Here is a 57,671-nt window from a genome sequence, read left to right as displayed (position 1 = left end):
AAGAGAGTATCGGCATACAAGGCGAAGTAGGCGAGGCGCTGGTGCAGCTGCAATTCCAGGACCGCGTCAGCCAGGTGATGGCGCACGTGCGCGAGAACATGGAGCACTTCCCCGGACTGCTGGCCGAGAACCGCGAGATCTATGCCTCCAGCGGCGTGCTGGCGCCGCTCGATCCAGACCGCTTACTGCACGAACTGCAGAAGACCTACGCCATGGCGGAAGAACACGCCGTGCACAGTGGCGTCAAGAATGCGGCGCCCGCCGCAGCGGAAGCCGACGAGATTACTTTTTTCTGAAGGTAGGTAAAACATGGCAAAAACCATCATGGTGGTCGACGATTCGGCCTCTTTGCGGCAGGTTGTCGGCATCGCACTGAAGGGCGCGGGTTACGATGTGATCGAGGGACGCGACGGCGTCGACGCGCTGTCCAAGTGCACTGGCCAGAAAATTCATCTGGTGGTGTGCGACGTGAATATGCCGAACATGGACGGCATCACCTTCGTCAAGGAATTCAAGCAGCTGCCGCTGTATAAATTCACGCCGGTGATCATGCTCACCACCGAATCGGCCGAGGGTAAGAAGGAAGAAGGCAAGGCGGCCGGCGCCAAGGCGTGGGTGGTCAAGCCGTTCAAGCCGGAAGTCCTGCTGGGCGCCGTTGCCAAGCTAGTGCTGCCATAATTCTTTTTACGCCACGGAGGCTGCGATGTCTGAAGATGTCACACGCATTTCCATAGCCGGCGAGATGACGATCTACCGCGCCGCCGATTTGAAAGTCACTGTGCTCGACGCGCTGCGCAAGACGCGCGTGCTGGAAATCGATTTGTCCGGCGTGACGGAGCTGGACACCGCAGGCCTGCAGGTGCTGATGCTGGCCAAGCAGACCGCCGCCGCCGACCAGCGCGAGCTGCGCCTGTTGCAGCACAGCCCCGCCGTAGTAGAGATTATCGAGATGCTGGACCTGGTCGCCTTCTTCGGCGACGCCGTGCTGATACACGCCTGACCAAGGGAGTGGCCATGAATCTGGACGAAGCACTACAGACTTTTATCGCCGAGAGCCGCGAGCTGCTGGAAGAAATGGAAAACGCGCTGCTCAACGTTGATCTGGCGGGCGATCAGGACGAAGCAATCAACGCCATCTTCCGCGCCGCCCACACCATCAAGGGCTCGGCGGGCTTGTTCAGCCTTGATCACATAGTGGCTTTCACCCACGTAGTAGAAAGCTTGCTCGACAAGGTGCGTGACGGCAGTGTTAAGCTCAATGACGAAATGGTGGTGCTGCTGCTTTCCTGCTGCGACTACCTGACCGGCATGGTCAACGGCTTGGCCGCCGGCCAACACGAACAAGATCCCGACACCGCGCCGGAAGGCGAGATGCTGCAACAGCAACTGCGCCGCCACATGGACGGCGAGGCCGCGCCAACGGTGGTGCCGGCGGTGCACGCGGAACCTAGCGTGGAGCGCATCGACAATGAACGCGGCGATAGCGACTACTGGCATATCTCGCTGCGCTTCGGCCGCATCGTGCTGCAGAACGGCATGGATCCGATCGCCTTCCTGCGCTACTTGGGCAAGCTGGGACGCATCGTCGGCATCGCCACCATACCGGACGCGCTGCCGCCGGCCGAGGAGATGGATGCAGAGCTGTGCTACCTCGGTTTCGAGATCGCCTTCGATAGCACCGCCGACCGCGAGGCGATTGCCGGCGTGTTCGAGTTCGTGCAGGAAGACTGCGAGATCCGCATCATTCCGCCACACAGCAAGGTCTCGGAATACGTCAACTTGATCCGCGCCTTGCCGGAGCACGATGTGCGCCTCGGCGAGATACTGGTCCGCTGCGGCAGCGTCACGCAGCAAGAGCTGGACGGCGCGCTGGAACAGCAGTCGCACAAGGAAGAAGACACGCCGGCGCAGCAGCTGGGCAGCATCCTGGTCGGCGCGGGCAACGTGCCGCCGGTGGTGGTGGAAGCGGCGCTGGCCAAGCAAAAGCAGGTCAGCGAGCAGAAGGCGCAGGAAAGCCGCTCTATCCGCGTCGATTCCGACAAGCTTGATAAGCTGATCGATCTGGTGGGCGAACTGATTATCGCCGGCGCGCGCGCCAATATGATAGGCCAGCATATTCAAAACACCGAGCTGCTGGAGTGTACCTCGACCCTGACTGGCCTGGTGGAAGACGTGCGCGATGCCGCGCTGGAACTGCGCATGGTGAAAATCGGCGCGACCTTCAACCGCTTCCAGCGCGTGGTACACGACGTCGCGCGTGAACTGGGCAAGGACATCGGCCTGATTGTCGATGGCGAGGACTCTGAGCTTGATAAAACCGTGGTCGAGAAAATCGGCGACCCGCTGATGCACCTGGTGCGCAACGCAATGGACCACGGCATCGAACCGGCCGAGGTGCGCATCGCTGCCGGCAAGTCGGCCAAGGGCATGATCAAGCTGAACGCCTTCCACGAATCGGGCAGCATTGTGATTGAAGTGAGCGATGACGGCGGCGGCCTGCGCAAGGAAAAAATCCTCGCCAAGGCCGTCGAGCGCGGGCTGGTGGACGCCGATCGCAAGCTGACCGACAGCGAAATCTACAACCTGATTTTCGAAGCCGGCTTCTCGACGGCGGAGAAGATCACCAACCTGTCCGGACGCGGCGTCGGCATGGACGTGGTCAAGCGGAATATCCAGGCGCTGCGCGGCAGCGTAGACGTCAGCAGCAAGGAAGGACAGGGCACCACGGTGACTGTGCGGCTGCCGCTAACGCTGGCCATCATCGACGGCTTCCTGGTGCAGGTGGGATCGTCGGTGTTCGTCATCCCGCTCGACATGATCGAAGAGTGCATCGAGTACGCCACCGAGCCGGGACAGGACTACACCAATCTGCGCGGCCAGGTGCTGCCGCTGGTGCGCTTGCGTGAACTGTTCCGCGTCGGCGGCACCGCCACGCGGCGCGAGAGCATTGTGGTGCTCAAATTCGGCAACCACCGCGCCGGGCTGGTAGTCGATACGTTGCTGGGCGAATTCCAGACTGTGATCAAGCCGCTGAGCCCTATGTTCAGTGAAGTGAAGTGCATCAGCGGTTCCACTATCCTGGGCAGCGGCGAGGTAGCGCTGATCCTGGATGTCGCAGCCCTGATGCATACCGTCGGTGGCAAGGGCCCTGTGGCCCTTGCAGCGTAGAGAGGAAAACATGAGTGCCGCAATCGACGCCAATGTAGTCACCTATGGAAGCAGCGCCATCGTCGCGCTGCAAAGCGGCGCTGCGCTGCCTAGCCAATTCCTCACCTTCATGCTGGGCGAGGAGCAGTATGCGGTCGGCATTTTGCACATCAAGGAGATCATCGAGTACGGCAGCCTGGCCACCGTGCCAATGATGCCCGAGTGTGTGCGCGGCGTGATCAACCTGCGCGGCGCGGTGGTGCCGGTGATGGACTTGTCGGCCCGTTTCGGTCGCGCGCAAAGCACCATCGGCAAGCGTAGCTGCATCGTCATCGTTGAAACCGACGGCGAAGAGGGGGAGGGCAAGCAGGTGCTCGGCATGCTGGTGGATGCGGTCAACGCGGTGGTGGAAATTGCCGCTACCGATATCGAGCCGGCGCCCACTTTCGGCACCCGCATCCGGCCCGACTTCATTGCCGGCATGGGTAAATACAACGGCCGCTTCGTGATCTTGCTCGATATCGAACACGTGCTGTCGAGCGAGGAAATCGTCGAGATGGCGCGCGGCACCGCCGCCGTTGCATGACAGGTGTCCCATGCCGATGGCTATGATTACCGACCGCGAGTTCATGCAATTCCAGCGCTTCATCTACGATGCTGCCGGCATCACCATGGCCAACGGCAAGCAGGCGCTGGTCAGCGGCCGCCTGGCCAAGCGGCTGGCGCATTACCAGCTCGATAGCTACGGCGACTATCTCAAGCTGCTTGAGAGCCGCGCGCAGCCGGCAGAGCTGCAGGTGGCTGTCGATCTGCTGACCACTAACGAGACCTACTTCTTCCGCGAGCCCAAGCACTTTGCATTGCTGCGCGAGCTGGCGCAGGAATCGGCCAGCAAGAACCGCGCGCTGCGCGTGTGGAGCGCGGCCAGTTCCAGCGGCGAGGAGCCGTACAGCATCGCCATGGTGCTGGCCGAAACCATGGGCGACGACGCGCCGTGGGAAGTGCTGGGCACCGACATCAGCACCCGCGTGCTGGAGTGCGCGCGCCGCGGCCACTACCCGATGGAGCGCGCGTCGCAGATGCCGCAGAATTACCTGAAGCGCTACTGTCTCAAGGGGCAGGGCAGCGAGGCCGGCACCCTGCTGATCGAGCGCTCGCTGCGCCAGCGCGTGCAGTTCCAGCATTTGAACCTGAATGCGCCGCTGCCCAAGGTCGGCACGTTTGACGTGATCTTCCTGCGCAACGTGATGATCTACTTTAACCTGGAGACCAAGCGCCAGGTGGTGGCGCGGCTGCTGTCTCAACTGCGCCCCGGCGGCTACTTCCTGATCGGCCATTCGGAAACGCTGAACGATATCAACGACAAGCTGATCACGGTCGCACCATCGATTTATCGCAAGCCATGACGGACGCCAAGCTGATCGACATATTCCTGATGCCGGGCGAGTACTTCGTCGGCGATGCGCGCTACCGCGTGCGCACGCTGCTGGGATCATGCGTGTCGATCACCTTGTGGCATCCGGCCATGCGCATCGGCGCCATGTCGCACTTCCTGCTGCCGGGCCACGGCCGCCGCAAGGCCGACCGCCCGGCCGACAAGCCGGGTATGTACGGCGCCGACGCCATGCAGTTGCTGCTGGATGGCCTGGCGCGGCACGGCGTACCGCTGGCGCAATGCCAGGGAAAGATTTTCGGCGGCGGCGCCATGTTCCCGCGCAGCGACAAGGTGCGCGACATCGGCACCCAGAACGGCGATGCCGCGCGCAGCATGTTGCAGCAGCACGGCATACACGTGGTGTCCGAGAGCCTGTTCGGCGAAGGACACCGTCAACTTATTTTCACCATCCGCAGCGGCGAAGTGTTGAGCCGCCAGGTTCCGCCGGAACCGGGATGGGGGAGCACGGGAGCTAAGACCGCATGAGTATCAAGGTCATGATCGTCGACGATTCCGCCGTGGTGCGGCAGGTGCTGAGCGGCCTGCTGAACGCGGCGCCGGGTATCACCGTGATGCACGCGGTGGCCAATCCGCTATTGGCCATGGAGCGCATGAAGGTGCAATGGCCGGACGTGATTGTGCTCGATGTCGAAATGCCCAAGATGGACGGCATCACCTTCCTGCGCAAGCTGATGACCGAGCATCCGACGCCGGTGGTGATTTGCTCGACGCTGACCGAGAAGGGCGCACAGACCTCGGTGGAAGCGCTGACGGCCGGCGCGGTCGCCATCATCACCAAGCCGCGCCTGGATCTCAAGCAGTTCCTGCACGATAGCGCCGATGAACTGGTGTCGGCAGTGCGGGCGGCGGCCGGCGCCCACGTCGGCAAGCTGGCCAACCGCCCGGCGCCGCCGCCGGTGACGGTCAAGCTCAATGCGGACGCCATCCTGCCGCCGGAGAACGTGCGGCCGATGACCGCCACCACCGAGCGCGTGGTTGCCATCGGCACCTCCACCGGTGGCACGCAGGCATTGGAAGAAGTGCTGACGGCACTGCCGCGTGTAGCGCCTGGCATCGTGGTCGTGCAGCACATGCCGGAAAAATTCACCGCTGCTTTTGCGGCGCGGCTCGATAGCGTGTGTGAGGTGCGTGTCAAGGAAGCGGCCAACAACGACCGCGTGCTGCAAGGCCAGGTGCTGATCGCGCCGGGCGGCAAGCATATGCTGCTGCGCCGTACCGGCGCCCAGTATTTTGTCGAGGTGGTGGATGGCCCGCTGGTGAACCGCCACCGGCCCTCGGTTGATGTGCTGTTCCGTTCCGCCGCGCGCGCGGCCGGCGCCAACGCGCTGGGCGTGATCATGACCGGCATGGGCGACGATGGTGCGGCCGGTTTGCTGGAGATGCTCAAGGCTGGCGCCCGCACCGTGGCGCAGGATGAAGCCAGCTGCGTGGTGTACGGCATGCCCAAGGAAGCGGTGAAGAAGGGCGCGGTCGAGCGCTCGGTGCCGCTGAACGCGATCTACCGCGAAATCCTCCAACAATTGCAGTACTGAGATGATGAACACCACGCCCGCCATCGATAGCGCAGTTGCAGCCGGCCCTTCGTGGGCGGGCCGCCGCGTGCTGGTGGTGGAGGATAGCGTGGTGCAGCGCGGCTACCTGGTCGGCTTGCTGCGGCAGTTGAACTTCGGCGAAATTCTCGAAGCGGGCGACGGCAACGAAGCTTTGCGCTTGCTGGAACAACAGGCGTCGCCGCTGTTTCTCGTGCTGACCGATCTGGAAATGCCGGGCATGGACGGCATTGAACTGACCTGCCAGTTGCGTGAACGGAGGCTGACGGAAAACCTGATCGTGATCAGCGCGCGCGACCCGCGCCTGCTGGAAATCATCGAGAGCATGGGCTGCGAGGACGCTTCCATCGGCCTGCTGGGCACCTTGCTCAAACCGGTGCAGCTGGAATCGCTGACGCAGCTGTTGTGCAAGGCCAGCAACCGTGCCGGCGATTGCGCGCCGGCCGTGCCACCGCCGTTGCAGCAGGCGTCGCTGGAGGACATCGAGCAGGCACTGGCGCGCAAGGAGTTCGTGCCCGTCTTCCAGCCGAAGATCGCCATGCAAAGCGGCCAGTTGAAAGGCGTGGAAGCGCTGGCGCGCTGGCAGCATCCGCAGCGCGGCATGCTGTCGCCCGCGCATTTCATCGAGGCGCTGGAAGGCACGCCGCTGATGGCCGACTTCACGCTGGCAATGGTGCAGCAGGTGCTGGAGCGGATACTCGAATGGCAGCAGCATGGCCTGCCGCCGTTGGCGGTGTCGGTCAATCTCTCGGCAGACAACCTGGCAGAACGCGGTTTCATCGACCGCCTGGTAGCGCAGGTATCGGCGTCCGGCGTGTCGCCGTCCGCGCTGGTGTGGGAGGTGACCGAGACCAGCGTCATGCGCCAGTTGTCGCAAGCCCTGACCAATATGGGGCGCCTGCGCCTGGCCGGCTACGGGCTGGCGATGGACGATTTCGGCATCGGCTATTCGTCCATGCAGCAGTTTGCGCGCTGCCCGTTTACCGAATTGAAAATCGACCGCGCCTTTGTCAACGGCGCGGCGCAATGGCCGAACCGCCATATGGTGCTGAAAAGTGCGCTCGACCTGGGCCAAAGCCTGGGCGTGGCCACGGTGGCGGAAGGGGTGGAGACAGTCGAAGACTGGAAGCTGTTGCGCGACCTCGGTTGCGACATGGCGCAGGGCTACTTGCTGGCCAAGCCCATGCCGGCCGGGGACTTGGTGGGCTGGATCAGGCAGGACCGGCGCAGGCTGCGCGCGCTGGCGGGTGAGGAATAACACAACCATTACCAAACTAGGGGAACGTGATGCTTTCTACTTTGCAGGTAAGGACCAAGATCTTGATTTTACTGGCAGTCGCTTTGGCGGCGCTGGTGGTAGTGGTGCTCATTGCTTTCTCCGGCATGAGGACGCAGGGAGAAATGCTGAATCAGATCGGCAAGAACCGGATGCCGTCGGTGCAGGCGCTGCAAACCATCAACGAGGCGCAGACCGGTTTGCGCTCATCGAGCCGCGCCATTGATGCGATGGCGATGTACCCGGAGGAGGTGGATGGCATCACGCACGAACTCAAGCGCAAGCAGGAAGGTTGGACCAGAATCGACGCTGCTTGGAAAGCCTACGATGCTCTGCCGCAGGAAGCCGAAGAGGCGGCCGTGTGGAAGACCTTCATCAAGCAGTGGGATACCTGGAAAGCACGCGACGCCATTATCACCGACGTTGCCGGCCAGATTGTGCGAGCCGATCTGGCCAAGCGCAAAGAACTGTTCCTGACGCTGCATAACACGCTCAAAGAAAACCGCACCGCGTATCGCGAAGCAGAGGAAAGTCTCAACAAGCTGGTGGCGCTGAACGTCGAGTATGGCGACAACGATGTGAAGAACGCGGAAGCGGCATCGTCCAGCGCTTTGAAGACCATGTATCTGTCATCTGGCATTGCGTTGGCGTTGCTGGTGGTGATCGGCCTATTCATCCTGAACGGCATCATGAAACAGCTGGGCGGCGACCCAGCGTATGCGCAGGAGATTGTGCGGCTGGTGGCGGACGGCGACCTGACGGCGGAAGTGCAGGTCAAGCCGGGCGACACCAGCAGCCTGCTGGCGGCGATGAAGGGCATGATCGAGAAGCTGTCGCACGTGGTGCAGGAAGTGAACAACGGCGCGGAGGCCTTGGCCTCGGCCTCGGAAGAGGTCAGCGCCACCGCGCAGTCGCTGTCGCAGGCGGCCAGCGAGCAAGCGGCGGGCACCGAGGAAACCAGCGCCTCGGTGGAGCAGATGACGGCCTCGATTTCGCAGAACACCGAGAACGCCAAGGTCACCGACGGCATCGCCAGCAAGGCCGCGATCGAGGCGGCAGAGGGCGGCGAGGCAGTGAAGTCGACGGTGGCGGCGATGCAGCAGATCGCCAAGAAGATCAGCATCATCGACGATATCGCCTACCAGACCAATCTGCTGGCGCTGAACGCGGCGATTGAAGCGGCGCGCGCCGGTGAACACGGCAAGGGCTTTGCCGTGGTGGCGGCCGAGGTGCGCAAGCTGGCGGAGCGCAGCCAGGTGGCGGCGCAGGAAATCGAACAAGTGGCGTCGAGCAGCGTGGAGCTGGCGGAGAAGGCCGGCAATCTGCTGGACGAGATGGTGCCGAATATCCGCCGCACCTCCAACCTGGTGCAGGAAATTACGGCGGCCTCGGAAGAACAGTCGGCCGGCGTCGGCCAGATCAATTCCGCCGTCACGCAGCTGAGCCAGACCACGCAGCAAAATGCCTCGAGTTCCGAGGAGCTGGCGGCGACGGCGGAAGAGATGAGCGGCCAGGCGGAGCAACTGCAGCAGGCCATGTCCTTCTTCAAACTGGCCGGCGCATCGCGCCCGCTCCGCACCGTGCAGGCGGCGCCGCGCAAGGCGGCGCGCGGCAATAAGCCGGCGCTGGGGGCAGTCACGACCCGCCGCATGAGCGAAATGAACGAACCGGATGAGTCGCACTTCGTTAAATTTTGAGCGAGGCTGATGATGAGTACCTTGACCGTAGCCGAACCACCATCGGCGGCGCTGCAACACGCGTCGGCGCAGTACTTGAGCTTTATGCTGGGACAGGACATGTTCGCCATGGGGATCTTGGCGGTGCGTGAAATCCTGGAGTATGCGGGCGTGACGCCGGTGCCGCAAATGCCGCCGTCGATTTGCGGCGTGATCAACCTGCGCGGCACGGCGGTGCCGGTGCTGGACTTGGCGCGGCGGCTGGAGCGCGAGCCGTCCGCCATCAGCAAGCGCACCTGCATCATCGTGGTGGAAGTGGACGGCGAAGAGGGGCCGTTCGTGATCGGCATCCTGGTCGATGCGGTGAACGCCGTACTCGATATTCCCGCCGCCGATATCGAGCCGGCGCCGCACTTCGGCGCAGTGAAGGCCGACCTGCTGCATGGCATCGGCAAGGTCAGTGGCCGCTTCGTACTGCTGCTCAATGTGCAGCACGTGGTATCGACATTGCACCTGCAAGAATTCGTCGCGCAAATCCCCTAGGAGACCGTATGTTCGCAAATATTACAGTCAGGACCAAGATCCTGACGCTGATCGGCGTGGCAGTGCTGGCGCTGCTGGTGGTGGTGCTGATCGCCTTCCGGGGGCTGAATAAAGAAGGGGAGATGCTGGCCGAAATCGGCAAGAACCGCATGCCTTCGGTGCAAGCGCTGATGGCGATCAACGAAGGCAAGACCGGCATCCGTTCCGCCAACCGCGCGGCAGATGCACTGGCCATGTACCCTGAAGACGTGGGCGAAATAGCGCAGCAGATCAAGCGTCGCGCCGAGATCTTCGCCGAAATTGATAAGGCGTGGAAGATATACGATGCTCTGCCGCAGAGCAGTGACGAAGCGACGGCGTGGAAGGCCTTTGTCAAGGCATGGGATACCTGGAAGAGCAGGAACGACGAATTCGGCAATCTGCTGACGCAAATACAAGCTGCGGACCTGGCCAAGCGCAAGGAACTATTTATCGCGCTGCATAAAAACCTGATCGACAACCGCGCGGCATTCCACGAGGTGGAGGTCAATCTGGACAAGCTGGTGGAGATCAACGTCAAGTACGGTGAGGATGCGGTCAAGGAGGCCGATGCGGCGGCTGCAAACGCCGTTAGCAGCATGTACACCGCATCCGTTGTAGCGTTGGTTGTGCTGGTGGTGTTGGGCTTGCTGATCCTGCGCGACATCATGAAGCAGCTGGGCGGCGACCCTGCCTATGCGGCCGACATCGTGCGTCAGGTGGCCGACGGCGACCTGCGCACCGAGGTGCAGCTCAAGGACGGCGACACCACCAGCCTGCTGGCGGCGATGAAGGGCATGATCGAGAAGCTGTCCTACGTGGTGGAAGAGGTCAACAACGGCGCCGAGTCGCTGGCCTCGGCCTCGGAAGAAGTCAGCGCAACCGCGCAGTCGCTGTCGCAGGCGGCCAGCGAGCAGGCGGCGGGCACGGAAGAAACCAGCGCTTCGGTTGAGCAGATGACGGCCTCGATTTCGCAGAACACCGAGAACGCCAAGGTCACCGACGGCATCGCCAGCAAGGCCGCAATCGAAGCGGCGGAAGGCGGCGAGGCGGTGAAATCGACGGTGGCGGCGATGCAGCAGATCGCCAAGAAGATCAGCATCATCGACGATATCGCCTACCAGACCAATCTGCTGGCGCTGAACGCGGCGATTGAAGCGGCGCGCGCTGGCGAGCATGGCAAGGGCTTTGCCGTGGTGGCAGCCGAGGTGCGCAAGCTGGCGGAGCGCAGCCAGGTGGCGGCGCAGGAAATCGAGCAGGTGGCGTCGAGCAGCGTGGAGCTGGCCGACAAGGCCGGCCGCCTGCTGGACGAGATGGTGCCGAATATCCGCCGCACCTCCAACCTTGTTCAAGAGATTACGGCGGCATCGGAAGAGCAGTCGGCCGGCGTTGGCCAGATCAACTCCGCCGTGACGCAGCTAAGCCAGACCACGCAGCAAAACGCGTCGAGCTCCGAGCAGCTGGCGGCAACGGCGGAAGAGATGAGCAGCCAGGCGGAGCAACTGCAACAGGCCATGTCCTTCTTCAAGCTGGCCGGATCGTCATCGCGCAAGGCGCAGGTGCAGGTAGCGACACGCAAGCCATCCAAGCCGTCCAAGCCGGGGCGCCTTGCCGGCACGGTCGCCAGCCGGCGCATGCCGGAAATGGCCGACCCGGACGAAACCAACTTCGTTAAGTTCTAAGGCTGCACCGTGCGCTGGCCTGCACTCGCTCTCGCGCTGCTGCTGGCCGGTGCTGCGGCGATAGCAACGGCTGCGCCACGCGAACCGTTGCGCATCATCGGCGCCGTGATCCCGCCGCTGAGCTATATGCGCGACGGCGTCATCGCCGGTTATTGCGTGGACCTGGTGCGCGAGATCCAGCGCCGCGTCGGCGACCATACTGCGGTGGAGCTGCTGCCGTGGGCGCGCGCCTATCGCATGGGAAAAGAGGGCGCCAATGTGATCCTGCTTTGTCCCAAGCGCACGCCCGAGCGCGAACCGTACTTCAAGTGGATAGGGCCGGTGCTGGAGTCGGAAAGCACGTTCTATGCGCTGCGCCGTTCGCAGGTGCGCCTCGCCACGCTGGACGATGCACGCGCGCTGGAGGGCATACTGGTGCCGCGCGAGTTCTATTCCTACCAATACCTGCGCGCCGCCGGCTTCACCAACCTGGAGCCGGTGAATACCTCGCAAGCCATGCTGGCGATGCTGATGGCCGGACGCCGCCCGGTGATGGTGCTGGACCGCGAGCAGCTACCGGTGCTGCTGGCGCAAGCCAAGGTGTCGCCGGACCAAGTGGAGCCGGTGCTAAAACTGATGAGCATCCACAGTTACTTCACTTTCCCGCTCAACGCCCCGCCCGAGCAAATCGCCAGGTGGCAGCAGGCGCTGGAGCGCATCAAGCGTGACGGCACGCTGGCGCGCCTGCAACGGCAGTGGTTTCCCGAGACTGCCGCGCACCGTTAATATTGGTGAGAATTGAGCGGAAATATAGGTTCACAATAGCGTGGAGGAGGACTCGCCATGCTCAATCAAATGAAGATGGAGACCCGGCTGCACGCGGGGTTCGGCGGCATCGTGCTGCTGGTGGTATTACTGGGCATAATCGCCTTTGCCAAGCTCACGTCGCTGCACGATCGCTGGACCGATTTCGAAACCGTCACGCTGGCCCGAAAGAACGCCGTGCTGGAAGGCGTGACCGCGCATGGCCGCGCCGTGCGTCACTTCAAAAATTATATCCTCCGTGGGCCGGACAGCAATGCGCAATTCCGCTCCGAGCTGGCTATCATCGAAAAAGAGATGGCGGCCTACCGCGCGGCCGGCGGCCTGACAGCGGAAGAAGAAGTCCTGCTGGGCGAAGTGCAGGCCGGCGTGAAGAGTTATGACCACAGCATGGCGCAGCTGGAGGCCATGCACGAGAAGGGCATGACGGCGCTGGAGATGGACAAGAACATCAAGGGCGCCGACGAAGCCATCGCCGCCGCCTTCCGCAAGCTGCTCAAGGTGAATGACACCGAGACGAAGAGAGAGTCCGACGCCATGCGGCAGGTGACCGACTCCGCCAAGCAAATGATCCTGGCGGTGGACGTGGTGATCGCCATTCTCGGCTGCGTGCTGGCGGTGTGGCTGGCGCGCAGCCTGTCGTCCATCGTGCGCGAGGTGCAGCAGGTGGTGAGCGGCTTGTCCGGCGCATCGCACGAAGTGACGGCGACGGCGCAGTCCTTGTCGCAGGCGGCCAGCGAACAGGCAGCGGGCGTGGAAGAGACCAGCGCCTCGCTTGAGCAGATGACGGCGTCGATCGCGCAGAATACCGAGAACGCCAAGATCACCGACGGCATGGCGACGCAAGCAGCGGTCGAAGCGGCGCGCGGTGGCGAGGTGGTGAAGGCTACCGCATCGGCCATGAAGCAAATCGCCGGCAAGATCGGCATCATTGACGATATCGCCTACCAGACCAACTTGCTGGCCTTGAATGCGGCCATCGAGGCGGCGCGCGCGGGCGAGCATGGCAAGGGCTTTGCGGTGGTGGCCGCCGAGGTGCGCAAGCTGGCGGAGCGTAGCCAGGTGGCGGCGCAGGAAATCGGCGAAGTGGCGGCCGATAGCGTGAAGCTGGCTGAGCAGGCCGGCGAGATGTTCGACCAGCTGGCGCCAAACATCCGCAAGACTTCGGATCTGGTGCAGGAGATTTCAGCGGCGTCCGAAGAGCAGAGCTCCGGCGTGCGGCAGATTAACGGCGCGGTGATTCAGCTCAGCGAAAGCACGCAGGTGAATGCAGCCAGCTCGGAAGAATTGGCGGCGACAGCGGAAGAGATGAACGCCCAGGCCGAGCAGCTGCGGCGCCTGATGGCGGTCTTCAAGCAGTACGTGGTGGAAGACGCGGTGGTGGCGCGCCGGCCGACGGTGCTGAAGTCGGTCACGCCGCGCCCTGCGCGCAACATCGGCCTGGCCGCAGAACGCGCGCCCGACGAGACCAAGTTCACGCGCTTCTAGTTCACTCACCCAGCCCGGGGTGATCGTATGCCAGGGCGGCCCGGAGTTTCACGGCCACGGTCGTGCCTTCGCCGGGCCGGGACAGGATGGATAGCTGGCCGCCGATGCGCGCGGCGCGCTCGCGCATGCCGACCATGCCCCAGTGACCACGGCGCTGGCCGGACTTTTGCACCTCGTCGTCCAGTCCCTTGCCGTGATCCTGAACCGCTAGCGTGAAGTCGGCGGCGCCGTAGGTCAAGGTGATCACCACCCCGGTGCTGCCGGAGTGGCGCAGCGCGTTGGCGAGCGCCTCCTTGGCAATCGCAAACAGCTCTTCTTGCACGCAGGCTGCCAGTTCGCGCCGCGGTTCGACTTCGTGCAGCGTGAACGCCACGCCCACTTGCGCGCAGGCCGTGCCGCCCGCCGTTTCCAGCGCCAGCGCCAGTGCGCCGCCGCAGTCGCGGCCGACGCGCAGGTTCAATACCTGGTTGCGCCCCTCGCTATTCACGGCGTCGGCAATCGCCAGCGCCGCGTCGATTTTCTGCTGCACGGCGTGATCCCTTGGCAATGCCGTCTTGATGGCATGAAATTGCATGATCAGGCCTTGCACGCTTTGCAGGAAGGTGTCGTGCAGCGTGCGGGCGATACGCTCGCGCTCCTCCATCCGCGCGTGCATGCGCTCGACGGTGCGCGCCGTGAGGTAGGACAATCGGCGCAGGTAAAGCAGGTAAGCACCGCCGGCCAGCAGCGCTGCGCAGGCAAGCTTGAACCACCAGGTCTGGTAAAACGCCGGCGTGATGTGGAAGGCCAGGCTGGCCGGCGCGACGCTCCACGTTCCATCCTCGTTGGCGGCCATCACCTCGAAGCGGTAGTCGCCGGGCGCGAGGTTGGTGTAGAACGACTGGCGTAACGCGCCGGACTCGCGCCACGCGTGGTCCAGCCCTACCAGCCTGGTACGGAAGCGCGCCCGCTCCGGGATCGACAGCACGGCGGCAGTGAAATCGATGCGCAGGTTGCTCGTGTGCTCGGGCAGGCTGGTGCCGTTCAGCGCGGGGTAGCGCTGCTGGTCGGTGGTGAGCGCGGTAATCAGCGGCGTTGGCGCCAAGCGGTTGCGCGCAATGTGCCGTGGATCGATCCAGCCGATGCTGCTGGAGGTGGCGTACCACAGGCGGCCATCGCTCGCCTCGACCAGCGTATTCAGTGGGCGTATCAATTGCGGCGGGCCCACGTGGCCGTCCAGGTAGTCGAACAGTTCGGCGGCCAGCCGGTTGCCGCCAGCGGCCCGCGCGGCGGCCAGCTCGGCGGCGCCGACCCGCCACAAGCCGTTGGCGCCGTGCAGCCACAGCTCGCCGGCCTTGGTTTCCACGATGCCCGAGACGCCGGTGAACGGCTTGCCGGCGCTATCGTTGAGCATCACGAAGCGGCCGTTGTCGTAGCGGGCCAGGCCTTGATTGCCGCCCACCCACAGCGTGCCGCGCTGGCTGAAGATGGTCAGCGCGTTGCCCACGGCCAGGCCGTCGGCCGGGCCGAAACGGCGGATCACGCCGTTCTGCAGCATGGCGATGGCATTTTCGATGTAGCCTATCCAGAGCCGTCCCTGGGCGTCGGCGTGCAGGGAGAGGGCGGTGTCCTTGGCCAGTTCGGCGTGGCCGCCGCTAGCCAGCCAGGCGCCGTCCTTGAAGGTGTGCACGCCGCGCCCCGACACCGACACCCACAAGCTGCCGTCGCCGGCCATCGCCAAGGCCTGCACCTCGTTGCCGCTGAGCTTACCCGGCAATGGCCACTGCCGCACCTTGCCGTCGCGCCGCTGCCATATGTGCTTGAAATTGCCGAACCACAGGCTGCCATCGGAACTTTGGGTGCTGGCGACCGCGCTCGGCATGGTACTACCAGTGCGCTGCCCGCCAGGCCCGATGGAGAAGGCGCGCGGGGCCTTATCGTGCAAGTAGGTGTTGTAGCCGACCCAGATCTGGCCGCCGTCGCCCGCCGCCAGGCTGAATTCCGCGCCGTGAAAAGGCAGTTCAGCTACCGCCAGGCGCGATTCACGCAGCCGGTCAATGCCGTTGTCCGTCATGAACCAGAGATTGCCTTCGCGGTCATCAAACGGGGGGCTATAACCGCCAGCGCCGCTCAGGATCTGCGGCGCCGGCAGGAATTTCTTCAGCTTGAAATCCGGCGTGTACATGCGCGCACCATCGCCACGGACGATCCACCAGGCGTTGTGGCGATCCCGGGTGAGGCTGTAGTACACGGACTGGCTAACCGGCGGGTGCAGCGGCGTCGCGGTTTCGGAGACCGGGTCGAACTGGTAGTGGGGGAGGGTAAACCGTGACAGCGTCACCTTGCCATCGGCAGCGGGCGGCTGGAGAAAACCGCCGCCCGGCCCCGCGACTTGGCGGAAACGGTGGGTGCCTGGCACGCTGCGGTAAAGCCCGTTGGCATTGCTGACCAGCAGCGTGCCGTCCTGCAATAAGCTGGCGGTGCATTGCTCGAATTTCGGCAAGCCGTCTTCCGGCTGCACCTTCCGCCAGCGCGCGCCGTCCAGCCTATACAAGCCGCTGGAAGTGGCCGTCCAGGTGGTGCCATCGGCAGTCTTGCCGACGTAGTGGACGGTGGCCGATGGCAGACCGTCCTGCTCGCCGTAGTGCCGCACCGTGCCGTGCTTGAACACGCTGACGCCGCCGAAGGTATAGCCCAGCCAGAACTCGTCGCCGAGGATGGACAGCGCGTTTACATCGGGCGACAGCAGCTTGTTGCCGGCCACCTCGTCGAGCTGCTCGAAGCGCACGCCGTCGAAGCGGTACAGGCCAAGGGCAGTGGCAAACCACAGCATGCCGGTGTCATCCTGCGCGGCAGCCGCGGCGCCGGACGGCGCGCCATCCGGCCGCAGCCAAGCCTTGTGCGACAGGCTGGAGCTCCAGAATGGCCGTGCCCCGCCCGGCGACGCGGGGCACTGGACGGCAATCGTCGCGAGCAGCGCGGCAACGGCGGCGCGGAGTGCCCGGTGAGCCATCGGCTAGCTTACGGCTTAACGAACTTCAGCGTCATGCGGTCGCTCTCGCCGATGGCCTCGTACTTGGCGCGATCCTTGTCCTTGTTGGTGTAGGTCGGCGGCAGCGCCCACACGCCGTTCTCGTGGTCGGCCGTGTCTTTCGGATTGGCGTTGACCTCCGACTTGCCGGCGAACTTGAAGCCGGCCGATTCCACCAGCTTGATCACGTACTGCTCGTGCATATAGCCGGTGCTGGCCTTGTCATCCTGGGTCTTCGACGCTGGCAGGCGATGCTCCTCGATGCCCAGCACGCCGCCCGGTTTCAGCATGGTGTGCAGGCTGCCGAACAGCTCCTTCATCTTCTCCGGGCCCAGCGGAATCCAGTTGTGGATATTGCGGAAGGTGACCACCATGTCCACGCTATTCGGCGGCGCCATCTCGTACTTGCGGCCCGGCGAGAACACGCCCAGCGCCACCTTGTTGTAGACCTCCGGCTTGGCGTTCAGGCGCGCCATCCAGCGCTCCGCGCCTTTGCGCTCGTTTTCATTCGGCGAAGCCAGGTCGGCGCCGCCGGTAATCAGCTTGCCGTTGGCGCGCAAGTACGGCGCCAGGATCTCGGTGTACCAGCCGCCGCCCGGCGCCAGTTCCACCACCGTCATATTCGGCTTGATGCCGAAGAAGGACAGCGTCTCATACGGATGGCGATACACGTCGCGTTTCACATTGTCCGGCGTGCGCGATGGGGCGGCGATAGCCGCCTTGAGCGCATCGTCAGCCAGCACGGCGCCGGTCGCGCCGAACATCATCGTGGTGGCCAGTGCGGCCAGTACGTATCGTTTCATGCACAGTCTCCTGTTTTGTTGGGTGGGCGCGACGATGATCGTGCATGCCCGCATGCAGGTCAAGCAAAATGACAGTCCGCGCACCGCCGCTGTGCGCGGACACTTGCCGGACACTCGGCGGACACCGGTTCGGACACTTTTACGGCCCAAAACAGACACTTGCACAACGTTAGCCGATGGCATACATTTTGCAATCTGCACGAAGCGGCAACGGATATTCAGATGTAACGTAAAGTAACAGTATAAAAAGAAGCTCTTGGGCGGCTGGCCCACAACAACGTTGGAGAGAATATGGAACGACGTGATTTCCTCAATATCAGCAGTCTGGCTCTGGGCACGATGCTGCTGCCCTCATTCGGCCGCGCCATCGCGGCGGAAGAATTACTCAAGCCAGTCGACGTGAAATTCAAAAAGGCCTTGGCCGACACCGCGATGTCTGCCGCCACCCAGGCCGGTGCGTCGTACTGCGACGTGCGCATCGGCCGCTATCTGAATCAATTCCTCACCACGCGCGATCTGAACGTCGAGAACGTGGTCAACACCGAATCGGCCGGCGTCGGCGTGCGCGTGATTGCCGGCGGTGCCTACGGCTTTGCCGCCACCAACGACATGACCCCTGACGGCGTGGCCGGCGCGGCGCGTCAGGCGGTGGCCATCGCCAAGGCCAACGCCAAGCTGCAAACCGAGCCGCTGATCCTGGCGCCGGTCAAAGGCGTGGGCGAAGTATCGTGGGCCACGCCGATCACCAAGGACTGGCGCACCGTCGCCATCAAGGACAAGGCGGAGCTGCTGATCGCCGCCAACAAGGCCGGCATGGAAGGCGGCGCAAGCTTCATGCAGTCCTTGCTGTTCCAGGTAAACCAGCAGAAGTACTTCGCTTCCACCGACGGTTCCTACATCGATCAAGACATCCATCGTTTGTGGATGCCGTTCTTCGCCACCGCCGTCGATCAGAAAGAAAACAAGTTCCGCACCCGCCAAGGCTTGTCGGCGCCGGTCGGCATGGGCTACGAATATCTGGATGCGCGGCCAGAACACAAGCTGCAAGCAGCAGGCGGCGTCACCACGCTGTACACCAAATCGTATGACCTGATCGAAGATGCGCGCCTGGCCGGCAAGCAGGCCAAGGCCAAGCTGAAAGCCAAGTCGGTTGAACCGGGCAAGTACGATCTGGTGCTGACCCCTGAACACCTGTGGCTGACCATCCACGAATCCGTCGGCCACCCGACCGAGCTGGATCGCGTGCTGGGCTACGAGGCTAACTACGCCGGCACCAGCTTTGCCACGCTCGATAAATGGCAGACCAAGACCTTCAAGTACGGTTCGGAACTGGTCAACATCGTCGCCGATAAAACCACTCCGGGTTCGCTCGGCGCGGTCGGCTACGACGACGAAGGCGTCAAGTGCAAGAACTGGGACATCATCAAGGACGGCATTCTGGTCAACTACCAGGCCACCCGCGACCAGGCCCACATCATCGGCGAAAAAGAATCGCACGGCTGCTCGTATGCGGACAACTGGGCCAACGTGCAGTTCCAGCGCATGCCTAACGTGTCGCTCAAGGCGGGCAAGAAGCGCATGACGCCTGATGAAATGATCAAGGACGTCAAGAAGGGCATTTACATCGTCGGCGACGGCTCGTTCTCGATCGACCAGCAGCGCTACAACTTCCAGTTCGGCGGCCAGCTGTTCTACGAAATCAAGAACGGCAAGATCGGCCAGCAGCTGGAAGACGTGGCTTACCAGTCCAACACGCAGGAATTCTGGAATGCCTGCGTCGGCATTTGCGACGAGCGCGATTGGCGCATGGGCGGTTCCTTCTTCGACGGCAAAGGCCAGCCGCCGCAAGTATCCATCGTGTCGCACGGCGCATCGACCACGCGCTTCAACGGCATCAACGTTATCAACACCGCCCGCAAAATCGGCTAAGCCCCGGAGAGAGATAAGATGAAATTCCTGAGTCAAGAAGAGACCAAGCGTATCAGCGATAAAGTGCTGAAGCTGACCAAGGCCGATCAGTGCGAAGTGTCGATCAACGGTTCGCGCAAGGGCAATATCCGCTACGCGCGCAACGCCGTGTCGACCGCCGGTTTGATTGAAGATACGCAGCTGGTGGTGTCCGTCGCTTTCGGCAAAAAGCAGGGCACGGCCACCGTCAATGAGTTCGACGACAAGTCGCTGGAAAAAGCTGTGCGCCGCGCCGAAGACCTGGCCCGCCTCGCGCCGGAAAATCCAGAGTTCATGCCGACGCCGACCAAGCAAGAATACAAGGCCTCCGAAACCTTCTTCAAGAAGACCGCCGATATCGACCCTGAATTCCGCGCGCAAGTAGCGGCTTACAGCATCGAGAACTCGCGCAAGAACAAGCTGGTGGCAGCAGGCTTCTTCACCGACGGCACCTCGTTCACTTCCATCGCCAACTCCAACGGCGTGTTCGGCTACCAGCAGGACACCGGCCTGGATTTCACGCTGACCGTGCGTACTGAAGATGGCCGCGGTTCGGGCTGGGTCAAGCGCAGCGTGGGCGATGCGAGCAAGTTCGATGCGCGCGCCGCTTCCGATATCGCTATCGAGAAGGCACTGCGTTCGGTGGACGCCAAGGCGCTGGAGCCTGGCCGCTACACCGTGATCCTGGAGCCGGCTGCTACCTCCGACGTGCTGGCGTATATGTTCAACGCCTTCGATGCGCGTTCGGCCGATGAAGGCCGCAGCTTCCTTGCCAAGAAAGGCGGCGGCAATCGTCTGGGCGAGAAGCTGTTCGATGAGCAGGTCAACGTCTGGACTGACCCTTGGGATAAAGATGTCGCCGTGCTGCCGTTCGACGCGCAAAGCATGCTGGCGCGCGAGCGTCAGGACATCATCAAGAACGGCAAGATCGCCTCGCTGAACTACTCGCAATACTGGGCCAAGAAAAATGGCCAGCGCGCAGTCGGCACGCCGGGCAACATCATCATGGCCGGCACCAACAAGTCGACCGAGGAGCTGATCGCCAATACCAAGAAGGGCATTCTGGTCACCCGTACCTGGTACATCCGCATGGTCGATCCGCAATCTGTGCTGCTGACTGGCTTGACCCGCGACGGCACCTTCTACATCGAGAATGGCAAGATCAAGCACCCGATCAAGAACTTCCGCTTCAACGAAAGCCCTGTGACGATGCTGAACAACATCGACGAAATCGGCAAGCCGGAAATTCTGTCGGGCGACGAGTCGCAGTTCCAGTTGCTGATCCCGGCCATGAAGGTACGCGATTTCAACTTCACTTCCCTGTCGGACGCGGTGTAATCATGGAACGCCGTTCATTCTTGAAACTGAGCGCTGCCACCGGCGGCGTTCTGCTGGTGCCGGTTTTCGGCAATGCCATCGCTGCTGAAGAACTGCTCAACCCTATGGCTGTGCAGTTTAAAAAGTCGTTAGCCGACGCCGCCATGAATGCGGCGACCAAGGCCGGTGCCACGTATTGCGACGTGCGCATCGGCCGCTATCTGAATCAGTTCATCACCACGCGCGATCTGAACGTGGATAACATCGTCAACACCGAGTCCTCCGGTGTCGGCGTGCGTGTGATCGCCAACGGCGCATACGGCTTCTGCGCAACCAACGTCATGACGCTGGACGCGGTGGCCGACGCCGCGCGCCAGGCGGTGGCGATCGCCAAGGCCAACTCCATGCTGCAAACCGAGCCTGTGGTGCTGGCGCCGGTGAAAGGCGTGGGCGAAGTGGCCTGGGCTACGCCGTTCAAAAAAGACTGGCGCACCGTGCCGATCGCGGAAAAGGCAGAGATGCTGCTGACCGCAAACAAGGCCGGCATGGACGCCGGTGCTAACTTCATGCGCTCGATGCTGTTCCAGGTGAATCAGCAGAAGTACTTTGCGTCTACCGATGGCTCTTACATCGATCAGGATATTCATCGTCTGTGGTCGCCGTTCACCGCGACTGCGGTCGATAAAGCCAGCGGCAAGTTCCGCACGCGTGACGGCTTGTCGTCGCCATCCAGCATGGGCTATGAATTCTTCGACTGCAAACCGGAGAACCGCATCAAGGCCGCAGGCGGCGTCACCACGCTGTACAAGGGCGCTTACGATTTGATCGAAGATGCACGTGCAGCGGGCCGCCAGGCGCGCGACAAGCTGACTGCGAAAACGGTCGAACCGGGCAAGTACGATTTGGTGCTGTCGCCGGAACACCTGTTCTTGACCATCCACGAATCGGTCGGCCACGCCACCGAGCTGGATCGCGTGCTGGGCTACGAGGCTAACTACGCCGGCACCAGCTTCGCCACGCTGGACAAGTGGAAGACCAAGAACTTCAAGTATGGCTCGGATCTCGTCAACATCGTCGCCGACAAGACCACGCCGGCCTCGCTGGGCCTCGTGGCTTACGACGATGAAGGTGTCGCCTCCAAGCGCTGGGACTTGATCCGCAACGGTATTCTGGTGAACTACCAGGCCACGCGCGATCAAGCCGCTATCATCGGCGAAAAAGAATCGCATGGCTGCTCGTATGCGGATAGCTGGAGCAGCGTGCAGTTCCAGCGCATGCCTAACGTGTCGCTGGAGGCGGGCAAGAAGAAGCTGACGCCGGACGAGATGGTCAAGGACATCAAGAAGGGCATCTACATCCTGGGCCGTGGTTCGTATTCGATCGACCAGCAGCGCTACAACTTCCAGTTCGGCGGCCAGCTGTACTTCGAAATCAAGAACGGCAAAATCGTCAACCAGCTGGAAGACGTGGCCTATCAATCGAACACGCAAGAGTTCTGGAACTCCTGCACGGCGCTGTGCGATGAGCGCGATTGGCGCCTGGGCGGCTCCTTCTTCGACGGTAAAGGCCAGCCTAGCCAGGTCAGCGCCGTGTCGCACGGTTCGCCGACCACGCGCTTCAACGGCATCAACGTGATCAACACCGCCCGCAAGATTGGATAATCCATGAAGATGCTGACACAGGACGAAGCAAAACGGATATGCGACAAGGTGCTATCGCTGTCCAAGGCTGACGAATGCCGCGTGCAGATCAACGGCAGCCGTAACGGTAACATCCGCTATGCGCGCAATGCAGTATCGACGGCGGGCCTGACCGAAAACACGCAGCTGACCGTCAGCGTGGCCTTCGGTAAAAAGCAGGGCACCGCCACCATCAATGAGTTTGATGACAAGTCGCTGGAAAAAGTTGTGCGCCGCGCGGAAGACGTGGCGCGCCTCGCACCGGAGAATCCGGAGTTCCAGCCGGCGATCAAGAAGCAGGAATACAAGGCGTCGGCGACCTTCAGCGAAGCGACTGCCGCCATCGATCCTGAGTATCGCGCGGAAGTAGCCTCTATCAGCATTAACTCGGCGCGCAAGCAGGGCTTGGTCGCTGCTGGCTTCTTCAGTGATACCACCGGTTTTGAGACGGTGGCTAATTCGAATGGCGTGTTTGGCTACCAGACCTTGAGTAATCTGGGCTTCACGGTGACGACGCGTACCGAGGATGGCCGTGGTTCCGGCTGGGTGACGCGCTCCGCCAACGATGCACGCAAATTCGATGCGCGCGAAGCGTCGGAAATCGCGATTGAGAAAGCGGTGAAATCGGTCGAGGCCAAAGCGCTTGAGCCGGGCCGATACACGGTGATCCTCGAGCCGGCGGCAACCTCGGAAATCATCGGCCGCATGTTCGGCGCTTTCGACGCGCGCCAAGCGGATGAAGGCCGCAGCTTCCTTGCGAAGAAGGGCGGCGGCAATCGCCTCGGCGAGAAGCTGTTCGATGAGCAGGTCAATATCTGGGCCGATCCATGGAACCCTGAAGTGCCGGTGCTGCCTTGGGATAACCAGGCCATGCTGGCGCGCGAACGCGCGGACGTGATCAAGGGTGGCAAGATCGCTTCGCTGGACTACACGCGCTACTGGGCCGAGAAACAGGGCCAGCGCGCGGTGGGCCGTCACGGCAATATGATCATGGCGGGCGGCGGCAAGTCGACCGAGGAGCTGATCGCGTCGACCAAGAAGGGCATTCTCGTTACGCGTACCTGGTACATCCGCATGGTCGATCCGCAATCGCTGCTGCTGACCGGCTTGACGCGCGACGGCACCTTCTACATCGAGAACGGCAAGATCAAGCATCCGATCAAGAACTTCCGCTTCAATGAAAGCCCGGTGACGATGCTGAACAACATCGATGAACTGGGCAAACCGGTGGTGATCGGCGGCGACGAGGTGCGTTATCAGATGCTGATTCCGCCGATGAAGGTGCGCGACTTTAACTTCACGTCCTTGTCGGACGCGGTATAAGGGCTGCTGTGGCCTCCTACGATTTTTACTTCACGCGCCTGACTTACGAGTCGGGCGATTGGGACGTGGATGTGCGCATGCCCAGCAACGTGCTTAACTCGCTGGTCGAGTACACGACCTTGCGGGTTGATCCCGTTGAACGCATCGTCGCGCTGTCCGATCCCAAGATGCTGGAAGCGCCGTTCTGCTATTTCGCCGGCCACAAGCTGGTGCAGTTTACGGCGGCCGAGCGCAAGAACCTTGAGCGCTATATCAAAGGCGGCGGCTTCCTGTTCGTGGACGACTGCAATCACGACGTCGACGGGCTGTTTGCGAAATCGTTCGAGGCTGAAATCGGCCGCATCTTCGGGCCGAAGGCGCTGCACAAAATCCCCAACAATCATCCGATTTATTCGAGCTTCTTCAAGTTTGAGGATGGGCCGCCGAATACCTCGGTCGAGTTGAACGGCTGGGGCGACGACTTGGTGCACGACTATTTGAAGGCGGTTGAAGTAGGTGGCCGCGTGCGGCTTTTGTACAGCAACAAGGACTACGGCTGCGAGTGGGACTACGACTTCCGCAACAAGCGTTTTCTCGCGGTCGACAATACCCGCTTTGCGGTCAATATCATTCAATATGCGTTGGGAGCGTAGTTATTATGGCTGATGGTGCAATCGCCTGGAGCGAACAAGAAATCGGCGAGCTGACCGCCAAGGTGAAGGCGCTTAAGGCCAGTATGGGCCGCGTGATTATCGGCCAGGAGAATGTGATCGATTCGCTGATCATCTGCCTGCTGGCCGGCGGCCATGCGCTGGTTGAGGGCGTGCCGGGGCTGGGCAAGACGCTGCTGGTGAAGTCCCTATCGCAAGCGACGGAGCTGGACTTCCATCGCGTACAGTTCACGCCTGACCTGATGCCGTCTGATATCGTGGGTACGGAGATTCTGGAAGAGGATCATGCGACGCGCAAGCGCGAGTTCCGTTTCCAGCAAGGGCCGGTGTTCACGCAAGTACTGCTGGCCGACGAGATTAACCGTGCGCCGCCGAAGACGCAGTCCGCTCTATTGGAAGCGATGCAGGAACGCTCGGTGACGTTTGCAGGCCAGACGCATAAGCTGCCCAAGCCTTTCTTTGTCTTGGCGACGCAGAATCCGATCGAGCAGGCGGGCACTTATCCGCTGCCGGAGGCGCAGCTGGATCGCTTCCTGTTGCGTATTGACGTGGTGTATCCGACCGAGGAAGAAGAGATCAAGATGGTCTCCGCTACCACGCACGCGGGATTGAAAGACGCCGAGCCAGTCATGGACGTGGCGACCTTGCTGCGCTTGCAGCAGTTGGTGCGCGATATTGAGATTGGCGATCACCTGGTGGCTTACGCAACGCGCTTAGTGCGCGCTACGCGTCCGGCGTTGACGACGGTGCCTGCTGTGACCAAGCATATCGGCTGGGGCGCGGGGCCGCGTGCCGGTCAAGCGCTGGTGCTGGCCTCCAAGGCGCGCGCGCTAATGCAGGGCCGCCTTGCCGTCACGCGCGAAGATATCGGCGAGATGCTGCTGCCGGTATTGGCGCACCGCGTGCTGCGCAACTTCGAAGCGGAAGCCGACGGCATCGCCATCGCCGACATCCTGCAAGCCCTGCGCGAGCATATCCGCCCTGACTGATGCAAGCTGCTGCCACTACCGCCATGATGGCCCAGACCAAGGATCTTGATCTGGTGATTCGCCACGTGCTGGCGGGCCTTGGCCACGGCATTCACGCAGGCCGCGAACGCGGCGCCGGTGTCGAGTTCTCCGAGTACCGCGCCTACGCGCCCGGCGATGAATGGCGACGCGTGGACTGGAAGCTGCTGGCCCGCGCCGACCGCTATTTTGTGCGCGAAGCGGAGCGCGACAGCCACGTCGCAGTCTGGCTCTGCTTGGACGCCACCGCCTCCATGTCTGAGCCTAGCCGCGAAATCAACGGCATTGATAAGCTGTGGTTTGCGCGCACCGCGCTGGCCTGCGTGGCCGCCATCGCCCAGCGCCAAGGCGACGCCTTCGGCCTGCTGGTCTGCACCGACGGCAAAGTGGAATTCACGCCAGCCTCGCGCGGCCCACGCCAATTGCAGCGCGTGCTGGCGGCACTGTCCAAGGCCGAACCGCGCGGCCAACTGCCGTCCGCGGACACGCTGCGCGCCAGCCTGCACTTCGCGCGAGCACCGAGCATGATCTTCGCTGCCAGCGATTTCCTCGACTGGCCTTCGCCGCTGAGCGAGGCCTTGCTCCGCTTGCGCAACATGCGCCATGACGTGCGCCTGCTTACCCTGCGCACGCAGGCCGAAGTCGATGCGAGTTTCAAATCCGGCGCCGGCTACCGCGACCCAGAGCAGGCGGATGGTCTGCATCGCATGAGCAACGCCGACCGCGAATCGTATAAGCAGCAAAGCCGCGTACACTTTGATGGTGTGGCAGGCAGCTGCCGTCAGAATAATATCGTTCACTACGAGGCACGCATCGAGCAGCCATTGAGTGGTGTGTTGCGCAACTGGTTGCAGCTTGCGGGAGCGCGGGCTAAATGATGTTGAGTTCTTATCCTTTGTGGTGGCTGGCGTTGCCGGTGCTGTTGCTGCCGGTGTGGTGGCATCGTCAAAAGCGCCAGCGCGTGAAAGCCGAATCGCTGGCGACGGCGCGCTTCCTGCCGTCTGCACCACCGGAGCAACTGCGTGTTTGGCAGTGGCGCGATAAGGTGCTGCTGCTGGTGCGCTGCCTGATGCTGGTGGCACTGATTGCATGGCTGGCCGCGACCATCTTCCCTTGGCGCGGCGATACCGTGCTGGTAGATTCCGGCGTGGACAAAGCGTGGGCAGAAAAAGAAATCGCCGCTGCAGGTTTCAGCTCCGCCGCGCGCATGGAGATGCCGGCGGATGGCTTGCAATGGCTTCGTCAAAACGAACGCGATTGGCGCGCCGACGCGCGACTGCTAGTCGTCGCCCGCGCCGACCAAATCGCTATGCCGGCCCGCATCCCCCAATTCAACCACCAACTAACCCTGCGCACGCGCGCGACACCGTTGCCCGCCGCCGCATCGACGAGTGCCGCGCAGCAGTCGTCCGTCGCGCCGGCCGAGCAGCACATCGCGCTGGCGGCAGCGCCATCGCGCGCCGCAGCATGGCGCTCACTGTTTGCCGCCTTCGACAGCGCGGGCAACGCCGCCATCCGCCACATCCTCGCTGCCGAGCAAAGCGCCAAGACCACGCTGATCGTGTGGGACACACTGAGCGCTGCGCCGCCGGCTAACTGGCGCGCCGCAAACTGGTGGATCGCCATCGCCCCGTCGCCGTCCTCGACTTCGTCGCAGGTTGCTTTCCCCGAGCTGGCTAATGCTGCTACGCTGAGGATCAATGGCATCACGCTGAGGTATGCGGATTCTCCGCGTGGCCGCTTGTGGACTTCGGACGCCTTCCCGCCTCGCGATGCCGACACGGCCCGCGCGCTGTACGAAGCATGGCGCCTGCTGGACGCCGCACCTGCGCCGGCCTACGCCACACCATCGCAAAACTTTGCCGCCGCCCGCAGCGCGCTGCCCGCCCTCGCGGCCGCCAAGCCTGCTGCGTGGCTCGCTCTTGCCCTGCTAGCCCTCTTCATGATTGAACGGATACTTGCCCATGCCCGGCGCCACTGACCACCTGCGCCGCAGCCTCTGGATCGCCATCCTGCGCCGCCGCGCCCCGCAATGGCTGCTCACGCTTGCACCGCTAGCACTAGCGGCCTATTTGCTGTCGTCCATCGCTATCATCGCAGCCATCGCTGTCTGCATCATCTGGATCTTTGTAGACGCCGTGCGCTGGCACCGCCGCATCGCCGTCCAATGGCCATCATGGCTGAACGCCGCCATCCCGCAACTGGAGGACAGCAGCACCCTGCTAGCCGAAGAGGCTCAAACGCCGATCGCCAAGCTACAGCAACAGCGCCTGCAAGCCCGCCTGGCCGCCGTTCTCACCGATGCCGACTACCAAGCCATCGCCCGCGCGCGCTCCAGGATCGCCATCCTGCCGCTCGCCCTTAGCCTGCTGGCCGCTGGCAGCGTCGCCGCATGGCAGGGCAAACAAACCGCCGCCACCGCGCCTCAGCATGCCGCCCAAACCAATAAACCCATCGTCGACGGCGAAGTCCACCTGCGCGTCACGCCACCGGCCTACACCGGCGTGAAGCCGTTCGAAACCGGCGCCCGCGACATCCAAATCCCGCAATACTCCGAAGTCCGCTGGTGTATCAATAACCCGCGCGGCGCGCAGCAAGCCGTCGAATTGGGCGACGGCCAAACCTTCAGCATCGACAAGGACTGCGCCAAACTCCGCGTTGAAGACTCACTGTTCTGGCGCGTCCGTGGCGCCAGCACCACCCGCTACAACATCCGCGTGACACCAGACCAGGCACCGCAAGTCACCATCATCGAACCAACCGAATTAATCCACGTCCTCGCCAAAGACACCAAAGCCGTCCAACTCTCCGTCAGCGCCAAGGACGATTACGCCATTGTCCGCGCCAGCATGCACATGACTCTTGCGCGCGGCAGCGGCGAAAACATCCGCTTCAGCGACAAGGAAGTCCCACTGCCGCAATCGACGGACCCGAAATCACGCACGTGGAAAAAACAATGGACGCTGGCGGAACTCGGCATGGAACCTGGCGATGAACTTTACTTCTTCGTCCGCGCCACCGACAACGCTCCAAGCCCGCACACCGCGCAATCGCCAACCTACACCCTGCGCCTGCCCGGCCCAGATGCAGAAAGCCTGGATTCCACCGCGCTGCCTGCAATGACCAAGCCGGAAAACCTGCGCAGCCAACGCCAAATCATCATCGACACCGAACAACTGGTCGCCGATCTGAAGGCCCATCCCGACATGCCGCCAGCCACGCTGCGCAACCGCAGCGAAATCATCGCCTCCGATCAAGCCAAGCTGCGCCTGCGCTACGGCCAATTCCTCGGCGAAGAATCCAGCTTGTTCGGCGACGAAGAACACGAGCACGAAGAACACCACGGCGGCGGCAACGAACGTCCCGGCAGCGAAATCTCGGTGATGAAAGCCTTCGGCCACGCCCACGACCAAGAAGACAACGCCACCATCTTCGACCCGCAAACCAAGGCTGTCCTCAAGCGCGCGCTGGCCGCGATGTGGGACGCAGAAAAATCCCTGCGCGCCATCTCGCCCAAGACAGCGCTGCCACCGGAATACAAAGCATTGGACGCAATCAAAGAACTGCAAGCCGCAGAACGCGTCTACCTGCATCGCACCGCTTTCGTGCCGCCGGCGCTGAAGGAAGAGAAGCGCATGACCGGCGACATCGTCGGCGCCATGAGCTACAAGCGCGAACAAGGCGCGGCCAGCGACACCGTGCCTGTCGAAGTGCGCGAACTGGTACAAGCCCTGTCGCAAGACGGCGTACTGCCGGCGCTGTGGAGCAAGGCAGCACGCGACACCATCACCGCGCGCATCAGCGATCAAGAACAGAAGCTCAGCGCCCAGCGCGCAGTGCAGGATGTGCAGGACGGCTGCGTCCCATGCCGCGCCGAATTGCGCGCCTGGCTGCGCGGTACCCTGACCGATGCGCCGGTGCTGCTGCAAGCGCGTCCATCGGCGGATACGCCTTTCCGCCGTGCGTGGAATGGCAAGGAGCAGGCGAAATGATGATCTCTACCGATTTGGCGACGCTGGCGCCACCGCTGGCCGCGCTGGCTACTGGCGTGGTAAGTGCGGCGTTATATGGCCGCAAGAAGCAATGGACGAACGTAGCGCTTGCCGGCGTGGCTGGCGTCGCGCTGGCGACGGCGCTTGCTGATATCCGCTTGCCTGCCGCTGCCGCCAGCGCCGCACCGCTGGCTGTCAGCACCGAGGCGGGCCGCATCGCTGATGCCGACCGCCTGGCGATTCCCGCTGCAGCCGCTATCGCACTGGCCGGCGACGGTGTGCGCGAAGCTGAGTGGCGCGATCTGCCTGCGCGTCCGCTGCAATGGAAGCCCGCCGCTGCGGACTTGCTATGGCTGGACTTCCCTCGCTCGCTTTCTCTCGGCCGCATCTTCACTCTGTCCGTGCGCCGTTCGGCGGCGCAGGCAGGATGGCGCTTGCAGCTGCTGGCTGAGAACAAGCAGGTACTCGCCGATTCCGGGCCATCGTCTGCGGCACAGTTGTCGGTGCAGTGGCTGCCGCCGGTTGCAGAGACCATGGTGCTGCAAGCGCGCCTGCTGGATGCGGGCGGCAAGACCATCGCGCAGGGGCCGATTCCGTTGCAGGTAAAAGAACCGGTGCCTTTGCAGATACTGGGCCGCTTTGATGCGCCGTCATTTGATGCGCGTACCTTGAATCAGTTGCTGTCTGACGGCAGCGCGATCCTGGACTGGAATGTCGCGCTGGGCAAGGCGATCACGCGCAATGAAACGCCGCGCGCGCCGTTGGCGGCGCCGAATGCGATGTTTGTCGATGCAGCGTACGTGGAACATCTGAGTCCATCAGCGCGTGCTGCGTTGTTGGCGCAGACGGGGCAGGGCGTACCGCTGGTTATCCTTGGCGCGAATGCTGCGGACACTGGCGTTTGGCAGCGCGACTTTGGTTTGGCTTTGCATCAGCAGTCGCCAACTACGGAGAAGGAAGATGTGCGGCAGTTTGGCGCGTCCTTGTCTATGCCGCCGGCGAATTTGAATCCGTCTGATAACGCAGCCGAGCCGTGGTCGGTACTGGCGCGCGACGCGAAGAAGCAGCCTTGGATGTGGCAGCGTAGCGTTGGACAGGGGCGCGTGGTGTGGATCGGCGTGGCGGATTGGCATAAGCATGCGATTAGTGAGCCGCAGTTGTTGACGCTGTGGTGGCAGTCGGCCATGGATCGTATTGCGCTGGATAGCGCACAGAAGACGGTTTGGCAGATGAACGATCCGATGCCCGTGCCGGGATTGCGCAGCGAGGTATGCGCGCAGGGCGCAAAGGCTGGAACGGTGCTGGCGGCGGATGGTTACGCACCGATGGCGCTTGCCGCGCGCGCGGACAAGGCGGATGGCGTGTGCGCGGCATTCTGGCCGCAGAAGGCGGGATGGCTGAAGCTCAGCGCCGAAGGTATGGCGGAGCAGGGCGTGGCGTACATCTATGCAGCGAACGATTGGCCCGCGTGGCAGCGCGCACTGCGCAGCGATGCGACGGCGCAGTATGCCGCCCGTTCAGCCGCTGCTCGCGTGGCTGGCGCCGAGGCGGAGCGCCCGTTGCCGGTCGCTCCGTTTGCAGGCCTGTTTGCGCTTTGTATGCTGGGGCTTTGGTATCGCGAGCAGCGCTACTTGGCGGCCCAATCGAGCACGTAGGCAGGAGCGGGCAGGCTGCACGCCGGATCCTGCTGCGGCGCTAGCGGCGTGCGCGCCCACGGTAGTACGCCTGCCCATACCGGCCAGTTCATGTCCTCTTCATCGTCATTCGGCCCGCCGGTGCGCATTTTGCACGCCGCCTCGGCCAGTGAAATGCGCAGCACGGTGGTGGCTGCGTATTCCTTGTCCGAGCCGGGGCGGATTTCTGCCTGGCGGCCGGGCGCTACTTTTTTCATGAATGCTTCCATCGCGTGACGCGCGGCGTCGCCCTCCACCACTTCAAACGTTCCGTAGACCATGGCCGAGCGGTAGTTCATCGAGTGATTGAACGCCGACCGCGCCAGCACCAGTCCATCCAGGTGCGTGATGGTCACGCAGCACTCGCTCTCGATCAAATGCTTGACCATGCGGCTGCCGTTGGAGCCGTGGATGTATAGGTGATCGCCTTCGCGCCAGCAGGCAGTTGGAATACAGTGCGCGCCCTTGCCGTCGCTGAAGGCGATGTGGCACAGGTAGGCGTCATCGATGATGGCGTGCAGGGTGGCGCTGTCGTAGTGCGCGTTGCTGGCGACGCGGCGGACGCGGGTGCGGTCGGTTGGTGCCTGGTTCATGGTTTCCTTTCGTAAAATGACAATATAATGAGATGCTGGCTCTAGAAATAGATCCAGAGATTGCTAATTTTGTGGAGCCACGAATGGACTTTAATCTGCTGGTCAACGGCTATGCGGCGGAGCATGGGCATCGCAATTGGCCGCGTCAGCGCTTGCTGCACGAGTGCCTGCGTGCGGCCATCAGGAGCGGCACGCTGGCAGCAGGGACAAGGCTCGCTGCCTCGCGCGCGTTGGCCGAAGAGTTGGGCGTGGCGCGCAATACGGTGCTGTATGCGTACGAACAGCTAGCCAGCGAGGGCTTCGTAACAACCGACCGGCGTGGCACGGTGGTGGCCAGCGTGGGGCCAGAACCGGCGCGGGATCATGCGCGGGCCGGGCGCGGTGGCCGGAGCCGGGGGGACGCGGCGGCAGTGCCGCAACTTGGCCTCTCGCAGCGCATGCGTGACTTGCGGCCGGTGCCGGGACCGGCCGATCGCATGGGGGCTTTCGTGCCGGGCGTGCCGGCGCTGGAGCAATTCCCGATGGCGCTGTGGCGGCGCTTGCTGGAACGCGCCCTGCGCAGCATGACGGTGGTACAGCTCAACTACGGCGACACCGCCGGCGAACCGCTGCTGCGCGCCGCCATTGCCGATCACCTGCGCGCCTCGCGCGGCGTGGTGTGCGAAGCCGCACAAGTGTTCATTACCGACGGCACGCAGAACAGCCTTGATCTCTGCATGCGCGCCTTGGCCGACGAAGGCGACACCATCTGGATCGAAAATCCCGGCTACGGTGGCGCCATGGCCGCCGCACGGGGCGCAGGGCTCGCAGTACAAGGCATCGACGTGGACGACGACGGCATGGCTCCAACCGCGCAGGATTGGCTACTGCGGCCACCACGCCTGATCTATACCACGCCATCGCACCAATACCCGGTGGGCAGCGTGTTAAGCCTGCGCCGCCGTCTCGCCCTCATCGAAGCCGCGCGCACTGCTGGCGCCCTAATCATTGAAGACGACTACGACAGCGAATTCCGCCACGACGGCGCACCGCTGCACGCCATGCAAGGCCTGGCGCCGGATGCGCCGGTGGTCTACCTCGGCACCTTCAGCAAAACCATGTTTCCCTCGCTGCGCATCGGCTTCGTGGTGGTGCCGGCCGCGCTGGCCGAACCGTTCGCACAGATGCGCGCGCAATCAGCGCCACGCGGCCGCGTAGCCGAACAACTGGCGCTGGCCGAGTTCCTGCGCAGCGGCCAATTCCTTGTTCACCTGCGCCGTATGCGCAGACTGTATCGCCAGCGGCGCGATGCGCTAGTGGCGGCATTGGAAAAACATTTGGGATCAGTAGCGACAGTACACGGCGGCTCGGCCGGCATGCACCTATCGCTGCGCTTCAACGACGCGCGTATCGACGACGTGGCCATCGTGACGCAAGCGCAGGAACACGGCATCGCCGTCAATGCACTCAGCACGCACGACACGCAAGGCGATTCGGGATGGAAGGGATTGATGCTCGGCTACGCACAAGTGCCAGCCGAGCAAATGGAAGGACTCATCAAACAGTTGGCGGCGATCATTCACCTTGCGGCCTACGCCGCCAACCGTTCAATTAAAACGCCGTATCAGCACGCACGTACATCGAGCGGCCGTTCACGCCGATAGGGCAGGTTTCCCAGCAGCGGGTGAAGCCCAGTTTCGGGAAGTCGCCGCCGTTGGTCCACTTGTTCGGCAACTGGTTGAACGCGTTGTTCACGCCCACGCTCAGGAAGGTGCGCTTGCTGAAGCCATAACGCACGGTTGCATCTACCAGCCAGCGAGCATCCCACTTTTGCAGTGGGCTGAAGTTCTCGGCATAGACCTCGCCGAAGTAGTTGGCGCGGGTGTTGAAGTTCCATGCGCCGGCCGAGTAGTCAGCAGCGACCACGTGGTGCTTGCGCGGCTGGCCGCGTTCGATCAGGGTCACTTGCGACTGGTCGAACAGCTTGGCACCGCTCAGCACCGACGAAGTCGAGTGGCGCTTGGTCACTTCGGTTTTGTTGAAGCCCAGTTGGGCCGACAGCACCAGTTTCGACGCATCGAACTTGGTGGTGTGTTCCGCCACGATATCCAGGCCGCGAGTGCGGGTGTCGACCGCATTGGTGAAGAACTGCGCCTGGCCTACGCCCAGCGGCTTCAGGATGTTGGCGATCGGGCCGCCGCCGGCTTCCGGTGCGATCTCGCTCGAGAACACGATGCGGTCCTTGATCTTGATCTGGTAGGCGTCGGCGGTCAGCGATACATTCGATGCAGGGCGCAACACGATACCGCCGCTGATGCTGGTCGAGGTTTCTTCCTTCAGCGGCTTGATGCCGAAGGCCTGCGTGACAGCGCTGCCTTGGCGCGCGGTCAGGGTCTCGGTCAGTACGCCGTTATTCAGGTTGGTCGACACGGAGCTGTAGAACTCCTGCTGCACGCTCGGCGCGCGGAAGCCGGACGATGCGCTGGCGCGGAAGCCTACTTCCTTCGACGGATCGAAGCGGGCGCTCAGCTTACCGGTGACGGTGTCGCCGAAGTCCGAGTATTTTTCGTAGCGCACCGCGCCGCCCAGGGTCAGCTCTTTGACTGGTTTGGTTTCAGCATCGAGGAACAGGGCGATGTTGTGACGTCCCGAATCCACTGCGGTGCCAGGCGTGTAGCCTGGGAAGCCCTGGGTACCGGCAGCAGCGGTCGCGCCGCTCGGGGTCTTGATGATGATGGCCGGGTTGTTGGTGCGGCCATACTGGTAGGAGACCGGATCGCCGGCGACGATCTGGTAGTTATCCTGGCGGTACTCAAAGCCGGTGGCCAGCGATACCACGGTGTCGCCAAATTTGACCGGGCCCTTGACGTCGGCGTTGAAGGTCAGCTGGTTGAATTTCAGCGTGCCGGTGTCGGCTTCGCGCGCCGATTCGGCGTAGATGCCGCCGCCCGGTTTAGGCTCGTACCAGTACGAGACGTTCAGGGTATTGGATTCATGGAAGGCCAGTTCGCTGGCGCCGTAGTTGATGCTGAAATCCGCTTTCCAGTCGCCTACCAGGTCGCGGCGATAGCCGAAGGCGAACGAAGCATCCTTGATGTCGGTGCTGATCGCAGGCAGGAAGCCGTTCGGATACACGGCCGGCACGGTGCGGTCGTCGCCGGCCGAGCGGAAGAAGCCGAACGAATCGCTCTTGCGTTGCGAGACGCCGCCGAAGGCATAGAACTCGCTGTGGGCGTCGATCGGCAGTGCGCCGTTCCACCACAGGTAGGCATCCTTGGTGTTGCTGTCGCCGATGTGCTGGGTAACGCGCGGTGGATTGGTGCGCAGCGAGTCCGGGCCGGCGCGGTTGGTTTCGTCGCGCTTGCGCCATTCGGCGGTCAGGTTGACGTAGCCGCCTTGTTCGCCCAGTGCGAAGCCGCGATTGACGCTGGCCGAGTAGTTGTCGCCGTCGCCTTCCGAGGTTGTGCCGTATTGGCCGCTCAGCGCAGTCTCGCCGATGTTCGATTTGAGGACGATGTTGATCACGCCTGCGATCGCGTCCGAGCCGTATTGGGCCGCGGCGCCGTCGCGCAGGACTTCAATGTGGTGTATCGCCGCCAGTGGAATGGCGTTGATGTCGGTACCGGCCGAACCGCGGCCAATGGTTTGCTGCACGTTGACCAGCGCCTGCTGGTGGCGGCGCTTACCGTTGATCAGCACCAGCACCTGGTCAGGGCCGAGCGAGCGCAGGGTGGCAGGACGGATCGAGTCGGTGCCGTCGCTGATGAAGGTGGTGGAGAAGTTGAACGACGGATCCAGCGTTTGCAGCAGCTTGCCCAGTTCCAGCGGGCCGGCCGTTTGCAGGTCTTTCTGGCTAATCAGGCCGACCGGCGACGAGGTGTCGAGTGCAGTCTTGGCGACCGAGCGCGAACCGAGAACCACGACGGTTTGTTCATCGGCCTTGGCGCTGCTGTCGGTAGACGATTGCGCGAAGGCGCTTTGCGCAGCCAACAGCAGGATAGCGCTGGCCAGCAAGGTGCGTTTGAATTGAGGTGCTCTTTGCATTGTGTTTTCTCTCTTGGTATTTGAAGACGGCCAGCGGGGTAGGGCCGTTGATAAAAATACTAAGGGTTGCACGCGAAGAGCGACAACGCGGCATGCACCACAATGTTGCGGAATATGCACAATTGCTAATATTCCGTGCTTTGTAACTCAATGTATCGTAAAGTGACCGGCGGCCCGGAACGATCATGGTGCAAGTGTGCACAAAAGTGTGGCGCGCGCGCATCGGTATGAGGCACTTGCATATCGATATGCGGAAAACTACTGGTGATCGCGCATCCAGCCCTTGAGGCCATTGACCCAGTTTTTCGCCGGTAGATTCAAGGTTTTCTTGATTTCGGCGGCACGTTCATACAGCGCGCTGAAGTCCAGCGACGGCGAATTCTTAAACGCGATGACGACGATGTTCGCGTCGTGTACTTCTGGTAGCCATACCACCGCGTCGAACACCAATTCCATGGTTTGCAGGTTCTTGTCGTAGTTGGTGAAGTCGTCGCCAAAGACGTTGGTGGTCATCATGCCGCCGTCGCGCAGTACGTCGGCGCAGCCTTGGTAGAACTCTTGCGAGTCCAGTACCGGGCCGCGCGCTTCTTCGTCGTACAAATCTACTTGCAGGATATCGACCGTGTTGCGGTTGGCTGGATCGAGCACGAAGTCCATGGCGTTCATTTCGCGCACGTTCAGGCGGGCGTCGTTGGACGGCAGGCCGAATTGCGCCTCGCACATGGCGATCACATTGGGATTGAGTTCGATGGCGGTCACGCGCGCTTGCGGCAGGCGGCGGTAGCAGAACTTGGTGAGTGCAGCGCTGCCCAGACCCAGTTGCACGATGTGCTGCGGCTGGTCGTTGAAGAGTAGCCACATCATCATCATCTGCACGTATTCGAGCTCGATGTTGTCTGGCTTGGCGATGCGCATCGCACCCTGCACCCATGAGGTGCCGAGATGCAGGCTGCGCACGCCCTGGTATTCGGTGATGGTGGCAGGCGGGTGGCCGGGCTGGTCGAAACGGATGGTGGGAGATTTGCTCATGGCGCTAGTTTACCAGCCGGCAGATGATTGAGCCGCGCTGTAACCCAAAGCCGAAAGGGGTCTGACCCATGGTCAGGGATAGGGCTATGCCCGCAGATCCTGCGGATCTGCCCCCGGTTCGCCGCCGTGCGGGTTAACAGCTTCGCCGGCCCTTTAGCTAATCAGGGGTAGAAGTAGGGTTACTGTTAACCCGCCACCCTCGCGATTGGTGAGGGTGATGCGGCCGCCGTGGGCTTCGGCGATTTCGCGTGCCAGCGCCAAGCCCAGTCCTGTGCCGCTGCGCTTCGTGGAGTAGAACGGCACCAGCGCGTTGGTCAGCACCGCGTCGCTCATGCCGGGGCCGCGGTCTTGCACGTCGATGCGCACGCCCTCGTGCAGGCGGCGCACTTCAAGGCTGACTTGATCGGCTGGCGAGCCGGATTCGTGGGCGTTCTTCAGCAGGTTGAGTAAGGCTTGCTCCAGTTGGGCCGGATCGAAGGCGCACGGCTCGGCAGGCGCTTCGCCGATTTGCTGGAAGATGACTTGCTCGCCCAGCTGCGTCAAAAACGGCTGCCACGCCTGCGTTTCAAGGCGCGGCGCAGGCAGTTTGGCAAAGCGCGCGTAGCCGAGAATGAAGCTCTCCAGGTGGCGCGTGCGTTCTTCGATGGTGCCGAGGATTTGCGGCAGCCGCTCGGTTTGCCCGCGCCGCACCAGCTCCGCGCCGGAGTGGGCCAGCGAGGTCAATGGCGCCAGGGAGTTGTTCAATTCGTGGCTGATCACGCGGATGACTTTCTTCCACGTCTGGACTTCCTGGCGGCGCAGTTCCATGGTCAGTTGACGCAGCAGCAGCAGTTCGTGTCTGCGGCCGTTTAAGTTGAAGCTGCGGCGGGCTAGGTGGTAGACGTCTTCCTCTTCATCGTCCTTGGTGCTGAATAGTCCGTCGCCGCCGCGCTCTAAGGCTTCCAGTAATGCAGGCGAGGCGTTGGTCAGAACGTCGTCAAGCTTATGGCCCTCCAGCTTGCGGCCCTGGTTGAGCAACTGGCGCGCGGCGACGTTGGCGTAGACGATGGGGCCGGACTCGCTGACCAGTAGCATCGCGACCGGCGTGTTTTGCACCATGGTGTCGAGCAGCAGTTCGCGCTGCACCAGGTCGAGACGCTGTTGACGCAGCACGTCGCCTAGTTCATTGTGGGCGATAACCAGGTCGCTCAGCTCATCGTTCTGCGGCCAGTGCAGGCTGAAGGAAAAGTCGCCGTCCTTGTAGCTGGTGACGGTGCCGGTCAGCGCGCGGAACAGCGACAGCATGCGCTCCAGTTCTGCGCGGATGGTGATGATGGACAGCGGCAGCACGCATAGCAGGCAGACGGCGATCACCAGTCCGGGATTCTTGGGGAAGAAGTGATCCATCGCCAGCGCGATGAGGATGCCGACCGTGAGCAGCGTGCCCACCAGCGCCGTCCAGCGCGTGAGCAGCGAGAGCCGCAGGCCGCGCTTGCGCTCCATCACGGACGGACGATGCCGAGCCGCTCCATGCGGCGGTACAGGGCTTGGCGCGACAGGCCGAGTTCCGCCGCCGCTTGCGCGACCACGCCGCCGGCGCGGCTCAGCGCCAGGCTGATGGCGTCGCGGTCTGGTTCGCGGTTGCTGTCGTCGCCAACGGCGTTATTCATGCTGGCCGCAGGCAGCCCAAGATCGGCCGCCTTGATGACGTCTCCACTGGCCAGCAAGCCCGCGCGCATCATCACGTTCTTCAACTCGCGCACATTGCCCGGCCATTGGTGCGACAGCAAGGCCGCCTGCGCATCGGCATGCAGTTGCTTGCCTTCGCCGAGAAAGTGCATTGCCAGCGGCAGGATATCCATCGGACGTGACACCAGCGGCGGCAAGCGCAACTCGATCACGTTCAGGCGATAGAACAAGTCCTCGCGGAAGGTGCCGGCCCGGATCATGGCCTGCAAGTCCGCATTGGTGGCGCTGACTACGCGCACTTTCACCTGCCGTTCGCGGTTGGAGCCCAGCCGCTCAAAGCGCCCCGTCTCCAGCACGCGCAGCAGCTTCATCTGACCAGCCAAGGGCAGGTTGCCGATTTCATCGAGGAACAGCGTGCCGCCATCGGCCGCTTCAAACTTGCCCTCGCGTGCTTTGGACGCGCCGGTGTACGCACCCGCCTCGGCGCCGAACAATTCCGCTTCAATCAACTCGGAAGGAATCGCGCCGCAATTGAGCACCACGAACGGCCCATTGCGCACCGAGGAATTGGCTTGGATGATTTCTGCAATCCGTTCCTTGCCGGTGCCGTTCGGGCCGGAGATCAGCACCGGAACATCGGCGCGCGCCACCTGGCACGCCAGGTGTATCACGCGTTCCGTGGCCGGATCTTGAAACACCATGCCGCGCAAATCATGGCCGCGTTCCAGTTCGCGGCGCTGGCGCAACTCGCCCTGCACGCGCTGCTGCAAGGCGCGCTTGGCCTGTCCCAGTTCGATCAGATTATTCACGGTGGCGATCAGCTTGTGATCGTCCCACGGCTTGGCCAGATAGTCGGCCGCACCTGCCTTGATCAAATCCACCGCCGCATTCAGGTGCGTCCACGCGGTCAGCAGAATCACCGGCAGATCCGGGTAGCGCTCGCGGATCGCCTTGAACAGCGCCGTGCCTTCCTCGCCCGACGTGGTGTCGGCGGTGAAGTTCATATCCTGTATCACCAGGTCCACGCTGTGCTGCTCCAGCATGGCCAGGCCGGCTTCGGGCGAGGCCGCCCGCAGCGCCTCGATATCGTGCAGCGAAAACAGCACGTCGAGGGCCACGGACACGGCCGCGTTATCGTCAATAATTAATACGGTAGGCATGCCGCAAGCATAACATCATGAAGGCCCATGCACTACGCGCTGCGCGTTGCCGTCGCTGGCGAGATGCTGGCTGCGCGCCATGCCGGGCCATACACCGCGATCACGCCCAGCGCCCAGAAGATGGCGGCGCCGCCCAGCAGGTAGCCGGCCGGCAGGCGCGGCATCTCCAGCTGGCTGACCAGCATCTGGTTCAAGCCGAGCGCGATCAGCAGGCCGGCTGCTACGCCAGCGCTGGTGATCATGAAGTTCTCGGTAATGAAGTAGCGCAGGATGTCGATGCGGCGCGCGCCCAGTGCACGGCGGACGCCGATCTGTTTGCGGCGCTGCGTGACCCACAGGCTGGCCATGCCGACGATGCCGCTGGCGGTGATCAGCAACAGCAGCACGCTGACCGTCACCAGCATCCACGCCAGAGCGTTATCGGCGCGATAGCGTTCGCTGCGCATTTCGCTCACGGCGCGCGCGCGCGTGACCACCGGGGTTGGCGAAGCGGTGCGAATGGCTTCCGCCGTTTCCTTCATCACGCGATCCAGCTGGCCCGGTTCGGCGCGCATGGTGTAGTGGGTGACCTCAATGCCGGTCAGGCGCGCCGGCGTGATGATCGAGTACTCGCCGGTTTCACTGATCTGCGCGCCCGGCGTTTGCAGGCGATCCACCACGCCAACGAGCTGCACGCTGCGCGCCTTTTCGCCGGTGCCGAAGAACACCGTCTTGCCGACGTAGCTGCTCTGGCCCGGCCACATTTTCTCGGCCAGCGCGCGGGTGACGATCCCCACTTTCGGGAAGTCGTCGCTGGTATTGACGTCGATCTCCGGCACTTCATTCGGCAGGAAATCGCGGCCCTCGATCATTTTCAAGCCCCACGTTTTCACTAGCGAATCGGCTGTGTGATAGCCGCTCGCCTGCACCGTGCTGCGAGTCTGTTTGCGGTCTACCGCGAGGCCGGTGTAGTTACCGGAGCGCGACAGCGGCATCTGGCTGGTCTCGGACACAGACAGCACGCCCGGCACGGCGCGCAACGTGGCGGTATCCTTACGCTGGGTCGCCAGCTGGTCTTCGTGACCGCCTTTTTTCAGGTGGCGCACCGTCAGCACGAAGATATCTTGTTCGCGTTCCAGCCCGGAAGGACGGGCCGACACGGCTTGCCGCACCTGCACGATGTGCAGCGCGTTGGCGAGGATGCCGAGGCTGAGGGCGACCTGTATCGCCACCAGTATCGGGCCGGTTTTACTGCGCAGCAGCGCAGACAGGATAGGACGAATTTCCATGATGGCGCTCGCTTATTGAGATTTCAGTTGCAGGGCCGGCGTGACCTGGCAGGCGCGCCACGTCGGCAGCAGGCCGGCGATGATCGCCGAAGCCACGGCCAGTCCGAAGGTGGTGAGCAGCATCACCCAGTCCATGTGCGCGACCAGCGTCAACGCCTTGGACTGCATGGCGATCAAGGCCAGCGCACCGAAGGCCAGCAGCAGGCCAAGCAGGCCGCCGACCAGGCCGACCACCGTGGTCTCGATCAGGAACTGGGCGAAGATCTCGCGGCGCGAGGCGCCCAGCGCACGGCGGATGCCGACTTCCGCTGCGCGCACCGAGAACTTCGCCAGCAGCAGGCCAATGGTGTTCACCAGGCACAGTACCAGGAAGCCGAAGGACAGCCACACGGACAGCTTGTTGTCATTGCCGACCACCTTCTGGTAGTCCAGCCATTCGCGCACGTCGTACAGCATGTTCGGTGCGGCGCGCTTCAGGCGGCCCAGCTTGCGCTGCTCGATGGCGTAGGAGTCGAGGAAGCTTTGCAGCTCGGCGCGGTCGGAGGCGCTGCGGGTTTCGATCCAGCCTTGAATCCAGGTGCACTCGGAATCGAGGAAGGCCTGGAAGCCCGGTGCGATATCCTGGTGGCAGCTGGTGCTGCCGTTGCGGGGGAACTCGTGGCGGATGGCGTTGGAGAAGGGGATGTACATTTCCTCCTCTTCGCTGAAGGCGCCGTCGTTGTTGCCGATGATGCGGTGGAAGCGCGGCACCACGTTCCAGGTATTCAGCACGCCGACGATTTGATACTGGAAGCCGCCCATGGTCATGCGCTTGCCGACCGGGTCGGCGTCGCCGTACAGTTTTTCCGACAGCTTGCGGCTCAGGACTACCACGTCGGCGCCGGCCTTGTCGTCGGCTGGGCTCCAGCCTTGGCCGTGCAGGAACGGCGCTTCAAACATATTGAAGAAGTCCGCGGTCGGCGCGAGGCCGCGCGCGTTGAAGGCGCCGATGTCCTTGCGCTCAGGCTCAATGGCGATGGCGATGCCGAAGACGGCGGTGCGGCGTTCGCCGGCCTTGCTGTTGATGATGTTGACGGCGTCGCGGTAGCTCAACTGATCGTCGTCGATCTTGTCGCCGGCCTTGTAGTTCTCGATGTCGCCGTTGTCGACTAGTGGCACGAACAGGCGGTCGCTCTTGTGCGGAATCGGGTCGCCTGACATCACGTGCAGGATGGTCAGCGTGGCGACGCTTGCGGCCACGCCGATGGCCAGCGTCAGCACCATCAGCGCGGTCAGCGCAGGGTTGCGGCGCAAGCTGCGCACACCCAGCAGGAAGTAGTATTGGAACATGCTGCGCTCCTCGGCTTAGGCGACGTTGGACAGCGACGGCGCCTTGCGCACCAGGTCGGACACCTGGCCGTCGATGATGTGGACATTGCGCTGGGTGCGCACCGCCAGTTCGGGATCGTGGGTCACCATCAGGATGGTAGTGCCTTGAGCGTTGATCTCTTCCAGCAGTTCCATCACGCCGCGCGCCATTTGCGTATCCAGATTGCCGGTCGGTTCGTCGGCCAGCAGCAGCTTGGGTGAACCCGCCAGCGCGCGCGCGATTGCCACGCGCTGTTGCTGGCCGCCCGACAGTTCGGCTGGATAGTGCTTCATGCGCGAGGCCAGGCCGACTTTCGCCAGCGCGTCTTCGATGCGCTCTTTGCGTTCGGCGGCGTTGAAGCCGCGATAGCGCAGCGGCACGTCGACGTTATCAAACAGCGACAGGTCGGGAATCAGGTTAAAGCCCTGGAAGATGAAGCCCAGCTTCTCGTTGCGCAGGCGCGAACGGGCATTGTCGTCCATGCCTTTGACGTTGATGCCGTCCAGGATGTACTCGCCGTCGGTGAATTCTTCCAGCAGGCCGGCGATGTTGAGGAAGCTGGTTTTGCCGGAGCCCGAAGGGCCGGTGACGGTGACGAATTCACCTTGCTTGACGTCGATCTCGAAACCGCGCAGCGCGTGCGTTTCGATCATGTGAGTGCGATAGACTTTGCTCAGGTTTTTCATGCGCAGCATGGAGGGCCTCTTGGGTAAAGTTATTTATTGATTGATCGAGACGCGTTCGGCGTTCTCAAAGGTTTCAGTACCGGCTACAACAATCTTGTCGCCTTGTTTCAGGCCGCCGAGAATTTCCACGGCGGAGACGCTGGTGGCGCCGAGCTTGATCGGGGTACGGATGGCGATGCCGTCGCGGACCACGTAGGCATAGCGGCCACCTTCCGATTCCACGAACGGGCCGCGCTGCACCATCAGGGTGTTTGGTTTTTCGTCGATCAGCAGGCGCGCGGTGAGGCGCTGGTTCTGGCGCAGGCCAGCCGGCTGCTCGCCGTTGAAGCGCACGCGCGCCAGCACCTGGTTCTTCACCACTTCCGGCGACAGCGCGGACAGCTTGCCGGTGGTGGTGCCGGTGCCGTAATTGACTTCCGCATTCATGCCGATGCCGATGTCGGAGACGTAGGTTTCGGGGACTTCCAATTCCACTTCAAGGCGCGACAAGTCGACAAGCGTCATCAGCGGCGTATTGGCCGGCACCACGCTGCGGTCGGCCACGGACAAGGTGCCGATGAAGCCATCAACCGGTGCGCGCACCGTCAGTTCATCGACGCGGCGCTGGGCGTTGGACAGGGTGCTGCGCTGCTGATCCAGCTGTTTGATTTTGGATTCCAGTTCCAGCGCCACGTTGTCGTTTTCCAGCGCCGATGCCTCGGTGGCGTGCTTGGCGCGGATGACGGCGGAGTTCACGGCGTCCTTGGCGCGCTGGTATTCGATCTTGGCGACCGCGCCTTCGTTGGCGACGGCGTCGTAGCGCTCCAGCGTGCGCTGGGCCGAGACGCGGTCGATTTCGGCGGTGTCGGCGTCGCGCTGGGCCAGCAGCTTTTGTTTGCGGGCGAGGATGCGCTGGCGCGCCACGTCGGCCTCGGTTTGGGCGTAGGCGGCTTGTTCGCGTTTCAGCGCGTCGGACAGGTCGGGCGATTCGAGGACGGCGAGGACATCGCCTTTCTTGACCGTGTCGCCGGCGTGGACTTTCAGCGTGACGGTGGCCAGCGATGGCGCGTACAGGGTTGGGCTGACGGCGGCCACCACGCGGCCGTTGACGGCGGCGTCGCGGATCAAGGTGCCGCGTCCCACTTCGGCGATGCGCAGGCGCGAGATATTGACGGAATGGTCGCTGCCGCGCCAGGTGTGAATCAGCGACCAGCCGGCGGCCAGCACCGCCACGGCAGCGGCGGCGATGATGATGCGGCGCTTGGTGAACTGTCCCTTGGGTGGGGCAATGACGGCGTCTTGAGATGAGGTGTCGCGGATCATGGATTGCTCGTTTGTGAGTAGATACGCAACGTTATGCAGAAAGCGTGCCACACGCTAAGTGATTGATTTATATGGAGCGGACGTTCGTGTCCGCTGTCCGTCAGGCGTCCGCGCTGTCCGGGGCGGACTTGAAAAATTGGCAACCGCCGCCAATTGGCTGTCCATGACCGATTACCCTTTCGTCCCTAGCGACATTGCCCTTTATCGCCGCATGCAGTCCGGTGCGGATGCCCTGATGGATCAGCAAACGTGGGACGACCTGCTGCTGCCGGCCTACAGCGCCGAGCTGGCGCGTGAGACCAGCATCTTCGGCCAGCAGGAGCTGCATCGGCGCTTGTACGCAGCGTCCGGCGGCGAGGTGTCCGTGTCCGCTGACCGCGTGCGCGGCTTGATGGCGGATGACGCGGCGCGGGTTCAACTGCTCACCGCGACCAAGGATCTGCGCCGTGCAAATCGAGAGATTAGCGAGACCTTGTTTGGCCCGGCGCTGCCATCGTCGCCGCGCTGGCTGCCTGTGCTGGGCTGGTTGCCGTTGGCGTTTTTGGCATCGGCCGCCGCAGCGCTGGGCATGGGGTGGATGCCGATGTGGATCGTGACCTTGGTCTTGTGGCTGTCCTTGTGCGCGATACAGATGCGTTATCACGAGGCGGTGCAGGAGTGGGGCGGCATCCTCGATAGCACGCAGCTGATGCTGCGCGCGCATTCGCTGCTGCCTTGGGACGATGCGGCGCAGGCGGGCAAACTCAATCGGCGCTTGAGCCGTTCGCTGATGTCCGGCATGCCGGGCGTGGCCGAGTACAGCGATTGGCTATGGCTGCAAAACGTGCGCCACTACTTCCGCAGCCGCGACGTGGTGCGCGAGAACATCGGCTTCCTGCGCGCCAGTTTTGAACGCGTGGCGGTGCTGGATGCGGATCTGGCATTGGCGCGGCATTTGTCGGCCACGCCCCATTGCTGGGCTGAGCAGGGCGATGCAGTGGAGATGGCGCAGGTAGTGCATCCGTTGCTGGCGGATGCGGCGGCGCTGGACTTCGGCATGGCGCAGCAGGGCGTCTTCATCTCCGGCCAGAATGGCGTCGGCAAGAGCACCTTGCTGCGTACCGTGGGCCTGAACCTGATCACCGCGCGGGCCTTCGGTTTTTGCTACGCGGCGCGCGCGGTGACGCCGCTGCTGCCGGTGTATTCGAGCATGCAGAACGAAGATGCGCTGGGCGCTGGCGAAAGCTTCTACATGGCCGAGCTGCGGCGCGGACAAGAGCTGCTGGCATTGGCGGCGCAGCGACCGGCCATCTTCATCATCGACGAAATCTTCCGCGGCACGAACTACCTTGAATCGGTATCGGCGGCAGCGGCAGTGCTGCATGCATTGGCGCAGCAGGGACGCGTGGTAGTGGCTTCGCACCATCTGGTTCTGGCCTCATTGCTTTCGGACTGCCTGCAACCTTGGTGCGTCAGCCGCCGTGACGGCGAATGGCAACTCAGCCCGGGCATCCTCCAAGACACCAACGGCATCAGCTTATTGAGCGAGCGCGGCTTCGCCCCCGCCATCACCACCAAGGCCAACCGCATCCACGCATGGCTCAGCAACTACATGGCTCATCCCACCGGAGGAGAGGGCCTCCCCCTAAATTAAGCTAGATTCAGAAAGTATTTTATTAGCGTATAATTTCCCGTTAGTAATTTTTTAAAAGTAACAGGAGATTAGGCGTGAAAAATATTACTGTGAAGGCGAGCCTGCTGGGCGTGCTGGTGTTGTTTGCGGTGATGCTGCTGGCGGGCGCCGGCTTGGGGATTTTCGCTTTGCAGCAGTCGAACCGCTCGATCGCCGAAGTGCATCAGATCGCAACGCAGGTGATCACGATCAATGACGCCTACAAGGACACCACCCGCACCCGCTCGGCCCTCACGCGCGGCTACGCGGCGCTCAAGGAAAGCGATAACAAGGCCGACCGCGACTCCGCGCTGGCCAACGCCAAAAAATCCTACCAGCGCACGCTTGATTTCCTCGATAAGTTTGAAAAAGCGCCTGGCTATCCCGGCCAGGATGCACAGCTGAAGAAGGATCTGATCGACGCCGGCCGTAAGCTGTCCGCCGTGCTGGAACGCGCTTCCGCCGCGCTGGCGAAGGATGACACGGCGGCGTACTCGGCCATCAATTCCGGCGAGCTGACGCCGACCGGCGCCGCGTTTTCGCAGTTGCTGGAAAAATTCCAGAAGCTGGGCGATGAGCAGATCAACGAGTTGACCGATAAGCGCGCCAGCGAGTACACGGTGGTGATGTGGCTGGTGGCGCTCGGCTTGCTGATCGCATTGGCAGTGGTGGGCGGCGCGCACTGGCTGTTGCGCTCCACGGTGCTGGTGCCGCTGGAAGGCGCGGTGGCGCAGCTCGACCGCGTCGCCAGCGGCGATTTGACCGCGCACATTGAGGCCGAAGGCGATAACGAGATCCAGCACCTGCTGAAAGCGATCCAGCGCATGCAGCGCGATTTGCTGTCGACCGTGTCGCGCGTGCGCCAAGGTGCGGATGTGATTAACACCGGCTCGCAGGAACTCGCGGCCGGCAACATGGAGCTGTCCTCGCGTACCGAGACGCAGGCTAGCTCGCTGGAAGAAACCGCCGCCTCGATCGAAGAGTTGACCAGCACCGTCAAGCAGAATTCCGAGAACGCCCAGCACGCGCGCAAGCTGGTGGAAGGCGCATCGACCACCGCCGCGCAGGGCGGTGAGGTAATGCAGCAGGTGGTCAGCACCATGAATGACATCAACGATGCCTCGCGCAAGATTGTGGATATCACCGGCGTGATTGATGGCATCGCCTTCCAAACCAATATCCTCGCGTTGAACGCGGCGGTGGAAGCGGCGCGCGCCGGTGAGCAAGGCCGGGGCTTTGCGGTGGTGGCGACTGAGGTACGCAATTTGGCGCAGCGCTCGGCGGCAGCGGCCAAGGAGATTAAGGTGCTGATTGATGATTCGGTGCAGAAGATCCGGCTCGGCACCAATCTGGTTGAGCAGGCCGGCACCACCATGACCACGCTGGTCGGCGACGTGCATCAAGTGACGCAGATCGTCGGTGAAATTGCCGTCGCCAGCCGTGAGCAAAGCGAGGGCATTGACCAAGTCAATCAAGCCGTGGCGCAGATGGATCAAGTGACGCAGCAAAATGCCGCGCTGGTGGAGGAAGCCGCAGCGGCCACGCAGTCGCTGCAAGACCAGGCCAGCGAGTTGCAGCAGACAGTCAGCGTGTTCAAGATCGGCGATGCCGGCGCAGCGGGCGGCAGCCGCGTCGCTGGCCGCTTGGCGCTGCGCTAAAGATAGTTGGGCGATTCAATCATGATTGACTTCGCCCAAAACCCGGCCTATTATTTCTGTATTGACAGAAATTAGAGAAATCCATGAAGCTTACGCCGACCATTCAAAAGTACATCCTGCACTGGGGGGAAATGGGCGCGCGCTGGGGCGTTAATCGCACCGTGGCGCAGATTCATGCGCTGCTGTTTCTGGCTAACCAGCCGTTGCACGCAGAGGAAATCGTCGAGACCTTGAGCGTGGCGCGTTCCAACGTTAGCAATAGCCTGAAAGAGCTGCAAAGCTGGGGATTGGTGCGCACAACCCACTTGGCCGGCGACCGGCGTGATCACTTCGTTGCCTTGCAGGACGTGTGGGAAATCTTTCGCGTCATTGTTGAGGAGCGCAAGAAGCGCGAGATCGATCCCACCCTGACCGTGCTGCGCGCCTGCGCCGTGGAAGCGGAAAACGATCCGCAGTTAGAACAGGCGACCAAGGTCAAGATGGATCAAGTGCTGGACTTCCTCGAAATGCTCACGGCCACCTACGACGACTACAAGCATCTGCCGCCGGCGACCATGCAGCGTTTCCTGAAAATGGGTGGCAAGGTAGCGCGCTTGCTCGGCAGCGATTAAAAAATTTGGCCAATCATTTCTGTTTTGACAGAAACAACAGATGGAGGCGCTCAACATGAATAAGCCTGTACTGATGCTGTACTACGACGGAAACTGCAGCATTTGCCGCGCGCAGATGTCGCGTCTGCGCGTGCGAGACCGTACTGGCTGTCTGGCTTTCTCTGACATCGCTTCGCCTGACTTCTCTCTACAGGAGGTCGGTGTAAGCATGGAGGCGCTGGGCACGGAGATTCATGTACGTACTGCCGATGGCCGTCTGTTGGTGGGCATCGATAGCCTGGTTGCCATTTATACCGCGCTGGGGCGTGGCTGGTTGGTAGCTCCGCTGAAATGGCGCATGCTGCGGCCGCTGTTTGCGGCAATGTACCGTACCCTCGCGCGTAATCGTTATCGTCTCTCAGCGTGTGCCGATGGTGTTTGCAACATGGCGGGCAAATCATGAGAACCAGATCATTGCTAGTTCGCTGGATATACGGCGTGGCCGTGGTGCACCTGGTGGTGGGAGTGCTGCTGCCGCTATGCGCGGAGATGGCGATCACGGAGGCCTACCGACGCAGCATCGAGGGCTTTTTCTTCGGCGGCGAGGCGCCGCTGGCCGGCCGGGCGCTGCATAGCTGGTGGATATCGCTGTTTGGCCCCACCGTACAAGCTGCAGCGATCTGGATGGCGGGCCTGGCCGTGATTGGCGACCAACAGAGAAACGCCTTCGCCTGGCTGATGCTCATTCTCGGCCTGATCGTATGGGCGCCGCAGGACATGCTGATTTCTGCCCGCGCGCATTGCTGGATCAATCTGTGGATCGACCTGGCCGCCGTGGCAGTCATGCTGCCGCCATTGCTGTGGCTATGCAAGCTCGATTGGGCTATTACAAGAAAAGAGGCCGTACTATGAATACCCACCTGCTGGCTTTGCAGCTGATGGCAGTGCAGGGCTGCCTCGGCGCGTTCGATACGCTGTATCACCATGAATTGACCGAGGCACTGCCTGGCCGGCCCACGGCGCGGCGAGAACTGTCCATTCATGCGTTGCGGGCGTTGATTTACAGCGCCTTGTTTATCGGCCTGTCGGCGTGGTCGTTCCAAGGCTGGTGGGCGCTGGCGCTGCTGCTGGTCCTCACGATTGAAATCATCCTGACTTTGTGGGATTTTGTCGTGGAAGACCGTACCCGCCTGCTGCCCGCCACGGAACGCGTTACCCACACCGTGTTGGCAATGAACGGCGGCGCCTTCATTGCATTGCTGGCGATCGGCACGCCCGGAATGTTCGCCCTGCCGACTGCCCTCGTGTGGCAACCTCACGGCGGCTTGAGTATCTTCCTGGCGCTGTGCGGTGTTGGCGTGGGCCTGTCGGGCTTGCGCGATGCCTGGGCGGCGCGCGCTATCGGCCGCATGCAGGAGCGTGACGCTGGCGGCGCACCGGTGCGCTTTGCCGGCACGGAACGAAGCTTCCTCATCACCGGCGGCACCGGCTTTATCGGCCAACGGCTGATACGCGCTTTGCTGCGCGATGGGCATCGCGTTACGGTACTGACCCGGCAAGTGAAGCAGGCGGCGTGGCTGTTTGATGGCCGCGTTGAGTGCATCGCCAGCATGGCGCAGTTGCCGTCTTCGCGCAGGTTTGATGTCGTGATCAATCTGGCTGGCGCGCGTATCTTGGGCTGGCGCTGGAGTGCCGCGCGGCGTGCAGTGCTGCGGCAAAGCCGCGTAGGGCTAACCAGCAAGCTGGTGGATTGGATCGCGGCTGCGGAGCATAAGCCGGCCATGCTGTTGTCGGCGTCAGCGATCGGCTACTACGGCATACAGCAGCGCGGCGACGACACGGAATTGAGCGAGCAAGCCGCCCCACAAGCGATGTTCATGTCCGACCTTTGCCGCGAATGGGAAGAGGCCGCGCACGCTGCCGAGGCGCATGGCGTCCGCGTTGCCTGCATGCGTTTCGGGCTGGTGCTCGGCACGCAAGGCGCGCTGCCGATGATGCTGTTGCCGATTAAGCTCGGTCTTGGCGGCCCGCTGGGCGGAGGCAAGCAATGGCTGTCGTGGATTCATGTCGATGACCTGATAGCCGGCATTGCCCATTTGTGCCGGACGCAGGGTGCTGGCAACTATAACTTCACTGCACCGGAAACGCTCTCGCAGGCGGAGTTTAGCCGGGTAGCGGCATCGGTGCTGCGCCGCCCGTTCGGCATGCCGACGCCGGGCTGGCCCATGCGGCTGGTGCTGGGCGAGCAGGCAGATCTGCTGCTGGAGGGGCAGCGGGTGGTGCCGGCCAAGCTACTGGGCAGTGGATTCACGTTCGCCTATCCGAAACTGGATGGCGCGCTGCGCAACTTGTTGCGCTAGCGTCGAGAATTCTATTTTTCCTGCTTGAGCGGTTTGCCCTTGTCCATCACTTCGCGGCAGTCGCCCTTGAAGCTGGCGTTGTCGTAGTTGGACCAGCCGTAGCTGTCGACGTAGCGCTTGTGCTGCTTGAATTGCTTGCTCAGGAAGCTCCACTCCAGCTTTTGATCGTCGTATTGGATGTCACCCAAGTCCAGCAGCGTGTGGAACATGTTCTCGGTCGCCAGCCGCGCCTTGCGGTGGCGCAGCAGCTGCCTGACCTTCTCCGGGTAACGCTCCTTGTACTCGTCCGAGTACCACACCATGGCCGGCACGTGGAATTCATACTGCGTGTTGTGGCCGTGGAAGGCGAGGTTGCAACTGCCGTCGTACAGCGTCTGGCCGTGATCGGCCACGTAGACCATCGAGCCCAGCTGCTGCGTGCCTTTCAGTTGCTGGATCACTTGCGACAGGAACCAGTCGGTGTACAGGATCGAGTTGTCGTAGCTGTTGTTCAGCTGCGGCTTGATTTTCAGGTCGGTGTACACCGGCTTGTCGACGCCGAACAGCGACGGCTGCCACTTGTCGAATTCCTTCGGATAGCGCTGGCTGTAGTTCCAGTGGTTGCCCAGCGTGTGCAGCACGATCAGCTTTTTCGGCGCCGGATCGTTGATCGCGTGCTGCAAGGGCTCCAGCAAAATCTGGTCGAAGTTGGAGTTGTTGGTGAAGCCGCCCAGGTTCATGAACTGGATCACGTTGGCCTCTTTCGCAAACACCGACACCGGCGTATCAAACTGGCCGAACGAGATTTGATTCGACAGCCAGAACGCCTTGAAGCCGGCCTCCTTGTACGCGGTGATGAAGGACTTCTCGTAGAAGCCATCCTTCAGGCTTTGCATGGCCGGCTTGCGCGAGATAATCACCGGCACCGACAGGCGCGTTGCCGAGACGGCGGTAATCACGTCGGGCAGCGTCACCAGATTGGCTTCCTGTTTGAGCAGCGGCGTGGTGTCGCGCGCGTAGCCGTTGATGCCCCAGCGGTCGTAGCGCGACGATTCGCCGATCACCACGATGACGATTTCCGGCGCATCGTTCTGCACCGGCTGGCGCGCCTTGAAGGTGAAGCTGCTGCTGCGCTGGCCAAGATCGGCCAGGTATTCGCGCTCCTTGTAGAAGTCGATGCCGCGCGCGGTCAGGCCGAACGGCCACGAGGAGGCGAAGTCGCCAAAGCCCAGCGGCGAACGCACCCGCCACGGCAGCGCCGGCCAATGCCAGCCGGTGTGGCCGGCGCCGGCGACGGCCGCATGCTCAGGATCCTTGTCTTCCACCGCGTCCTCTTCCTCCGACGCCTCATCCTCGCTGACGGCGGCGGTGTCGGCCGAGGTCATGCCGACGAAGCGCAGCGCCGAGCTCAGCGCGGAGCCGATGGCCGACCCGGCCGGGGCAGTCTTGCTGGCGCTGGCATGCACTGGCGCCGCCGGCCTGGCGCTGACGCCGAATTCCCAGCCATAGGCCCACAGGCCGGCCAGCGCCACTAATATAGAGAGCGCGATCCAGCGCGTCTTGCCGCGCCACGCCAGCACCGGGCTGCGGCGGGCGGCGATCTGCACCGCGATCCACCACGCGATCACGCCCAGCAGCACGGCCGCCATCAGCCACACTTTGCGGCCGAGGAATTCCATCGCCTCCTTGGGACTGGTCTCGGCAATGATGCCGAGGTGGTGGGTGGAAATCCCCTGGCCGTAATAAATGAACAAGTAAATCTCGGTCGGCAGCGCCAGGAATGCCGGGATCAGCAGCCAGTGGAACCAGGCCGGCCGCCCAAACACGCCCCACACCGCCAGCCATGCCAGCAGCTCCACCGCCAGCACGTGCGCCAGATCCGGCGCCTGCTTGCCCAGCAGCAGCGGCACGCACGGCACCAGCGACAGCAGCAGGTAACTGATCAACACAAACAGGGGCGCGGGGCGCAACAGGGATCGCATGCGGGAAGACTGGCGGTTAAAATTATTTGCTATTATCAAGTCTTTCTTGATCTCCGGGCTAGTGTTTGCTTCCCCCTTGCAAGCCGCATTCCGCCGTGAAATTGGTTGACTGGGCCTCGCATCACGTCTATACTCGCGAGTTCTCAATTTATTCTGCACATCGTATACGTTGAATCTGGCTGCTCCATGAGAGTGGCTGTTTGCGCCTCCGACGGCCCATAAATCGAGAGAAGGTTTTTTGTCCCCGGCACTATGACCGGGTTGTTAACGTTGTAATTTAGTTGGGTTTAGAACGATGCCAACCATCAATCAACTGATTCGCCAACCACGCACCAAGCTGGTCGTGAAGAGCAAATCGCCGGCGCTGGAAAACAGCCCGCAAAAACGTGGCGTGTGCACCCGTGTGTACACCACCACTCCTAAGAAGCCAAACTCGGCACTGCGTAAAGTTGCCAAAGTGCGTCTGACCAACGGTTTCGAGGTAATCTCGTACATCGGCGGTGAAGGCCACAACCTGCAGGAACACAGCGTTGTTCTGCTGCGCGGCGGTCGTGTAAAAGACTTGCCAGGTGTGCGTTACCACATGGTTCGCGGTGCACTGGATACCCAGGGCGTTAAAGACCGTAAACAAGCTCGCTCGAAGTACGGTGCCAAGCGCGCCAAGCAAGCTAAGAAGTAATCTACATTAATTGAGTTGAGCCGGTCGCGAGACCGAGTAAGTGGTTGGCTATGATGGCCGCCGCGAGTGACCGCAAGGCACTCAACTGAAGATAAAAGGAAATGACATGCCACGTCGTCGTGAAGTACCCAAGCGCGAGATCCTGCCGGATCCAAAATTCGGCAACACCGATGTCGCCAAATTCGTAAACGTTCTGATGCTGTCCGGTAAAAAATCGGTTGCAGAGAACATCATCTACGGTGCTTTCGAGCACATCTCGCAAAAGTCCGGCAAAGATCCGCTGGAAGTGTTTGCTACCGCAATCAACAACGCCAAGCCGCTGGTTGAAGTGAAATCCCGTCGCGTTGGTGGTGCTAACTACCAGGTGCCGGTTGAAGTCCGCCCAGTGCGCCGTATGGCTCTGTCCATGCGTTGGCTGCGTGAAGCTGCCAACAAGCGCAGCGAAAAATCGATGCCACAACGTCTGGCCGGCGAACTGCTGGAAGCCGCTGAAGGCCGTGGCGGTGCGATGAAGAAGCGTGACGAAGTTCACCGCATGGCTGAAGCGAACAAAGCGTTCTCGCACTTCCGCTTCTAATAAAATCGGCCGGCTCCTGAGCCGGCTGTTATCCGTTGTTCGAGGCCGGGCTCATTTTTGTCAGCAAAAATGGCGCTCGGTTTTGTCCATTAAACGATTTAGGATTAATTATGGCCCGCAAGACCCCCATCGAGCGCTACCGTAACATCGGTATCTCCGCTCACATCGATGCAGGTAAGACCACCACCACCGAGCGCGTTCTGTTCTACACGGGCGTGAACCACAAGATCGGTGAAGTTCACGATGGCGCCGCCACCATGGACTGGATGGAACAGGAACAAGAGCGCGGTATTACCATTACCTCCGCTGCGACCACCTGCTTCTGGAAAGGCATGGCGAACAACTTCCCAGAACACCACATCAACATCATCGACACCCCAGGCCACGTTGACTTCACCATTGAAGTTGAACGTTCGATGCGCGTGTTGGACGGTGCTTGCATGGTTTACTGCGCAGTGGGCGGCGTTCAGCCACAGTCGGAAACCGTATGGCGTCAGGCTAACAAGTACAAAGTGCCACGTCTGGCCTTCGTCAACAAGATGGACCGTACCGGCGCAAACTTCTTCAAAGTTTACGACCAGATGCGCGCCCGCCTGAAGGCCAACCCAGTCCTGATCCAGATCCCGATCGGCGCCGAAGACAACTTCAAAGGCGTGATCGACCTGGTCAAGATGAAAGCGATCCTGTGGGACGACGCTTCGCAAGGCATGAAGTTCGACTACGTCGATATCCCTGCTGAGCTGGCGGATTCGGCCGCTGAGTGGCGCGAGAAGATGGTTGAAGCCGCTGCTGAAGCGAACGAAGACCTGATGAACAAGTACCTGGAAGAAGGCGACCTGTCGGAAGCCGAGATCAAGAAAGCGCTGCGCGACCGCACCATCGCTTCCGAGATCGTTCCTATGCTGTGCGGCACCGCCTTCAAGAACAAGGGCGTGCAGGCCATGCTGGACGCCGTGATCGAATACTTGCCATCGCCAGTGGACATCGCTGCCGTTGCCGGTACCGACGAAGACGAACAGCCAGCCACCCGTAAAGCAGCCGACGACGAGAAGTTCTCGGCGCTGGCCTTCAAGATCATGACCGACCCGTTCGTGGGCCAGCTGGCCTTCTTCCGCGTGTACTCGGGCGTGATCAACGCTGGCGATACCGTCTACAACTCGGTGAAAGGCCGCAAAGAGCGCCTGGGCCGTATTCTGCAGATGCACGCTAACCAGCGCGAAGAGATCAAAGAAGTGCGCGCCGGCGACATCGCCGCTGCAGTGGGTCTGAAAGACGTGACCACCGGCGAAACCCTGTGCGATCCAGCGTCGATCATCACCCTGGAAAAGATGGTGTTCCCAGAGCCAGTGATCCAGCAGGCAGTTGAGCCTAAGACCAAGGCTGACCAGGAGAAAATGGGCCTGGCCCTGAACCGTCTGGCTCAGGAAGACCCATCGTTCCGCGTGAAGACCGACGAAGAGTCGGGCCAGACCATCATCGGTGGTATGGGCGAGCTGCACCTGGAAATTATCGTTGACCGTATGAAGCGCGAATTCGGCGTGGAAGCCACCGTGGGCAAACCACAGGTTGCCTACCGCGAAACCGTGCGCAAATCGGTTACCGATGTGGAAGGCAAGTTCGTTAAGCAGTCGGGCGGTCGTGGTCAGTACGGTCACGCTGTTGTGACCCTGGAACCACAGGAACAAGGTAAAGGCTTCGAGTTCGTCGACGCAATCAAGGGCGGTGTGATTCCACGTGAATTCATCCCTGCAGTTGAAAAAGGCGTGCGTGAAACCCTGAACACCGGTGTTCTGGCTGGCTACCCAGTGGTTGACGTTAAAGTCACCCTGACCTTCGGTTCGTACCACGATGTTGACTCGAACGAAAATGCATTCCGCATGGCCGGTTCGATGGCATTCAAAGAAGCGTGCAAACGCGCTAACCCAGTCATCCTGGAACCAATGATGGCTGTGGAAGTGGAAACGCCGGAAGACTACGCCGGTACCGTGATGGGCGACCTGTCGTCCCGCCGTGGTATGGTGCAGGGCATGGACGAAATCCCAGGCGGCGGCGGCAAGATCATCAAAGCCGAAGTGCCACTGTCGGAAATGTTTGGTTACTCGACCACCCTGCGTTCCGCAACGCAAGGCCGTGCAACCTACACCATGGAGTTCAAGCACTACTCCGAGGCGCCTAAGCACGTTATCGACGCGATCGTTACCGCGAAAGCGAAGTAATTCTGGTATTTTTGCAGCCGGGTAGATCATCCGGCTGCACATTTAAAACTTAGTTTGAGGAAGAATCAAAATGGCAAAAGAAAAGTTCGAGCGGACTAAACCGCACGTCAACGTAGGCACCATCGGTCACGTCGACCACGGCAAAACCACCCTGACCGCAGCAATCGCAACCGTTCTGTCGAAAAAATTCGGCGGCGAAGCTAAAGCTTACGACCAGATCGACGCTGCTCCAGAAGAAAAAGCACGCGGTATTACCATTAACACCGCTCACGTCGAGTACGAAACCTCGGGCCGCCACTACGCTCACGTTGACTGCCCAGGCCACGCCGACTACATCAAGAACATGATTACCGGTGCAGCGCAGATGGACGGCGCGATCCTGGTTTGCTCCGCAGCTGACGGCCCAATGCCACAGACCCGCGAGCACATCCTGCTGGCCCGCCAAGTTGGCGTTCCATACATCATCGTGTTCCTGAACAAGTGCGACCTGGTTGACGACGCAGAACTGCTGGAACTGGTGGAAATGGAAGTGCGCGAACTGCTGTCGAAGTACGAGTTCCCAGGCGACGACCTGCCAATCGTAAAAGGTTCGGCACGTATGGCGCTGGACGGCGACACCGGCCCACTGGGCGAACAGGCGATCATGCAACTGGCCGACGCGCTGGACAGCTACATCCCAACCCCAGAGCGCGCAGTTGACGGCGCCTTCCTGATGCCAGTGGAAGACGTGTTCTCGATCTCGGGCCGCGGTACCGTGGTAACCGGTCGTGTTGAGCGCGGCATCATCAAAGTCGGCGAAGAGATCGAAATCGTTGGTATCACCGACACCGTAAAAACCACCTGCACCGGCGTGGAAATGTTCCGCAAACTGCTGGACCAAGGTCAAGCAGGCGACAACGTTGGTCTGCTGCTGCGCGGCACCAAGCGTGAAGACGTTCAGCGTGGTCAGGTTCTGGCAAAGCCAGGCTCGATCAAGCCGCACAACCACTTCACCGGCGAGATCTACGTTCTGTCGAAAGACGAAGGCGGCCGTCACACCCCGTTCTTCAACAACTACCGTCCACAGTTCTACTTCCGTACGACTGACGTGACCGGTTCGATCGAACTGCCAGCGGACAAAGAAATGGTTATGCCAGGCGACAACGTGTCGATCACCGTTAAGCTGATCAACCCGATCGCGATGGAAGAAGGTCTGCGCTTCGCAATCCGCGAAGGCGGCCGTACCGTAGGCGCAGGTGTTGTTGCTAAGATCATCGCCTAATTTTTAAGCGCTGATGTAAGCGGGGCCGACATGGTTGTGTTACCATGTCGGCCCTTGCAGTATCAATCGTTCTTTTTAAAATTGCTGGCGCTACACAGTTGCCAGTTCGCTCTTTTAGGGAATTATCATGACCGTTACCAATCAAAAAATCCGTATCCGCCTGAAGGCTTTCGACTACAAGCTGATCGACCAGTCGGCCCTGGAAATCGTTGACACCGCCAAGCGCACCGGCGCCGTGGTCAAAGGCCCAGTTCCACTGCCAACCCGTATCCAGCGTTTCGACGTTCTGCGTTCGCCGCACGTGAACAAGACCTCGCGCGACCAGTTCGAAATCCGCACCCACCAGCGCCTGATGGACATCGTCGACCCAACCGACAAGACCGTTGACGCCCTGATGAAGCTGGATCTGCCAGCTGGCGTTGATGTCGAAATCAAACTGCAGTAATCGTTTTTAAGTTGGCAGCTGCGGCTGCCGGCTGATGACGGGCCCGCGCGCGCAAGCGTCCGGGCCCGTTGTGTTTTCAGTTCAGTCCCAGGGCCAGCACGCCGGCCGCCACCGCCGGCGGCAGGGCGCCCAGTTTGTTGGCGTTGCGGCGGGCCGGG

49 protein-coding genes (2 of these 49 running past the window's edge) are annotated in these 57,671 nt (G+C 62.2%); 36 read left to right on the top strand and 13 right to left on the bottom strand.

Annotated features, from left to right (window positions below; genetic code table 11):
* The 14 genes in view from GTP45_RS20060 to GTP45_RS19995 are tightly spaced (at most 57 nt apart) and all read left to right on the top strand, a layout consistent with a single transcriptional unit that may run on beyond the window.
* Positions 1 to 296: the 3' end of a methyl-accepting chemotaxis protein gene (locus tag GTP45_RS20060; RefSeq protein WP_229258559.1), read on the top strand. 838 nt of this gene lie to the left of the window's left edge; only the last 296 of its 1,134 coding nucleotides appear in the window; the start codon falls outside the window, past its left edge; its stop codon occupies positions 294 to 296.
* A 13-nt stretch (positions 297 to 309) separates the two neighbouring features.
* Positions 310 to 678 carry a response regulator gene (locus tag GTP45_RS20055; protein WP_161015645.1) on the top strand — a complete coding sequence of 123 codons (369 nt, stop codon included), beginning with the start codon at positions 310 to 312 and terminating at the stop codon, positions 676 to 678.
* 25 nt (positions 679 to 703) lie between these two features.
* The gene (locus tag GTP45_RS20050) at positions 704 to 1,000 is read left to right on the top strand and encodes an STAS domain-containing protein (RefSeq protein ID WP_161015644.1); all 297 of its coding nucleotides are present in this window, start codon (positions 704 to 706) and stop codon (positions 998 to 1,000) included.
* 14 nt (positions 1,001 to 1,014) lie between these two features.
* The gene (locus GTP45_RS20045) at positions 1,015 to 3,168 is read left to right on the top strand and encodes a chemotaxis protein CheA (protein WP_161015643.1); all 2,154 of its coding nucleotides are present in this window, start codon (positions 1,015 to 1,017) and stop codon (positions 3,166 to 3,168) included.
* Positions 3,169 to 3,178: 10 nt separating this feature from the next.
* Positions 3,179 to 3,733: a chemotaxis protein CheW gene (locus GTP45_RS20040; protein WP_161015642.1), complete on the top strand. Its 555-nt coding sequence runs from the start codon at positions 3,179 to 3,181 to the stop codon at positions 3,731 to 3,733.
* A gap of 10 nt (positions 3,734 to 3,743) precedes the next feature.
* Positions 3,744 to 4,553, top strand: coding sequence for a CheR family methyltransferase (locus tag GTP45_RS20035; protein WP_161015641.1), 810 nt, complete (start codon positions 3,744 to 3,746; stop codon positions 4,551 to 4,553).
* Complete coding sequence (locus GTP45_RS20030) at positions 4,550 to 5,068, top strand: chemotaxis protein CheD (protein ID WP_166454687.1); 519 nt, start codon at positions 4,550 to 4,552, stop codon at positions 5,066 to 5,068. The genes GTP45_RS20035 and GTP45_RS20030 overlap by 4 nt, the downstream gene beginning before the upstream one ends.
* On the top strand, positions 5,065 to 6,135 hold the full coding sequence (locus GTP45_RS20025) for a protein-glutamate methylesterase/protein-glutamine glutaminase (protein ID WP_161015640.1): 1,071 nt from the start codon (positions 5,065 to 5,067) through the stop codon (positions 6,133 to 6,135). Before GTP45_RS20030 ends, GTP45_RS20025 begins: the two co-directional genes overlap by 4 nt.
* Before the next feature lies 1 nt (position 6,136).
* Positions 6,137 to 7,411, top strand: coding sequence for an EAL domain-containing response regulator (locus GTP45_RS20020; protein WP_161015639.1), 1,275 nt, complete (start codon positions 6,137 to 6,139; stop codon positions 7,409 to 7,411).
* Between the two features lie 29 nt (positions 7,412 to 7,440).
* Entirely contained in the window at positions 7,441 to 9,126 is a 1,686-nt protein-coding gene (locus GTP45_RS20015) for a methyl-accepting chemotaxis protein (RefSeq protein WP_161015638.1), read from the top strand.
* A 9-nt stretch (positions 9,127 to 9,135) separates the two neighbouring features.
* Entirely contained in the window at positions 9,136 to 9,648 is a 513-nt protein-coding gene (locus GTP45_RS20010) for a chemotaxis protein CheW (RefSeq protein WP_229258558.1), read from the top strand.
* 8 nt (positions 9,649 to 9,656) lie between these two features.
* Entirely contained in the window at positions 9,657 to 11,348 is a 1,692-nt protein-coding gene (locus GTP45_RS20005; protein WP_161015637.1) for a methyl-accepting chemotaxis protein, read from the top strand.
* 9 nt (positions 11,349 to 11,357) lie between these two features.
* Positions 11,358 to 12,113, top strand: coding sequence for a substrate-binding periplasmic protein (locus GTP45_RS20000; RefSeq protein ID WP_161015636.1), 756 nt, complete (start codon positions 11,358 to 11,360; stop codon positions 12,111 to 12,113).
* A gap of 57 nt (positions 12,114 to 12,170) precedes the next feature.
* A complete protein-coding gene (locus GTP45_RS19995) occupies positions 12,171 to 13,637 on the top strand; it encodes a methyl-accepting chemotaxis protein (protein WP_161015635.1) in 1,467 nt (488 codons plus the stop codon).
* A 1-nt stretch (position 13,638) separates the two neighbouring features.
* On the opposite strand, the gene GTP45_RS19990 is transcribed toward GTP45_RS19995, so the two are convergent.
* Positions 13,639 to 16,629, bottom strand: a complete 2,991-nt coding sequence (locus tag GTP45_RS19990) for a sensor histidine kinase (protein WP_161015634.1) — start codon at positions 16,627 to 16,629, stop codon at positions 13,639 to 13,641.
* A gap of 8 nt (positions 16,630 to 16,637) precedes the next feature.
* Positions 16,638 to 17,450, bottom strand: coding sequence for a class I SAM-dependent methyltransferase (locus GTP45_RS19985; protein ID WP_161015633.1), 813 nt, complete (start codon positions 17,448 to 17,450; stop codon positions 16,638 to 16,640).
* Positions 17,451 to 17,741: 291 nt separating this feature from the next.
* Here GTP45_RS19985 and GTP45_RS19980 point away from each other — a divergent pair, with 291 nt between their 5' ends.
* Genes GTP45_RS19980 through GTP45_RS19935 form a run of 10 tightly spaced genes read left to right on the top strand, consistent with a single transcriptional unit; the run spans position 17,742 to position 31,020 of the window.
* Positions 17,742 to 19,379 (top strand): TldD/PmbA family protein, encoded by a 1,638-nt coding sequence (locus GTP45_RS19980; protein ID WP_161015632.1) that lies wholly within the window; start codon positions 17,742 to 17,744, stop codon positions 19,377 to 19,379.
* An 18-nt stretch (positions 19,380 to 19,397) separates the two neighbouring features.
* Positions 19,398 to 20,735 carry a TldD/PmbA family protein gene (locus tag GTP45_RS19975; protein ID WP_161015631.1) on the top strand — a complete coding sequence of 446 codons (1,338 nt, stop codon included), beginning with the start codon at positions 19,398 to 19,400 and terminating at the stop codon, positions 20,733 to 20,735.
* Positions 20,736 to 20,737: 2 nt separating this feature from the next.
* Positions 20,738 to 22,375 carry a TldD/PmbA family protein gene (locus GTP45_RS19970; RefSeq protein ID WP_161015630.1) on the top strand — a complete coding sequence of 546 codons (1,638 nt, stop codon included), beginning with the start codon at positions 20,738 to 20,740 and terminating at the stop codon, positions 22,373 to 22,375.
* 3 nt (positions 22,376 to 22,378) lie between these two features.
* Positions 22,379 to 23,716 carry a TldD/PmbA family protein gene (locus GTP45_RS19965; protein ID WP_161015629.1) on the top strand — a complete coding sequence of 446 codons (1,338 nt, stop codon included), beginning with the start codon at positions 22,379 to 22,381 and terminating at the stop codon, positions 23,714 to 23,716.
* An 8-nt stretch (positions 23,717 to 23,724) separates the two neighbouring features.
* Positions 23,725 to 24,348, top strand: a complete 624-nt coding sequence (locus GTP45_RS19960) for a DUF4159 domain-containing protein (protein ID WP_161015628.1) — start codon at positions 23,725 to 23,727, stop codon at positions 24,346 to 24,348.
* Positions 24,349 to 24,353: 5 nt separating this feature from the next.
* Positions 24,354 to 25,355, top strand: a complete 1,002-nt coding sequence (locus tag GTP45_RS19955; protein WP_161015627.1) for an AAA family ATPase — start codon at positions 24,354 to 24,356, stop codon at positions 25,353 to 25,355.
* Positions 25,355 to 26,251 (top strand): DUF58 domain-containing protein, encoded by an 897-nt coding sequence (locus tag GTP45_RS19950; protein WP_229258557.1) that lies wholly within the window; start codon positions 25,355 to 25,357, stop codon positions 26,249 to 26,251. Before GTP45_RS19955 ends, GTP45_RS19950 begins: the two co-directional genes overlap by 1 nt.
* A complete protein-coding gene (locus GTP45_RS19945; protein WP_229258556.1) occupies positions 26,248 to 27,354 on the top strand; it encodes a BatA domain-containing protein in 1,107 nt (368 codons plus the stop codon). The genes GTP45_RS19950 and GTP45_RS19945 overlap by 4 nt, the downstream gene beginning before the upstream one ends.
* The gene (locus GTP45_RS19940; protein ID WP_161015626.1) at positions 27,338 to 29,365 is read left to right on the top strand and encodes a DUF4175 family protein; all 2,028 of its coding nucleotides are present in this window, start codon (positions 27,338 to 27,340) and stop codon (positions 29,363 to 29,365) included. Before GTP45_RS19945 ends, GTP45_RS19940 begins: the two co-directional genes overlap by 17 nt.
* A complete protein-coding gene (locus GTP45_RS19935) occupies positions 29,362 to 31,020 on the top strand; it encodes a hypothetical protein (protein WP_229258555.1) in 1,659 nt (552 codons plus the stop codon). Before GTP45_RS19940 ends, GTP45_RS19935 begins: the two co-directional genes overlap by 4 nt.
* On the opposite strand, the gene GTP45_RS19930 is transcribed toward GTP45_RS19935, so the two are convergent.
* Complete coding sequence (locus GTP45_RS19930; protein WP_161015625.1) at positions 30,993 to 31,631, bottom strand: pyridoxamine 5'-phosphate oxidase family protein; 639 nt, start codon at positions 31,629 to 31,631, stop codon at positions 30,993 to 30,995. The two genes, GTP45_RS19935 and GTP45_RS19930, sit on opposite strands and share 28 nt — an antisense overlap.
* A gap of 83 nt (positions 31,632 to 31,714) precedes the next feature.
* Here GTP45_RS19930 and pdxR point away from each other — a divergent pair, with 83 nt between their 5' ends.
* On the top strand, positions 31,715 to 33,274 hold the full coding sequence (pdxR, locus tag GTP45_RS19925) for a MocR-like pyridoxine biosynthesis transcription factor PdxR (protein ID WP_161015624.1): 1,560 nt from the start codon (positions 31,715 to 31,717) through the stop codon (positions 33,272 to 33,274).
* On the opposite strand, the gene GTP45_RS19920 is transcribed toward pdxR, so the two are convergent.
* The 8 genes from GTP45_RS19920 to GTP45_RS19885 all read right to left on the bottom strand — a co-directional run bounded on the left by GTP45_RS19920 (position 33,222) and on the right by GTP45_RS19885 (position 44,115).
* Entirely contained in the window at positions 33,222 to 35,654 is a 2,433-nt protein-coding gene (locus GTP45_RS19920; protein ID WP_161015623.1) for a TonB-dependent receptor plug domain-containing protein, read from the bottom strand. The two genes, pdxR and GTP45_RS19920, sit on opposite strands and share 53 nt — an antisense overlap.
* A 258-nt stretch (positions 35,655 to 35,912) precedes the next feature.
* Positions 35,913 to 36,683, bottom strand: coding sequence for a spermine/spermidine synthase domain-containing protein (locus GTP45_RS19915; RefSeq protein ID WP_161015622.1), 771 nt, complete (start codon positions 36,681 to 36,683; stop codon positions 35,913 to 35,915).
* A 153-nt stretch (positions 36,684 to 36,836) separates the two neighbouring features.
* Positions 36,837 to 38,165 carry a sensor histidine kinase gene (locus GTP45_RS19910; RefSeq protein WP_161016143.1) on the bottom strand — a complete coding sequence of 443 codons (1,329 nt, stop codon included), beginning with the start codon at positions 38,163 to 38,165 and terminating at the stop codon, positions 36,837 to 36,839.
* Positions 38,165 to 39,511, bottom strand: a complete 1,347-nt coding sequence (locus GTP45_RS19905) for a sigma-54-dependent transcriptional regulator (RefSeq protein WP_161015621.1) — start codon at positions 39,509 to 39,511, stop codon at positions 38,165 to 38,167. Before GTP45_RS19905 ends, GTP45_RS19910 begins: the two co-directional genes overlap by 1 nt.
* A gap of 32 nt (positions 39,512 to 39,543) precedes the next feature.
* Complete coding sequence (locus tag GTP45_RS19900; RefSeq protein ID WP_161015620.1) at positions 39,544 to 40,779, bottom strand: ABC transporter permease; 1,236 nt, start codon at positions 40,777 to 40,779, stop codon at positions 39,544 to 39,546.
* A 12-nt stretch (positions 40,780 to 40,791) separates the two neighbouring features.
* Positions 40,792 to 42,108, bottom strand: a complete 1,317-nt coding sequence (locus GTP45_RS19895; protein ID WP_161015619.1) for an ABC transporter permease — start codon at positions 42,106 to 42,108, stop codon at positions 40,792 to 40,794.
* Positions 42,109 to 42,123: 15 nt separating this feature from the next.
* Positions 42,124 to 42,822 carry an ABC transporter ATP-binding protein gene (locus GTP45_RS19890; RefSeq protein ID WP_161015618.1) on the bottom strand — a complete coding sequence of 233 codons (699 nt, stop codon included), beginning with the start codon at positions 42,820 to 42,822 and terminating at the stop codon, positions 42,124 to 42,126.
* Positions 42,823 to 42,846: 24 nt separating this feature from the next.
* Entirely contained in the window at positions 42,847 to 44,115 is a 1,269-nt protein-coding gene (locus GTP45_RS19885) for an efflux RND transporter periplasmic adaptor subunit (protein ID WP_161015617.1), read from the bottom strand.
* Between the two features lie 163 nt (positions 44,116 to 44,278).
* On the opposite strand from GTP45_RS19885, the gene GTP45_RS19880 reads away from it, so the two are divergent.
* The 6 genes from GTP45_RS19880 to GTP45_RS19855 all read left to right on the top strand — a co-directional run bounded on the left by GTP45_RS19880 (position 44,279) and on the right by GTP45_RS19855 (position 50,374).
* The gene (locus tag GTP45_RS19880) at positions 44,279 to 45,748 is read left to right on the top strand and encodes a MutS-related protein (RefSeq protein ID WP_161015616.1); all 1,470 of its coding nucleotides are present in this window, start codon (positions 44,279 to 44,281) and stop codon (positions 45,746 to 45,748) included.
* A 74-nt stretch (positions 45,749 to 45,822) separates the two neighbouring features.
* Complete coding sequence (locus GTP45_RS29340; protein ID WP_161015615.1) at positions 45,823 to 47,424, top strand: methyl-accepting chemotaxis protein; 1,602 nt, start codon at positions 45,823 to 45,825, stop codon at positions 47,422 to 47,424.
* A gap of 83 nt (positions 47,425 to 47,507) precedes the next feature.
* Positions 47,508 to 48,035 carry a GbsR/MarR family transcriptional regulator gene (locus GTP45_RS19870; RefSeq protein WP_161015614.1) on the top strand — a complete coding sequence of 176 codons (528 nt, stop codon included), beginning with the start codon at positions 47,508 to 47,510 and terminating at the stop codon, positions 48,033 to 48,035.
* Positions 48,036 to 48,090: 55 nt separating this feature from the next.
* The gene (locus tag GTP45_RS19865; protein WP_161015613.1) at positions 48,091 to 48,477 is read left to right on the top strand and encodes a thiol-disulfide oxidoreductase DCC family protein; all 387 of its coding nucleotides are present in this window, start codon (positions 48,091 to 48,093) and stop codon (positions 48,475 to 48,477) included.
* Positions 48,474 to 48,926: a cell division protein gene (locus tag GTP45_RS19860; RefSeq protein ID WP_161015612.1), complete on the top strand. Its 453-nt coding sequence runs from the start codon at positions 48,474 to 48,476 to the stop codon at positions 48,924 to 48,926. Before GTP45_RS19865 ends, GTP45_RS19860 begins: the two co-directional genes overlap by 4 nt.
* Positions 48,923 to 50,374, top strand: a complete 1,452-nt coding sequence (locus GTP45_RS19855; RefSeq protein ID WP_161015611.1) for a TIGR01777 family oxidoreductase — start codon at positions 48,923 to 48,925, stop codon at positions 50,372 to 50,374. The genes GTP45_RS19860 and GTP45_RS19855 overlap by 4 nt, the downstream gene beginning before the upstream one ends.
* 11 nt (positions 50,375 to 50,385) lie before the next feature.
* Here GTP45_RS19855 and GTP45_RS19850 read toward each other — a convergent pair whose 3' ends face one another.
* Positions 50,386 to 52,335 (bottom strand): phosphoethanolamine transferase, encoded by a 1,950-nt coding sequence (locus tag GTP45_RS19850; protein WP_161015610.1) that lies wholly within the window; start codon positions 52,333 to 52,335, stop codon positions 50,386 to 50,388.
* 295 nt (positions 52,336 to 52,630) lie between these two features.
* Between GTP45_RS19850 and rpsL the strand changes: the two genes are divergently transcribed.
* The 5 genes from rpsL (at position 52,631) to rpsJ (ending at position 57,513) form a co-directional block, all read left to right on the top strand.
* On the top strand, positions 52,631 to 53,014 hold the full coding sequence (gene rpsL, locus GTP45_RS19845; RefSeq protein WP_092281397.1) for a 30S ribosomal protein S12: 384 nt from the start codon (positions 52,631 to 52,633) through the stop codon (positions 53,012 to 53,014).
* Positions 53,015 to 53,120: 106 nt separating this feature from the next.
* Positions 53,121 to 53,591, top strand: a complete 471-nt coding sequence (gene rpsG / locus GTP45_RS19840) for a 30S ribosomal protein S7 (RefSeq protein ID WP_161015609.1) — start codon at positions 53,121 to 53,123, stop codon at positions 53,589 to 53,591.
* Between the two features lie 110 nt (positions 53,592 to 53,701).
* Positions 53,702 to 55,807 carry an elongation factor G gene (gene fusA / locus GTP45_RS19835; RefSeq protein WP_161015608.1) on the top strand — a complete coding sequence of 702 codons (2,106 nt, stop codon included), beginning with the start codon at positions 53,702 to 53,704 and terminating at the stop codon, positions 55,805 to 55,807.
* A 70-nt stretch (positions 55,808 to 55,877) separates the two neighbouring features.
* Positions 55,878 to 57,068 (top strand): elongation factor Tu, encoded by a 1,191-nt coding sequence (gene tuf / locus GTP45_RS19830; protein ID WP_161015607.1) that lies wholly within the window; start codon positions 55,878 to 55,880, stop codon positions 57,066 to 57,068.
* Between the two features lie 127 nt (positions 57,069 to 57,195).
* The gene (gene rpsJ, locus GTP45_RS19825; RefSeq protein ID WP_072786805.1) at positions 57,196 to 57,513 is read left to right on the top strand and encodes a 30S ribosomal protein S10; all 318 of its coding nucleotides are present in this window, start codon (positions 57,196 to 57,198) and stop codon (positions 57,511 to 57,513) included.
* 76 nt (positions 57,514 to 57,589) lie between these two features.
* Here the strand turns inward: rpsJ and GTP45_RS19820 are convergent, their stop codons facing one another.
* Positions 57,590 to 57,671, bottom strand: the end of a protein-coding gene (locus GTP45_RS19820; protein ID WP_161015606.1) for an ROK family transcriptional regulator. The gene runs 1,196 nt beyond the window's last position; the window shows 82 of its 1,278 coding nt (coding positions 1,197-1,278); its start codon lies off the right edge, out of view — the gene reads right to left on this strand; it ends in the stop codon at positions 57,590 to 57,592.

It is taken from the genome of Duganella rivi (assembly GCF_009857435.1).
GTDB classification, from domain to species: domain Bacteria; phylum Pseudomonadota; class Gammaproteobacteria; order Burkholderiales; family Burkholderiaceae_D; genus Rugamonas; species Rugamonas rivi.
The sequence above is the reverse complement of the archived record's forward strand: the minus strand, read 5'-3'. Positions and strand labels throughout refer to the sequence as shown.

Coding starts and splice junctions, on each gene's coding strand:
- GTP45_RS20055 (WP_161015645.1), top strand. CDS start 310: ATGGCAAAAACCATCATGGTGGTCGACGATTCGGCCTCTTTGCGGCAG.
- GTP45_RS20050 (WP_161015644.1), top strand. CDS start 704: ATGTCTGAAGATGTCACACGCATTTCCATAGCCGGCGAGATGACGATC.
- GTP45_RS20045 (WP_161015643.1), top strand. CDS start 1,015: ATGAATCTGGACGAAGCACTACAGACTTTTATCGCCGAGAGCCGCGAG.
- GTP45_RS20040 (WP_161015642.1), top strand. CDS start 3,179: ATGAGTGCCGCAATCGACGCCAATGTAGTCACCTATGGAAGCAGCGCC.
- GTP45_RS20035 (WP_161015641.1), top strand. CDS start 3,744: ATGCCGATGGCTATGATTACCGACCGCGAGTTCATGCAATTCCAGCGC.
- GTP45_RS20030 (WP_166454687.1), top strand. CDS start 4,550: ATGACGGACGCCAAGCTGATCGACATATTCCTGATGCCGGGCGAGTAC.
- GTP45_RS20025 (WP_161015640.1), top strand. CDS start 5,065: ATGAGTATCAAGGTCATGATCGTCGACGATTCCGCCGTGGTGCGGCAG.
- GTP45_RS20020 (WP_161015639.1), top strand. CDS start 6,137: ATGATGAACACCACGCCCGCCATCGATAGCGCAGTTGCAGCCGGCCCT.
- GTP45_RS20015 (WP_161015638.1), top strand. CDS start 7,441: ATGCTTTCTACTTTGCAGGTAAGGACCAAGATCTTGATTTTACTGGCA.
- GTP45_RS20010 (WP_229258558.1), top strand. CDS start 9,136: ATGATGAGTACCTTGACCGTAGCCGAACCACCATCGGCGGCGCTGCAA.
- GTP45_RS20005 (WP_161015637.1), top strand. CDS start 9,657: ATGTTCGCAAATATTACAGTCAGGACCAAGATCCTGACGCTGATCGGC.
- GTP45_RS19995 (WP_161015635.1), top strand. CDS start 12,171: ATGCTCAATCAAATGAAGATGGAGACCCGGCTGCACGCGGGGTTCGGC.
- GTP45_RS19990 (WP_161015634.1), bottom strand. CDS start 16,629: ATGGCTCACCGGGCACTCCGCGCCGCCGTTGCCGCGCTGCTCGCGACG.
- GTP45_RS19985 (WP_161015633.1), bottom strand. CDS start 17,450: ATGAAACGATACGTACTGGCCGCACTGGCCACCACGATGATGTTCGGC.
- GTP45_RS19980 (WP_161015632.1), top strand. CDS start 17,742: ATGGAACGACGTGATTTCCTCAATATCAGCAGTCTGGCTCTGGGCACG.
- GTP45_RS19975 (WP_161015631.1), top strand. CDS start 19,398: ATGAAATTCCTGAGTCAAGAAGAGACCAAGCGTATCAGCGATAAAGTG.
- GTP45_RS19970 (WP_161015630.1), top strand. CDS start 20,738: ATGGAACGCCGTTCATTCTTGAAACTGAGCGCTGCCACCGGCGGCGTT.
- GTP45_RS19965 (WP_161015629.1), top strand. CDS start 22,379: ATGAAGATGCTGACACAGGACGAAGCAAAACGGATATGCGACAAGGTG.
- GTP45_RS19955 (WP_161015627.1), top strand. CDS start 24,354: ATGGCTGATGGTGCAATCGCCTGGAGCGAACAAGAAATCGGCGAGCTG.
- GTP45_RS19950 (WP_229258557.1), top strand. CDS start 25,355: ATGCAAGCTGCTGCCACTACCGCCATGATGGCCCAGACCAAGGATCTT.
- GTP45_RS19945 (WP_229258556.1), top strand. CDS start 26,248: ATGATGTTGAGTTCTTATCCTTTGTGGTGGCTGGCGTTGCCGGTGCTG.
- GTP45_RS19940 (WP_161015626.1), top strand. CDS start 27,338: ATGCCCGGCGCCACTGACCACCTGCGCCGCAGCCTCTGGATCGCCATC.
- GTP45_RS19935 (WP_229258555.1), top strand. CDS start 29,362: ATGATGATCTCTACCGATTTGGCGACGCTGGCGCCACCGCTGGCCGCG.
- GTP45_RS19930 (WP_161015625.1), bottom strand. CDS start 31,631: ATGAACCAGGCACCAACCGACCGCACCCGCGTCCGCCGCGTCGCCAGC.
- pdxR (WP_161015624.1), top strand. CDS start 31,715: ATGGACTTTAATCTGCTGGTCAACGGCTATGCGGCGGAGCATGGGCAT.
- GTP45_RS19920 (WP_161015623.1), bottom strand. CDS start 35,654: ATGCAAAGAGCACCTCAATTCAAACGCACCTTGCTGGCCAGCGCTATC.
- GTP45_RS19915 (WP_161015622.1), bottom strand. CDS start 36,683: ATGAGCAAATCTCCCACCATCCGTTTCGACCAGCCCGGCCACCCGCCT.
- GTP45_RS19910 (WP_161016143.1), bottom strand. CDS start 38,165: ATGGAGCGCAAGCGCGGCCTGCGGCTCTCGCTGCTCACGCGCTGGACG.
- GTP45_RS19905 (WP_161015621.1), bottom strand. CDS start 39,511: ATGCCTACCGTATTAATTATTGACGATAACGCGGCCGTGTCCGTGGCC.
- GTP45_RS19900 (WP_161015620.1), bottom strand. CDS start 40,779: ATGGAAATTCGTCCTATCCTGTCTGCGCTGCTGCGCAGTAAAACCGGC.
- GTP45_RS19895 (WP_161015619.1), bottom strand. CDS start 42,108: ATGTTCCAATACTACTTCCTGCTGGGTGTGCGCAGCTTGCGCCGCAAC.
- GTP45_RS19890 (WP_161015618.1), bottom strand. CDS start 42,822: ATGCTGCGCATGAAAAACCTGAGCAAAGTCTATCGCACTCACATGATC.
- GTP45_RS19885 (WP_161015617.1), bottom strand. CDS start 44,115: ATGATCCGCGACACCTCATCTCAAGACGCCGTCATTGCCCCACCCAAG.
- GTP45_RS19880 (WP_161015616.1), top strand. CDS start 44,279: ATGACCGATTACCCTTTCGTCCCTAGCGACATTGCCCTTTATCGCCGC.
- GTP45_RS19870 (WP_161015614.1), top strand. CDS start 47,508: ATGAAGCTTACGCCGACCATTCAAAAGTACATCCTGCACTGGGGGGAA.
- GTP45_RS19865 (WP_161015613.1), top strand. CDS start 48,091: ATGAATAAGCCTGTACTGATGCTGTACTACGACGGAAACTGCAGCATT.
- GTP45_RS19860 (WP_161015612.1), top strand. CDS start 48,474: ATGAGAACCAGATCATTGCTAGTTCGCTGGATATACGGCGTGGCCGTG.
- GTP45_RS19855 (WP_161015611.1), top strand. CDS start 48,923: ATGAATACCCACCTGCTGGCTTTGCAGCTGATGGCAGTGCAGGGCTGC.
- GTP45_RS19850 (WP_161015610.1), bottom strand. CDS start 52,335: ATGCGATCCCTGTTGCGCCCCGCGCCCCTGTTTGTGTTGATCAGTTAC.
- rpsL (WP_092281397.1), top strand. CDS start 52,631: ATGCCAACCATCAATCAACTGATTCGCCAACCACGCACCAAGCTGGTC.
- rpsG (WP_161015609.1), top strand. CDS start 53,121: ATGCCACGTCGTCGTGAAGTACCCAAGCGCGAGATCCTGCCGGATCCA.
- fusA (WP_161015608.1), top strand. CDS start 53,702: ATGGCCCGCAAGACCCCCATCGAGCGCTACCGTAACATCGGTATCTCC.
- tuf (WP_161015607.1), top strand. CDS start 55,878: ATGGCAAAAGAAAAGTTCGAGCGGACTAAACCGCACGTCAACGTAGGC.
- rpsJ (WP_072786805.1), top strand. CDS start 57,196: ATGACCGTTACCAATCAAAAAATCCGTATCCGCCTGAAGGCTTTCGAC.